Source organism: Massilia cellulosiltytica (genome assembly GCF_047325105.1).
Classification (GTDB): domain Bacteria; phylum Pseudomonadota; class Gammaproteobacteria; order Burkholderiales; family Burkholderiaceae_D; genus Telluria; species Telluria orientalis.
Genome location: NZ_CP168562.1, coordinates 5,602,811 through 5,659,486, shown reverse-complemented (window position 1 = coordinate 5,659,486; position 56,676 = coordinate 5,602,811). Strand labels below are relative to the sequence as shown.

Sequence of the window (56,676 nt, the reverse complement as noted above, 5' to 3'; positions counted from 1 at the left end):
CGTGGCAAATACGATTTTACTTTGCTATTTATTTCGTTGGCATATAAATAGCGCCGTTTCAGTCGGCGAGCGGGAGCGCGGGCGGAACGGCGATGCTGGTGACGGCGGTGGGGGTGGTGGATGTCGTCGCGGTTGGGATGACGATGTCCGCGGCCGGCGCCGGAATCGGTGCGGCGGATGCGAGGTTGGCGACCTCGATCGGCTTGGCGAACTGCGACGTGAGGAAGCGCGCGATGCGGGTTTGCGTGTCTTCCAGGTACGGGATATTCAGGTGGTCCGAGTCGGGCACGGTCTCGTCCCCGATCAGCCGGGCCAGCTTGGCGACCAGCTGGTCGGTGTGCGAGTGCGGCACGATGTCGTCGCTGGCCGCGCGCAGCACGAAGGTCGGTGCCTTCAGCGTGGGCGCGTACTTGATCGACTCGAAGCGATGGCGCAGCATGTATTCGATCGGCATCACGCGGAACTTGCGCTTCGCGAGGGCGAGGATCGAGTCGTACGGCGTGATCAGCACGACGGAATGCACGGGCCGCTCTTTCGCGACCTGCACGGCCACGCCGGACCCGAGGCTGCGGCCGACGACGGCGATGCGTTTCGGGTCCACGTGGTGGTGCGCCGCCATCCAGTCGAACAGCATGCAGGCGTCGTCGATCATGTGCGCTTCGGCAGGATCGCCGTGGGAGTCGCCATAGCCGCGGTAGTTCACGGCCAGCACGGCCATCCCGGGGAACAGCTTGCCGGCATCGCGCACGACCCAGGACACTTCCTCGGACCGGCCGCCGAAATAGACGACGGCGGGACGCAGGCCGGGCATCTTCGGCGTCATCAGCCAGCCGGACAGCCGCGTGCCGTCCTTGGCGCGCAGCACGACGGGGCGGGTGCGGTGGCCGCTGCTGCGCGGATGCGCCACTTCGCGCTCGACGGTGGGATTGAACACGAGACGGCGCTGGTTCGCCGCGACCGCGGCCGTGAGGCCCAGCCACAACATGCTGGCAAAGCCAGCCATACCTGCCGCCAATTTTTTATGTGTGCTCATGTATACAGTCTACCTCTGGCTACGGATGAAGTCTGTGCGCTGCCCATCAAATACGCCTTCATTATGGTGCGAATTCACGAAGAGTAGCTTTGCTGCAACATCCTGTTACAGCGCGGGCGTTGTCGCCGCGTGACAGGCTTTGTTAGGCTGTCCATGAAGACAGGATGTGGAGGCGGGATGACGTGGAAAGCGGTCGTGCCGGCATGTGCCGGGCTGGGCCTGTTGGCGGTGCTGATGGTGCCGGCGTGGCGGTCGACGCCACCGGCCGTCACGCCGGCGGTGGCGCCTGTGCCGCCCGCGTCGACGACCGGTGCGGCGGCCGGGCCGGCCTGGCTGACCGACCTCGGCGCGCCGCCGGCCCCGCAGCCGGCGCCTGCCGAACCGCTGGCGCAGCGCATCGAGCGGCTGGTGGCGAGCGGCGATCCGCGTGACGCGTATCGTGCGTGGTGGCTGTTGCATGCCTGCGTCGTGTTCGGGCGCACCGGTCACCTGCCCGAACGTGACGGGACCGAGCCGGATGCCATCGCCGATCCCGCGCATGGCTGCGCGACCGTCAACGAAAGAATGAAGATGGCGCGCATCGACCATCTCGAACGGGCCGCGCGCGGGGGCGTGGACGGTGCGCTGGCGGAACTGGTCGAAGAGGGCCCGTTCGGCGACCCGACCGCCCTCACGACGCGTCCCGACGATCCACTCGTGAAGGAATGGAAGGAAAGGATCAACGGGATGCTGAACGAGCAGGCGGAGCAGGGCTATTGGGCCAGCCTGTACCAGCTCTTTACCGGTTTCTGGTTCGGCCACCCGGCCATCGCCGCGGACCGCCAGAGCGCGCTGGCCTACGGCATGGCGCTGCGCGACATCATGGTCAAGCTGGACGGCGTGCCCGAGCAGCAGGCCATCCCGTTCAACGGCCCTTTCCTGGACGAGATCGGCACCGGCCTCACGCCGGACCAGAAGGCGCGTGCGCAGGCGCATGCCGATGCGATCGTCGCCCGCGCGGCGGACCAGCGAGGCATTGCAAAACCGATATCGATCAAGGAAAAAAAGTAATTGGTTCAGGTCATGTGATCGACTCTACGATGGGAGATTCTTGGAGAGATCGATAACATGAATATTCTAAAATTGTTCTTCAGCCTGGCGCTGCTGTTGAGTGGACTGCCGGCCTGGGCATCCACCCAGGCGGCCCGGCCGGAAGGCCCCTGCGACATCTATGCGAAGGCGGGCGCGCCCTGCGTGGCCGCGCACAGCACCACGCGCGCGCTCTATGCCGCGTACGACGGCCCGCTGTACCAGGTCATGCGCCAGTCGGACGGCAAGACGCGCGACGTCGGCGTCGTGCGAGGCGCCGGCTATGCAAACGCGGCGGCGCAGGACGCATTTTGCGCCGGCACCTATTGCTGGATCACGATCCTGTACGACCAGTCGGGCAAGCGCAATCACCTGGTCCAGGCGCCGCGCGGCACGTGGACCGGGCCCGCGCTGGGCGGCATGGACAACCTGCCGCTCGCGGACCTGGCGCCGGTCACCATCATGGGGCACAAGGTCTATGGCGTGTACATCGCGCCGGGCACGGGCCTGCGCCTGAACGATACGCACGGCGTGCCCGTGGATGACCAGGCGGGTGGGCAATATGCCGTCATCAATGGCTATCACTACAACGGTGCCTGCTGCTTCGACTATGGCAACGGCGAGATCGACAGCATCGATGACGACAACGGCACCATGGAAGCGATCTATTTCGGTAACGCGAAAGGGTGGTATCGGGGCAGCGGGGCCGGGCCGTGGGTGATGGCCGACCACGAAAACAATCTCGTCGGTTGCGTCAACGACGACAAATCGAAGCTGTGCGCCAACCTGCCCACCCTCGGTTCGCGCTTCATCACGGCCGTCACGAAAGGCAAGCCTGGACATTGGGCGACCCTGGGCGGCGATGCCCAGCGGGGCCAACTGGCCGTCATGTACGAAGGCCGCCGGATCGATGCGTCGTACGACCCCATGCGCAAGCAGGGCGCCGTCCTTCTCGGCAATGGCGGCGACAACAGTACCGCGTCGCAAGGCACGTTCTACGAAGGCGCGATGACTGCGCCGCGGACGTATCCGTCCAACGAGACGGACCAGCTGGTCGCCCGGAACGTGGCGGCGGCCCGCTACGACGTGGCGGCCGTGAGTGTCGGGACCACGCCGGCGTCCGACGTCCCGGCCAGCCTGCACACGTTCGCGCCGCGGGCGTCCAGGGACCTGGCGGTCACGTTCACGAATACGACGGGCCAGCCCGTCCGGGGCGTCGCGCTGTCGCTGGCGGTGCCGAAGGGCTGGCATGTCGACGCGGCTGCGCACACCATCCCTGATGCGATCGCGCCCGGTCAGAGCGTGCATGCCGTGTTCAAGGTGACATCCGGCGCCGCCCCGTTCAATGGCGATCTGAAAGGCGTGGCGACGTGGGCAGGCCGCACCGAATCGGCCGCCGCGAAGGTGCGCAACGTGGCGCCGGTAAACATCAACGAATTCCGCCTGAGCGACGGCGCGCGCACCAACGCGACCAATGCGTTCATCGAGTTGTACAACGCCGGCGAGAAAGAAGTCGATATCTCGAACTGGACGTTCGCGCAACACGCGACGCGCGAGCCCCTGTTTTCCAAGGTGAAGATGCCGGCCGGAACCCGGCTGGCGCCGCACGGTTTTTATGTACTGGGCTTGTCCAATTCGGGCCTCGTGCTGCCTGCCCGGCCGGGCGATGCGACCATCCACGTGCGCAACGTCGATGGCATCAAGCCGGGCGACACCATCGTCGTCGGCGACGAAACCCGCAAGGTCGTCCGCGTCGGCACGGCGGCCGGCCAGGCGACGCCGCTGTGGCAGCCGCTGCCGGACGGTCCCATCATCACTATCCCGGCCGGTTCGACGACCGTCCCCGTGACCACCACCGAAGGTTTTGCCGTCGGCGATACGCTTGCCCTCGGCTACGGCACCGCGTATCCGGTCGATGGGCGCGCGACCGAGCACTACGAAAAAGTGACCATCACCGGCGTCGGCACCGCGGGCAGCCAGGCATGGCTGGGCCTCGATGCGGTGGCAGGTTCCACCAATATCCAGGTGACGTCGACCGCCGGCATCGCCGCCGGCGACAGGATCCGTCTCGACATCGACAGCGCCGATCACGGCATCGATACGGTCACCGTCAAGCACGTGGGCACGGCCGCCCGCCGTACGAGCCTGGCCCGTGATGCCGCTGCGGGCGCCACGACGATCGTCGTGCATGGCGCGATCGGCTTCCCCACGAAGAAGAACGTCGATTACACGCCCGGCAAGGCCGTGATCGGGGCGCCGGGCAGGCTCCAGACCGTGGACATCGTGCGCGTCGAGGGCACGCCGGGCGGCAACCTCACGCTGACCATTTCTCCGGCGCTCGCCCAGGACCACGTGGCCAACGAACCGTTCGTGGAACCGGGAACGGGCCTCGACCTGGCGGCGCCATTGAAGTACGACCATGCCGCCAACCTGCCGTTCAGCGTGCGCGGTACGGGCATTACCTTCACCCCCGCCACCCGCCATGCACACTCGAGCAACGAACCGGTGCGCCCGGCGGGCAGCGGAATCGTGCTCGACCGCGCCCTGGCGCGTGCGCACGACACGGATGCCGTCGTGCGCGTGGACACCGTGACCGCCGCGGGATTCCAGGGCACACCGAACCAGTGGTTCGGCGGCCCGGCGCTGTCGCGCGAAGCGGGCAGCATGGTGTTGCGCGATGCGGCGGGGTACGTCGTCGACAGCCTGAACTACGGGGATCTCGTCGATCCATGGGCATCCGGTGGATTCCGCGGCGCCGCCGGCAAGGCCGCCACCTGTCACGCGGCAGCGCCGGGCATCGCCAACGAGCCGACGTGGGACCGCGCACTCCCGGGCATCCCGTTCAGCGGCGCCGTCGCGCAAGTCGACGCGGCCCAGGGCAGCACGGGACGCTATCCCGACGGCCAGGACAACGACAACGATTGCACGGATTTCGTGACGTCCGTCTCGATCCGGACGGGCGCGACGGCGGCGGGCTCGACGAGCGTCAGGGCCGCCACGGTCGCGCATTTTGCGCCCGGCCAGTCCGTCGTCATCGATGCGGGCGACCACGCCGAAATCCTGACGGTCGCCACGGTCGGTTCATCGGGGCTCACCCGTGCCTCGGCGCCCGCCGACAAGGGCGCGACGGTCGTCCGCGTCGACGACGCGCGCCAGTTCGTGGCCGGCCAGCCGGTGATCGTCGGCAGCGGCGCGGATGAAGAGCAAGGTGTCGTCGCCGCGGTGGAGACGGGTTGGCGGACGGGCAAGCTGACGCTCCAGGCGCCGTTGGCCCGCGCCCATGACACGGGCGCCAGCGTATCGGGCACCGGCATCACCCTTGCCGGCCCGCTCGCCAAGGCCCATCCGGCAGGCACGGTGATGACGGCGGCGGGCGACCTGGCGACGCCGGGCGCGCCCAACAACGGCGTCCGCCGTAGCGCTGCCCAGCTCTAGTGCAGCATGGGGCCGGACGAGGGCGCGTAACGTTCCGCGTCGTGCAGCGCCTGCACGACGCTGTCGTCGCCCGGCAGCATCCTGGCTGGCGATTGGCTACGCACGGTACATTCATGGCGTATCGCCATCGTCGATGAACTGCGCCTTGATTGTCTGGTTCGCCACCAGCCTGGGCGGCCTCGGGCAGTTGCAGATGCACAAGTCGTTCTCCAGCGCGACCTGCTTGCCGTTGTAGCGCTCCGGAAGGCGCGGGCCGACGCAGCGGATGACGCCCGTGCTGTCGCAGGTCCGGCAAGCGACCGTGTCGCCCTCCAGCGCAACGCGGACGCCGTTGATCGAGACCAGCGCGCTCGCGGAGGTGACGGTGCCGCCGGCCGTGGTGGAGGCACCCAGTGTGATGTGATGTCGCTTCATCTTCCCATGCTGTCACGCGCCGCCGTCGTGGACGTTGTGCAAACCGCCTTGACACGGCGCCGCCGCGCCGAAGCGATTACCATGTCCCGCACCATCGCGTTTTTACGGAGACCTACTGTGCACTTTCTGCTGATCTATGACCTGGCCCCGGACTACCTTGAACGCCGCGGCGCATTCCGCAACGAACACCTGAAGCTGGCCTGGGACGCCCAGCAACGCGGCGAGATCGTCATCGCCGGTGCCCTGGCCGATCCTGCCGACAAGGCCGTGCTGCTGTTCAGCGGCGAATCGTCGGACGCCGCCGAGCGCTTTGCCCGTGCCGATCCGTATGTCGTGAACGGACTCGTCACGCAGTGGCACGTGCGGCCCTGGATCACCGTGGTTGGCCAGGACGCCAGCACCCCGGTCCGCCCGGACTAATCATTTCGCCGGCAACAGTTTCACGACGAGGTTGTGCGTCGTGAGCGCGATCGAGCGGTCGGGCGCCAGCGCCACGCCGATCGGCCGGTCCAGGCTGCCGGGCAGGGCGCCGAGGGTGATGCCCGCGTGGCCGGGCACGCCGGCCACCGTGCTGGTCACGTTGTCGAGGTTGATGCGGCGGATCGTCGAGTTGCCCGTGTCGGCGATATAGAGATCGTTGCCGTCGATCGCGATGCCGCTCGGTGCGCACAGGCGCGAGACGCCCGGGCTGCCGTCCACGGCGTCGCAGCGTCCCGGCTGGCCGGCCAGCGTGGACACGATACCCTTGTCGTTCACCATGCGGACCGTCGAATTGCCGGTGTCGACGACGTAGACGTTGTTCCAGTTGTCCACGCCCACGTCCTGCGGTTCGCAGAACTGCGCCTGCCCGCCGTTGCCGTCGCGGCTGCCGCACACGCCCGGGCTTCCGGCGACCGTCGTGACGTTGCCGCCCGCGTCGATACGGCGCAGCATGTGGTTGCCGGTATCGGCCACCCACACATTGCCCAGGCGGTCCAGCGCGATGCCGCGCGGCTTGCAGAAGCGCGCCGCCATGCCTTTGCCGTCCGCGCTGCCGCAGGTGCCGTCGCCGGCGATGGTCGTCGTCGTGCCGTCCGGCGCCACGCGGCGGATGACGGAATTGCCGCTGTCCGTCACGTACACATTGCCGTTGCCGTCCGCGACGAGCCGGCTCGGATCGTTGAAGCGGGCCGCCGCGCCGGTGCCGTCCGCATAGCCGAGGGCGCCGCGCGTGCCCGCCAGCGTCGTCACCACGCCGTCGGGAGAAATCTTGCGCACGGTGGCGCTGGCGCTTTCCGCCACATATAGATTGCCCGCCGCGTCCGCCGCGATGCCCTGCGGACCATTGAAGCGCGCGGCGCCGCCGGTGCCGTCCTGCGAGCCGGCGCATTGCCCGCAGACGTCGCCCGCGATCGGAAACAGGCCCGTGGCGCCCTGCGGCCGGTCGGGCCAGCTGGGCCAGTCGGGATGGTCGGGCCATGGATGGTCGGGCTCGTGGAACCAGCCGATCCCGATGCCGATGCCCACGTCGCCACCGCAACTGGACAAGCCCAGCAGCAGGACGCCAGACACAAACCAGCGTAGCGTGCGTTCGAAGACTGTCATGGCCTTACCCCGAATGGAAACGGCATCGAGCTTAGCGCGCATCGCCCCGTAGGCCATGCGTGCGCGCAAAGCGCGCCGGCCGCTTGTGTGCAGGTCGGCGGGGCGTCGTGGCGAAGCGACGGCATCACCGGATGCACAAGACACGAGCGGCGCAGAGCTAGCTCTAGGTTAAGATTCCGCACGCAACCACAACCGCTGGAGGATCATGCAATCTGCCGTCAACCTGTGGCCGCTGCTCGGCATTGCGGCCGTGGCCGCCGGCTTCGTGTTGCGCGCCAATCCGGTGCTCGTCGTGATCGTGGCCTGCGGCGTGACCGGCTGGGCCGCGCACCTGCCGCTGCTGCACCTGCTGGAATCGCTCGGCACGGCGTTCATCAAGACGCGCAACCTGCCGCTGATCCTGTTGCTGCCGCTGGCCGCGATCGGCCTGCTGGAGCGCTTCGGCCTGAAGGAGCACGCGCAGGCCAGCATCGCGCGCATCCGCTCGGCCACGACGGGGCGCCTGCTGACCGTGTACCTGCTGGCGCGCGAGGTGGCCGCCGCGTTCGGCCTCACGAGCCTGGGCGGCCATCCGAACATGGTGCGTCCGCTCGTCGCGCCGATGGCCGAGGCGGCGGCCGAGGCGCGCCACGGGCACCTGCCCGAACCGCTGCGCCAGCGCATCCGGGCGATGAGCGCGGCCACGGACAACGTCGGCCTGTTCTTCGGCGAGGACGTGTTCGTCGCGTTCGGCGCCATCGTGCTGATGCAGACGATCCTGAAAGCCGAGGGCCTGGACGTCGATCCCATCCACATGGCGTTGTGGGGGATCCCGACGGCGGTGACGGCGTTCGTGATCCACGCGTGGAACCTGCGCCGGCTCGACGCCCGCATCCGCCGCGAGACCGCGCGCGAGGTTGCGTAATGCTCGTATCTCTCGACTTCTTTTACCTGCTCGTCGGCCTGCTGTTCGCCGCCTGCGCGCTCATGACGCTGGGCGACAAAACCAATCCGCGCCGCTACACGACGGCGTTGTTCTGGGGCCTGTACGCGCTCGTCTACCTGCTGGGCGAACGCCTGCCCCCAAGCGTCGCGGGCGTGCTGATGATCGTGATGGCGCTGGTCGCCGGATTCGGTTTCGTGCGGCCGGGGAAGGCGGACGTGCTGCCGGAAGATCAAAGACAATCCACCGCCGCGCGCCTGGGCAACCGCCTGCTCGTGCCGGCGCTGGCGATTCCCGTCGTGACGATGCTCGGTTCGGTCGTGCTGAAGGACGTCCACGTCGGCATGCGCTACCTGCTGGATCCGAAGAACCTGACCCTGGTGAGCATGGGCTGCGGCAGCATCGCGGCGCTGGCGCTCGCGTGCTGGCTCACGCGCGCGACGCCGCTGCAGGGCGTGCGCGAGGCGCGGCGCCTGATCGATGCGATGAGCTGGGCCGTCGTGCTGCCGCACATGCTCGCGGTGCTCGGGCTGCTGTTTTCCGAGGCGGGCGTGGGCAAGGCCGTGGCCCACGTCGCGACGAGTTACATCCCGCTCGATTCGCGCCTGCTGGCTTGCGCCGCGTTCTGCGTGGGCATGGCATTATTTACCGTCGTGATGGGCAACGGCTTTGCCGCGTTCCCCGTCATCGCGGGCGGCATCGGGATTCCCGTGCTGGTCGGGGTGTACCATGCGAACCCGGCCGTGATGGCCGCGATCGGCATGTTCAGCGCGTATTGCGGCACCCTGATGACGCCGATGGCGGCGAATTTCAACATCGTGCCGGCGGCACTGCTCGAACTGCCCGACAAGAATGCCGTGATCAAGGCCCAGCTGCCGACCGCGTTGCCGCTGCTGGGCGCGAATATCGTCCTGTTGTACTTCCTGATGTATCGATGAGCCGACCATGACCGCACCTACCACTCAAGTACCCACCAGGACCGTCCTGCTGACCGGATTCGAACCGTTCAACGGCGCCACCATCAACCCGTCGTGGGAAGCCGTGCGCGCGCTGGACGGCTGGTCCGGGCCGGGCTTCGCGGTCGTCGCGCGCCAGCTGCCGTGCGTGTTCGGCACCGCCCTCGACGTGCTGCGCGAATCCATCGCGGGCGTCAAGCCCGACATCGTGATCGCCGTCGGCCAGGCCGGCGGCCGTTCCGAGATGTCGCTGGAGCGCGTGGCCATCAACGTCGACGACGCGTCGATCCGCGACAACGCGGGCAACCAGCCCGTCGACACGCCCATCGCGGCCGACGGCCCGGCCGCCTATTTCACCACCTTGCCCGTCAAGGCCATCGTGAAGGCGCTGCGCCTGCGCGGCTTCCCGTCCGGCGTGTCGCAGACGGCCGGCACGTTCGTGTGCAACCACGTGTTCTACGGCCTGATGCACCACGCGGTCGGGCAACCCGTGAAGGCGGGCTTCATCCACGTGCCGTTCCTGCCCGAGCAGGCGGCAGATCGTCCGGAGCGGCCGCCGTCGATGGCGCTGCGCGACATCGTCGATGCGCTCAGGATCGCGGTGGAGGTGGCGGTGGTGACGGAGACCGATACCCACGAGGCGGGCGGCGCCACGCATTGACGCCGTCACGGGGCCGCGCGCGCCTCGTCCTCGATCACACCCATCAACCAGTGCAGCGCCGCGTCGTCGTCGCGCCGCGCATGCCATGCCATCGACACGGTGAAGCGGTCCATCGCGATGGGCAGTGCGCTCGACGCCAGCAGGCCCGCCGCGGCCCAGCGGTCCGCCAGCACTTCCGGCACCGTCGACACGATGGCGTTCGCCCCGAGCACGCCGGGCACCGCCGAGAAGCGCGGCGTCGTGTAGCACACGTCGCGGCGCAGCCCGAGCCCGGCCAGTACCGCGTCGGCCGTGCCTTCGACGGCGCCCCGGTAGCTCACCAGCAGGTGCGGCACCGCGACGTACTGCGCCAGCGTCACGGCGTCCGTGAACGGCAGCTGGCGCGGGTCGTACACGCAGCGGAACCCCATCTCGCGCAGCGGCCGCTGATGCTGCCAGCGCGGGCCGGTTCGCAGCGCCGCCACCCCGAGTTCGATCTCGTCCTTGTCCAGCATGTCGCCGACGGCGAACGGATTGCTTTCCTTGAGCACGATGCGCACGCGCGGCGCCAGCCGGCGCACCCGCGTCAGCAGGCCGGGCATCAGCCAGTGCTCGACCCAGTCCGGCATGCCGACGACGAACAGGCGCTCGCTGTTCGCCGGGTCGAAGGCCGGCGGCACGGCGATCGCCTTTTGCAGCAGCGCCACGGCCGGTTCGATGGCCGCTGCAAGGTCGAGCGCGCGCGGCGTCGGTTCCATGCCGCGCGTGCCCCGCACGAGCAATTCGTCGCCGAACAACTGGCGCAGCCGCGCCAGCGCACCGCTGACGGCCGGCTGGCCGAGGAACAGCTTGTGGGCGGCCGCGGATACGCTGCGTTCGCGCATCAGCACGAGGAAGGTCACCATCAAATTCAGGTCGACGCCCCTGAAATCATTCTCACTGATTCCCATAATCTCGATAATCGATTTGATTGATGTCGTGCGCCATTGGATCATGGATGCATCGTTCAATGCCAGAGGAGTTCACCATGATCAAGCTTTCACCCCTGTTCCTGTCCGCCGCCGTGCTGCTGGCCGCGCCCGCATGGCTGCCCGCGGCGCATGCGGCCGCGCCCCAGGTGCGCACCCAGGCGCCCGGTTTTTATCGCGTGCTGCTCGGCGACGTCGAGATCACCGCGTTGTCCGACGGCACCGTGACCATCCCGCTCGACAAGCTGCTGACGAATACCAGCGCGGCCCACGTGAAGGACGTGCTGGCGTTCCACCACCTCGGCACCCAGGTCGAGACGTCGATCAATGCCTTCCTCGTCAACACCGGCAAACAGCTGGTGCTGATCGATACCGGCGCCGGCGCCAGCTTCGGCGCGCACGGCGGCCACCTGGCGGACAGCATCCGCGCCGCCGGCTATCGTCCCGAGGACGTCGACGCCGTGCTGCTCACGCACATCCACGGCGACCATTCGAACGGCCTGGCGATAGACGGCAAGGCCGTGTTGCCCAATGCGGAGGTGGTGGTGGCCAGGCGCGATGCCGATGCGTGGCTGGATCCGGCCAACCGCGCGAAGGTGCGGCCGGAAAGCGTCCACGTGATCGACGAGGCGCTGGCGGCGTTCGCGCCGTACCGGAAGGCGGGCCGGGTGCGGACCTTCGACGGTCCCGGCGAGGTGGTGCCCGGCATCCGGGCGGTGCCGGTGCCGGGGCATACGCCCGGCCACACGATGTATGAATTGACGGCGGGCGGGCAGACGCTCCGTTTCGTGGGCGACGCGGTGCATGCGAAAGACGTGCAGATGGCGGAACCGCAGGTGACGATCCGCTTCGACGAAGATGCCGCCGCGGCGCGTCGCCAGCGCGAGACGCTGTTCGCCGACGCGGCCGCACGCGGCTATATCGTGGCGGCGGCGCACACGCCGTTCCCCGGCCTCGGCCACGTCGAGCGCAGCGGCAGCGGCTACGCGTGGGCGCCGCTGAATTACAGTTCGCTGCGCTAGACGATCACTCGGCGGCGGGATGCAGGATCTTGAGGAATGCCCGCACCACCGGCGCATCGTCCTGCGTCGGATACGTGATGTACAGATTGGCCGACGGTGGATTGGTACGCACCGGCAGGAAGCGCACGCCGGGCCAGCCGATGCGGCTCGTCGTCGCCGGCATCAGCGCCACGCCGAGTCCCGCGCCGACCATCGCGAGCAGGGTCTGCGGCTCCGCGGCTTCCTGGAAGATCGTCGGCTGGAAGCCCGCGTTGACGCAGCACTGGATCAGGTAGCGCGGCTCGGCCGACTGGTCCAGGTGCAGGGTCAGCATCGGCTCGTCGGCGATGGCGATCAATTCGATCGCATCCTGCTGCGCGAGCGGATGCTGGGCGTTGATCGCGACGCACACGTCTTCGCGGAAAGCCAGTTCCTGGCGCAGGCCGGCGTTCCTCAGCATGTCCTCGTCGATCTTCGGCTCGCGCCAGAAACCCACGTCGATCTGCTTGCCGCGCAGCGCGTCCCACTGGTCGTTCGGGCCGAGTTCGTGGATGGTCCACGTCACGCGCGGGAACTGGCTCTGGAATTGTTCCAGCAGGCCGGGGATCGGGCCCCACATCGCCGAGCCGACGATGCCCACGCGCAGGCGGCCCACTTCGCCGCGGTCGATCTGGCGGATGGTGTCGATGGTCATGCGCATGCGGCCCAGCAGGTCGGCCGCTTCGTGCATCAGCGCCTTGCCGGCGACCGTCAGCTCGAAGCTGCGCGTCGTGCGCGCGAACAGGCGCACGCCCAGTTCGCTCTCCAGCTTCATGATCTGCTGCGACAGCGGCGGCTGCGAGATGTGCAGGCGCTCGGCGGCGCGGCTGAAGCTTTTTTCTTCGGCCACCGCCAGGAAGTATTTCAGTTGCTTCAGGTCGATCGACATGGTGGTCTCAAACGTGGGCCGCCGCGTGCAGCGCCACCGCGAGGCGGGCGCCGACGAGGGCATTGTGCTTCACGAGCGCGATGTTCGTGGCGAGACTCCGGCCGCCCGTCAGGTCCTTGATGCGGGCCAGCAGGAACGGCGTCACGGCCTTGCCTTTCACCCCCTGGTCGGCGGCCTCCCGAAGGGCCTGCGCGATGATGCCGTCGATCTCCTCGTTCTTCAGCGCGGATTCCGCCGGCACCGGATTGCTGACGACGACGCCGCCGGTCAAACCCAGCTGCCACTTGGTGCGGATGAAGCGGGCCTGCTGTTCCGGCGTGTCGAGCTGGAAGTCGGCGTCGAAGCCGGATTCGCGCGTGAAGAACGCGGGGAAGCCGGGCTGGCCGACGCTGACCACCGGCACGCCATGCGTCTCCAGGTATTCCAGGGTGAGGCCGATGTCGAGGATGGATTTCACACCCGCGCACACGACGGCGACGTTGGTGCGCGCCAGTTCCTGCAGGTCGGCGGAGATGTCGAAGCTCGTCTCCGCGCCGCGGTGCACGCCGCCGATGCCGCCCGTGACGAAGACTTCGATGCCGGCCAGCGCCGCGCAGATCATCGTGGCGGCGACCGTCGTCGCGCCCAGCTTCTTCTCGGCCAGCACGTACGCGAGGTCGCGCCGGCTCACTTTCAGCGCATCCTGCGCGTTGCCCAGTTGTTCGAGCTGGTCGTCGGCCAGGCCCACGCAGATGCGGCCGTCGATGAGGGCGATGGTGGCCGGCACCGCGCCGGCGTCGCGGATCACCTGCTCGACCTCGCGCGCCGTCTGCACGTTCTGCGGGTACGGCATGCCGTGCGAGATGATCGTCGACTCGAGCGCGACGACGGGTTTGCCGGCCGCGCGCGCGGCTTGCACTTCGGGGGAAAACTGGAGGAAGGCTTGCATGTTCAGTCCTGTGAAAGCGGAGGGGATTCGGTGGCGAGGCTGTCCGGCCCCAGGCCAGGATGCACGGTCTCGGGCACGCCCAGGGTGAGAGCCGACAAATGCAGGCCGCGGCGGCACGCGAGCACGAGGTCTTCGGTCCCGGCGTCCTGCACCAGCGACCAGCAGACGGCCGCGGCGAACGCGTCGCCGGCACCCGTCACGTCGACGACGTCGACCGGCGGCGCGGGCAGGTCGACGATGGCAGCGCCCGCGCTGACGAGGACGCCGCGCGCGCCGCGCGTGACGATCAGGTCTTGCGCGCCCTGGGCCTGCACGGCGCGGATGGCCTCCGCGAGCGCAGCGTCGTCGACCAGCGGACGCCCGACCCGCGCCGCCAGCTCGCCGGCGTTGAGGATCAGCAGGCGCACGCCGGACAGGTCGTCGGGCAGGCGCGCCATCTTCGGTTCGGACACGGCGACGAGTACGAGCGGCGTCGCGTTGCGGCGCGCCTGGTGGGCGAGGGCGGCGACGGTGTCGCGCGGCAGGTTCAGGTCCGCGACGACGAGCGCGGCGCCCGCGAGCTGCGCCTGGCGCGCGTCGATGTACGCCGGCTCCATGCGGTCGTACAGCGCCATGTCGGCCAGCGCGACGACCATCTCGCCGTCGCGGTCCAGCACGGCCGTGTAGGTGCCGCTGCAGCAGCCGTCGAGACGCAGCGCGCCGCGCACGTCGATGCCGAGGCTGTCCGCGCGGTCGAGCAGGGCGGCGCCGGAGGAATCCGCGCCGATCGCGGTCAGCAGCGCGACCGTCGTGCCCAGCCGGGCGAGGTTTTCGGCGATGTTGCGCGCCACGCCGCCGAACGATTCGGTCTGGCTGGCCGGGTTCGACGTGCGCAGGGCGATCGTATCCGTCGAGCGCAGCTTGCGGTCGAGGTTCGCCGCACCCACGCACACGACGGGGCGGTGGTCCGGCAGCACGTAGGCGCGCCCGAGCAGCTTGCGCTCGCGGATCAGGCCCGCGATATAGCCGGCGACCGCGGAGCGCGACAGCCCGAGCTGGTTGGCGAGCTCCTGCTGCGAAATGAAAGGATTCGCGCGGATGGCCTCGTAGAGTTGTTGTTTCTTCGACGGTTCTGTCACGATGACGGGTGGATTAAACTTTTGTTTTTCATCTTAAACATTTGTTTGCACAAGGTCAACGCGGACATATGTATGGCTAAAGTCTAGCGCGAATTTATTGCGTGAAGATATAAATACCCCAGAAAAATGGTATTTGCCAACACAATCGGCATTCATGCATAGTTGACATATTTTGGTGCATCCCGCCGCCCCATCCTCGACCAGACCGCGACAATGACTACTCACCAGTTCAGCAACACCCCCTTCGAAGCCGCCGACGTCATCCGCGCCCGCAAGCCGGGCTTCACGCCGCGCGTGGCCCTGATCCTCGGTTCCGGCCTCGGCGTGCTGGCCGAGCAGATGGAGGATGCGGTATCGATCAGCTATGCCGACCTGCCGGGCTTCCCGATCAGCACCGTGCACGGCCACGCGGGCGAACTGGTCCTGGGTACGCTGGCGGGCGTGCCGGTGGTGTGCATGAAGGGCCGCGGCCACTTCTACGAAGGCTATGGCCCGGCCGTGATGACCTCCGCCGTGCGCACCTTCAAACTGATCGGCTGCGAACTGCTGTTCGTGACGAACGCCGCCGGCTCGCTGCGTCCGGAAGTGGATGCGGGCAGCGTCGTCGTGCTGACGGACCACATCAACCTGCTGCCGGGCAGCCCGATGGCCGGCCCGAACGACGACCGCTTCGGCCCGCGCTTCTTCAGCATGGCCAATGCGTACGATGCCGACATGCGCGACCTGATCAAGGCCACGGCGGCGGAGAAGAACATCACCGTGAACGAAGGCGTGTACCTCGCCTGCCCGGGCCCGAACTTCGAAACGGCCGCCGAGATCCGCGCGTTCAAGGCGCTGGGCGCGGACGTCGTCGGCATGTCGGTCGTCCCGGAAGTGATCTCGGCCCGTCATTGCGGCCTGAAGGTCGCGGGCATGTCCGCCATCACGAACCTGGCCGAAGGCCTGACCCCGTTCCCGCTGTCGCACGAGCAGACCCTGAAGTATGCTGCGGTTGCGGCCAAGGATATGGTTACGCTGATTCACGGGTTTATTGAACGACTGGGTAAAACGACTAACGCGGCCTAAACACACCGTCGTTCCCGCGGACGCGGGAACCCATGCTGAGGTGCCGGCAATCGTTACGGGTAATGCCGACGCTGTCGAGTTCCGGGCTTCAGTATGGATTCCCGCCTTCGCGGGAATGACGTGTTAACTGACTTGGAAAAATAGACATGTCACGCGCATTCATCCTCCTGCTGGACTCCTTCGGCCTGGGCGCCTTGCCCGACGCCGACAAATACGGCGACACGGGCGCCAACACCCTCGGCCACATCGCGAAGTGGGCCGCGGATGCGGGCAAGCCGATGTCGCTGCCCACGCTGGAAGCCATCGGCCTCGGCGCCGCCGCGCACAAGGCGAGCGGCGAATGGCCCGCGGGTTTTGCGAAACGCGACGGTTTCACGGGCGCCTGGGGCGTCGCGCGCGAACGCTCGACCGGCAAGGACACGCAGAGCGGCCACTGGGAAATCGCCGGCGTGCCCGTGCTGTTCGACTGGGGCTACTTCCCGAAGACGGTGCCCACGTTCCCGCAAGAGCTGACCGATAAACTGGCCGGGATCACGAACGTGCCGGGCTGGCTGGGCAACTGCCACGCGTCCGGCACGACCATCATCACGGAACTGGGCGACGAGCACGTCGCGACCGGCAAGCCGATCATCTACACGTCGGCCGACTCCGTGATGCAGATCGCCGCGCACGAAGAGCACTTCGGCCTCGAGCGCCTGTACCAGGTGTGCGAAGCCGCGTATGAACTGGTCAAGCCGTACAACATCGGCCGCGTGATCGCGCGTCCTTTCACGGGCAGCAACGGCAACTACAAGCGCACGAGCAACCGCCACGACTACGCCGTGCCGCCCGTCGCGCCGACCTTGCTGGACCACGTGAAGGATGCCGGCGGCGAAGTCATCGCGCTCGGCAAGATCAGCGATATTTTTGCCGGCCAGGGCGTCACGCAACTCATCAAGGGCGCCGACAACATGGCGCTGTTCGACCGCCTGCTGGAAGTGGCCGATACCGCGCCGGACAAGTCGCTGACGTTCGTGAACTTCGTCGACTTCGACATGCACTTCGGCCACCGCCGCGACGTCGCCGGTTATTCGAACGCGCTGCACGAACTGGATGCGCGCCTGCCGGACTTCATCGCGAAGCTGAAAGAGGGCGACCTCGTCGTCATCACGGCGGACCACGGCTGCGATCCGACGTGGGCCGGTTCGGACCACACGCGCGAACACATCCCGATGCTGTTCTTCGGCCCGGCCGCGCCGGCGCGCGAGCTGCCCGTGTCCGACACGTTCTCCGACATCGGCGCCACCCTGGCGCATCACCTCGGCGTCAAACCTACTGCCAACGGAACCGCTTTGCTATGAGCCCGAACCTCGATTTCAAACGTAATACCGCGATCGACCTCGACCTGGGCTGGATCAACCACCTGAAGGTCAACCGCAACGCCGCCGACCGCCGCGCCGCGAGCCTAGCGAACCGCCGCACGGTCAAGAAGGAATACCAGGCCGCGTGGCTGATCCGCGCCATCGAATGCATCGACCTGACGACCTTGTCCGGCGACGATACCCCGGGCCGCGTCGAGCGCCTGTGCCGCAAGGCGATGCGTCCGCTGCGCGCGGACCTGATGCAGGCGCTGGGCCTGGAGTCGCTGACGACGGGCGCCGTGTGCGTCTACCACGAGATGATCCAGCCGGCCGCGCAGGTGCTGCAGGGCCGCCTGCCGATCGCCGCCGTGTCGACCGCGTTCCCGGCCGGCCTGTCGAGCCTCGAAACGAAGATCCGCGAGATCGAACTGTCCGTGGCCGCGGGCGCCACCGAGATCGACATCGTGATCACGCGCCAGCACGTCCTGACGGGCAACTGGCAGGCGCTGTACGACGAGATGGTCGCGTACCGCCAGGCGTGCGGCGAGGCGCACGTGAAGGCGATCCTCGCGACGGGCGATCTCGTCACTTTGGAAAACGTAGCAAAAGCATCGTGGGTCTGCATGATGGCAGGCGCCGATTTCATCAAGACATCGACCGGCAAGGAAGGTGTGAACGCGACCATTCCCGTGTCGCTGGTGATGGTACGCGCGATCCGCGAGTACTATGAACGCACCGGCTACAAGGTCGGCTACAAGCCGGCCGGGGGTGTGTCCTCCGCCAAGACCGCATTGCAATACCTGACCGTGATGAAGGAAGAGCTGGGCAACGAATGGCTGCAACCGCATTTGTTCCGCATCGGTGCCTCCAGCCTCCTGACCGACATCGAGCGCCAGCTCGAACACTACGTCACCGGCAGCTATTCGGCCGCCCATCGCCACGCGCAACCTTGATCGATCGGACCTGTCATGCCCACTATTAAAGAGATTCTGCAAACGATGGATTACGGCCCCGCACCCGAGAGCACCAAGGAAGCGCAAGCATGGCTGGACGCCCATGGCCGCCGTTTCGGCCTGTTCGTCGACGGCGCCTGGACGGATGCCGAAGGTGACGACACTGCGACGTTCGGCTCGTTCAACCCGGCCGACGGCAGCGAGCTGGCGCAGGTGACGCAAGCGAGCCAGGCCGATGTCGACCGCGCCGTGGACGCCGCGCGCCGCGCGCAGCCGGGCTGGGTCGCCCTCGGTGGCCACGGCCGCGCGAAAGTCCTGTATTCGCTGGCGCGCCTGCTGCAGAAGCACGCGCGCCTGTTCGCCGTGCTCGAGACGCTGGACAACGGCAAGACGATCCGCGAAACGCGCGACGCCGACCTGCCGCTGGCCGCCCGTCATTTCTACCACCACGCCGGCTGGGCCCAGCTGCAGTCGGAAGAATTCGCGGACTACCGCGCCGTCGGCGTCGTCGGCCAGATCGTGCCGTGGAACTTCCCGCTCTTGATGCTGGCCTGGAAGATCGCGCCCGCGCTCGCCGCCGGCAACACCATCGTGTTCAAGCCGGCCGAGTACACGTCGCTGACCGCGCTGCTGTTCGCCGAGATCTGCCAGCAGGCCGGCGTGCCGGCGGGCGTCGTCAACATCGTCACGGGCGACGGCCGCGTGGGCGAGGCGATCGTCAATCACCCGGGCATCGACAAGCTGGCGTTCACCGGCTCGACGGAAGTGGGCCGCATCATCCGCAAGGCCACGGCCGGCACGGGCAAGAAACTGTCGCTGGAACTGGGCGGCAAGTCGCCGTTCATCGTGTTCGACGACGCCGACCTGGATGCGGCCGTCGAAGGCCTCGTCGATTCGATCTGGTTCAACCAGGGCCAGGTCTGCTGCGCCGGTTCGCGCCTGCTCGTGCAAGAAAGCGTCTACCCGCGCTTCATCGAGAAGGTCAAGGCGCGCATGCAGAACCTGCGCGTCGGCTCGCCGCTGGATAAATCGAACGACATCGGCGCGCTCGTCGATCCGGTGCAGCAGCAGCGCATCCACGGCCTCGTGGAAGCGGCGCGTGCCGAAGGCTGCGAGATCTGGCAGCCGCAAGGCGAAACGCCGGTTGCCGGTTCGTGGTATCTGCCGACCCTGATCACGGGCGCGTCGACGTCGGCCACCGTGTCGCAGACCGAGATCTTCGGCCCCGTGCTCGTCGCGTCGAGCTTCCGCACGCCGGGCGAAGCCGTGCAACTCGCGAACAACACCGTGTACGGCCTGGCCGCGTGCGTGTGGAGCGAGTCGATCAGCCTCGCGCTGGACGTCGCTCCCCAGATCAAGGCCGGCGTCGTGTGGATCAACACGGCGAACCAGTTCGACGCCGCGTGCGGCTTCGGCGGCTACAAGGAATCGGGCTTCGGCCGCGAGGGCGGCAAGGAGGGCATGACGGAATACCTGGTGCCGCTGGCGGAAGATGCGCGTCCCGCAGCACCGGTCGTCGCGGAAAAGGGCAAAGTAAAACTGGCAAGCGGCGACAGCCCGTTCACGATCGACCGTACGGCGAAGCTGTACATCGGCGGCAAGCAGGCGCGCCCGGACGGCGCGTACAGCCGCGCGATCCATGGCGCGGGCGGCGAGTTCCTGGCCGACGTGGGCGAGGGCAACCGCAAGGACATCCGCAACGCCGTCGAAGCGGCGCACAAGGCGTCCGGCTGGGCGAAGGCGACCGCGCACAACCGCGCGCAGGTGCTGTACTACATCGCCGAGAACCTGGCGATCCGCGCCGACGAATTCGCGGCGCGCATCGCCGCGCAGACGGGTGCCAAGGATGCGGCACGCGAAGTGCAGGCATCGATCGAGCGCCTGTTCTACTGGGCCGCATGGGCCGACAAATACGACGGCCTGGCGCACCAGCCGCCGATGCACGGCATCACCGTCGCGCTGAACGAACCGGTAGGCGTGATCGGCATCGTGTGTCCGAACGAGAACCCGCTGCTGGGCTTCATCTCGCTCGTCGCGCCGGCACTGGCGCTGGGCAACCGCGTCGTGGCGGTGCCGTCGGAAGCGCATCCGCTCTCAAGCACGGACCTGTACCAGGTGCTGGACACGTCCGACCTGCCGGGCGGCGCGCTGAACATCGTCACGGGCAGCCACGACGAACTGGCCCGCACGCTGGCGTCGCACTTCGACGTGGATGCCGTGTGGCGCCACGATGGCTCGGCGGAAGGCTGCGCGGAAGTCGAGCGCCTGTCGGCCGAGTCGCTGAAGCGCACGTGGACGGGCGGCGCGAAAGGGCGTGACTGGTTCGATGCGAAGCAGGCGGGCGGGCGCGCGGTGCTGCAGCACGCGAGCCAGGTCAAGAATGTGTGGATTCCGTACGGCGTGTAAGGCCCGGAACCCCAAGCCCGTCATTCCCGCGCAGGCGGGAATCCATACTGAGGCACCGAAGTCGACTTCGATCGCTCAGCATGGGTTCCCGCTTCCGCGGGAACGACGTTTTAGAGAAAACTCTTAAACGGGATAACCTATGTTCCTCCCCCAGGAAATCGTCCGTAAAAAACGCGACGGCGGCACCTTGACCGCGGAAGAGATCCGCTTCTTCGTGCGCGGCATCCCGGACGGCAGCGTCACCGAAGGCCAGATCGCCGCGCTCGCGATGGCCGTTTACTTCAACGACATGACGATGGACGAGCGCGTCGCGTTCACGCTCGCGATGCGCGATTCCGGCCAGGTCATGGAGTGGAAGTCGCTGGACCTGCCCGGCCCCGTCGTCGACAAGCACTCGACGGGCGGCGTCGGCGACGTCGTGTCGCTGATGCTCGGCCCGATGATCGCCGCATGCGGCGGCTTCGTGCCGATGATTTCCGGCCGCGGCCTCGGTCACACGGGCGGCACGCTCGATAAATTCGATTCGATTCCCGGCTATTGCACCGTGCCGGATCCGGAACTGTTCCGCAAGATCGTCAAGGACGTCGGCGTCGCCATCATCGGCCAGACCGCGCAGCTGGCGCCGGCCGACAAGCGTTTCTACAGCATCCGCGACACGACGGCCACCGTGGAATCCGTCGCCATGATCACGGGCTCGATCCTGTCGAAGAAGCTGGCGGCGGGCCTCGACGCCCTCGTCATGGACGTCAAGGCCGGCAGCGGCGCGTTCATGCCGACGTATGAAAAATCCGTCGAGCTGGCGGAATCCATCGTCCACGTCGGCAATGGTGCCGGCACGCGCACGTCCGCGATCCTGACGGGCATGAACGAGTCGCTGTGCCCGGCGGCCGGCAATGCCGTCGAGGTGCGCGTCGCGATCGACTACCTGACGGGTAAATCGCGCCCGGCCCGCCTGCACGAAGTGACGATGGCGCTGTGCGCCGAGATGCTCGTCATCTCCGGCCTCGCCGCCACCGACGAGGCAGCGCGCGCCAAGCTGCAGCACGCGCTGGATTCGGGCGAAGCGGCCGAGCGTTTCGCGCGCATGGTCAAGGCGCTGGGCGGTCCGGCCGACCTGATGGACAATCCGGACGCGCACCTCGCCAAGGCGCCGGTCGTCGTGCCTGTGCCGGCGCTCGAATCGGGCTACGCGTATGCGACGGATTGCCGCGGCCTGGGGCTGGCCGTCGTCGGCCTGGGCGGCGGGCGTATCCGTCCGCAGGACCCGATCGACTTCGCCGTCGGCCTCACGGACCTCGTCGAGCTGGGCATGCAACTGGAAGCGGGCCAGCCGCTGGCGCTCGTCCACGCGCGCACGCAGGATGCCGCGCAACGCGCCGTGCGCGAAGTGCAGGCGGCCTACCGCATCGCGGCCGAACGACCTGCCGCGCAGCCGATGATCTACAAGACCATTCGCCCATAAGATCATATCTACCGTCGCTCCCGCGGAGGCGGGAGCCCAAGTTACCTGCGTAGTCGATACGCAGGCAAAATTGGGTCCCCGCCTTCGGGACGACGTTCCTGGGAGTCCCCATGAAATACGAAAAACTGATAGCCGAAGCCCGCGCCGCGCGCGAACTGGCCTACGTGCCTTATTCGCGCTTCAAGGTGGGCGCCGCGCTCGAGACGAAGGACGGCCGCGTGTTCCGCGGCTGTAACGTCGAAAATGCGTCCTACGGCCTGTGCAACTGCGCCGAGCGCACGGCATTCTTTTCCGCGATCGCGCACGGCTACGTGCCGGGCGACTTCGCGGCGCTGGCCGTGATCGGCGACACCGACGGTCCGATCGCCCCGTGCGGCGCCTGCCGCCAGGTGATCCTGGAACTGGGCGGCAACGACCTGGCGGTCGTGCTGGCGAACCTGAAGGGCGACGTGATGGAGACGACCGCGGCCGCACAGTTGCCGAACGCGTTCGGCGGGCGCGACCTCCAGAAGTCTTGAGCGCACGGTTCAGCGCCGTTTAAGGCAATCTTGCCCGGATGCTGGCAAACTTGAATTCAGGGACGGGCCCACAACATGTGGGCTATCCGACCATTCAAAGGAGCAGACGTCATGAGCCCGCAAGATTCGCAGATGTTGCACGATTTCCTGAGCCAGTTGATCCAGGCCCGCGGCATCCAGAAAGACCCGGAAGCGGATGCCCTGATCCAGCGCGCCGTGGCCCAGCAGCCCGATGCCGCCTACCTGCTGGTGCAAAGGGCGTTGCTGCTCGAACAGGCGCTGAACAATGCCAAGGACCGCATCGCGTCGTTGGAAAACCAGGTACGTTCCGGTCAGCAAGGTGACGGCGGTAAATTTCTCGACGCAAACTCGTGGGGCAATAGCGGCAGGACGCCGCCGGCGCAGTCCTACCAGCGCGATACCCAGCAGCCGTACCAATCCCAACCGCAAAATCAGCCGCAGTATCAGCAGCCGCAGTATCAGTCGGCACCGTCGTCGGGCTTCCTGCGCGGCGGCTTCGGCGGCTTTGGCGGCACGCTCGGCTCGATCGCCGCGACGGCGGCCGGTGTCGCGGCCGGCGGCTTCCTCTTCCAGGGGCTGGAAAACATGTTCGGCCACCACGACCAGGGCGGCAATCGTTTGCTGAACAGCGACGATCCGAGCAACAACCTGTTCAGCGACCAGTCCGGCAGCTCACTGGCCGACCAGGCGGGGCTGGGCGATGTGGACCGTGTGCTGGACAATGGCTCGTCGGAAGGGTTGTTCGACAGCAGTGTCGATAATGGCAGCATCGACGGCGGGCAGGGCTTTTTCGATGGGGATGGGTCGGACGAAGGGCTGTTCAGCTGAGATAAGCTCGTCATTCCCGCGCCAGCGGGAATCCATGCCGACTTACAGAATTCGGTATCTCGGAGGCACCGAAATATTTTTAACGTCTGACTTCGGTGCCTCATTATGGGTTCCCGCCTTCGCGGGGGCGACGGTAGCTATGAATTCGTGGCAAACAAATCCTCCGGCTTCCACGGGTCGTACGTCCCCACATTCCACACATGGCCTTCGAGGTCGCGGCACATGAAGCCGCGGCTGCCGAACTCCGTGTCGCTCGGTTCCTGCAGGATGATGGCGCCGGCATTGCGCGCGCGCTCGCACACGCGGTCGGCGTCGTTCACCTGCAGGTAGACGGTCTGGGTCTGGCGGCCCTTGATCTCGTCCGGCTGCACGAGCACCTTGCCATATTCTCCCTCGTCGCTGACCGAGCCCAGCATGATCATGCCGTCGCCGAGCGTCAGTTGCGCGTGGGCGATGGCGCCGTCGATCCCGGGCACGGCGACCTGGCAGGCGAAGCCGAAGACTTCGCACAGCCAGTCGATGGCGGCCGGGGTGTCGCGGTAGCGCAGGCAGGGGATGGCGATCGAGGGCATGGCGGTCTCCTATGGGATTGATTCACATCTGCTGGAACAGATAGCTGTGGTTGCGGCTCACTTCCAACTCGCCCGGATAGCCGCGCACCTTCAGCATCTGGCGTCCGCGCAGGTCGCGTTTCACTTCGGCGATGGCGTCCACGCGCACGAGCGTCGAACGGTGGATGCGCCAGAACTCGTCCGGGTCGAGTTCGTCCAGCAATTCCTTCAGCGTCTTGCGAATCAGAAACTCGGCAGCGCCCGTCTGCACCCGCGTGTATTTTTCGTCCGACTGGAAGAACAGGATCTCGCGCGTGCTCACCATGCGCAGGCTGGCGCCGACCTGAGCCTGGATCCAGCGCAGGTAAGTTGGCTTTTCGGGCTTGCCCTTGTTTTCCAGCAAGGTGGTCAGCTTCGCCAGTTGCTGGCCGATATCCTGTGGGGGCGCGGCATCGGCCGACGAACGTTTGCGCAGGCGTGCCTGCAGCCGCGCGCAGGTGGTCGCGAGCCGTTCGGCCGACACGGGCTTCAGCAGATAGTCGAGCGCGCCCTGTTCGAACGCGTCCAGCGCGTACTGGTCGTAGGCCGTGGCGAACACGATGTGCGACCGCTCGTACAGCCGCCGCGCCGCTTCGATGCCGGACAGGCCCGGCATGCGGATGTCGAGGAAGGCGATATCGGGCCGCAGCTTTTCGCCCAGCTCGACGGCTTCCACGCCGTTCGCGGCCTCGGCGACGATCTGCAGGTCGGGCCACGCCTGTTGCAGGCGTGCGCGCAGCAGGTCGCGCATCGGGGCTTCGTCGTCGGCGATCAGGGCGGTAACCATGTTCAAGCATCCTCCATCATCTTGTAGGGCAGCCGGATCGTGGCGCAGGCGCCGCCGCCCGGCGGGGTCGAGATGGCCAGCGACGCTTCCGCGCCGTACAGCAGTTGCAGGCGCTCGCGGATGTTGGCGAGGCCGACGCCGTCGTCCGCGTGCGGGTCGATGCCGACGCCATCGTCGCACACTTCCACGTGCAGGTCAGCCCCCACCACGTGGGCGCGCACGACGACGGTGCCGCCTTCGATCTTCGGCTCCAGGCCGTGCTTGATGGCGTTCTCGATCAGGGTCTGCAGCATCATCGGCGGAAACGGGGCGCTGCCGAGGAAGTCGGGCACGTCGAAGCGCACGTTGAGCCGTTCCTTCATCCGCGCCTGCATGATGGCGAGGTAAGCCCGCGACAGCTCGACCTGCTTGCCCAGTGTCGCGCCGCCGCGCTGGCGCATCTGCGGCAGGGTCGAGCGCAGGTAGTCGATCAGGTGGGCATGCACGCGCGCCGCTTCCTTCGGGTCCGTCTCGATCAGCTGGCCGATCAGGGCCAGCGTGTTGAACAGGAAGTGCGGTTCGACCTGCGCCTGCAGCGCGGCCATCTGCGCCTCCATCAGGCGGCGTTCCAGCGTGGCGACGTTGGCCTGCGCCGTGGCTTCGCGCGCCATCAGCTCCGCCTTGCGCTTGCCGCCCGCCAGCACCTTGACGGCGAACGAGATGAAGATGTACCAGAAACCCGGCTCGGGCGTATTCACGAGCTGGAAGAAGATCACGACGAAGAACCACGTGAGGAACAGCTGGCGCCATTCGACGACGGCGAGCCAGTCGAAGAAGCGCCACCACAGCTTGCTGGCTTCGTGGAAGGCGTCGCGTACGAAGTCGAGTACGCGGTTGATGTCGCTGGCGCGCATGATGCTCTCCTGCTTATTTCTCGCTGTAGTGGTCGCGGCTTGTGCGGCGCTGGTCCACGACGAATGCGCCGATGATCACCTTGATGCCCATGAACAGGACGAACAGGAACAATGCGAGCGGCAGGATGCTGATCACGAACGCGAGGGCGATGCAGCACACCAGCATCGCGGGCCACGGCATCACGGCGATGGCGCGCGTGGCGCGGCGGCAGGCGTCGACGATGTCGCGGGCGAGGTCTTCCAGCGTGGCGCCGAAGCTGCGGTGGTAGGTCCTGGTCATGATCACTCCTTGCGGTTGGAACTTGTTTCGATGGAGTCACTCTACATCCCTGCAGGCATCGTGGCCACGGGGCGCCGACGAACTGCCGAAAATGCGGGATGACTGGTCGTGCGGCCGGATGGGCGGGCGCGTCTGGACCCCGCCGGTCCGGCGTAATATGATGTCGTCCATGAAACTTTTACGCCTGCCATGAGCCGCACCGGACGCCTGTTCCAGCTGATGGACGCCCTGCGCGGCCACCGCCGCCCCGTAACGGCCAGTGCCCTGGCCGAACGCCTCGGCGTGTCGGAACGCACGATCTACCGCGACATCCAGACGCTCGTGCAACTGGGCGCGCCCGTCGAGGGCTCGGCCGGTGTCGGCTATGTGCTGCGCACGGGCTTTTTCCTGCCGCCGCTGATGTTCGACGCCGACGAGCTGGAAGCCCTCGTGCTGGGCGCGCGCTGGGTGCGCCAGCAGGGCGACGCGGCGCTGTCCGACGCGGCCGACCGCTCCCTGGCCAAGATCGCGACGGCCACGCCGCGCGACCTGCGCGACCACATGGCCGAGATGAGCCTGTGGGTGCCGGCCTTTCCGGAAGCGGCGCCGGTCGAGGCGTTCATCCAGCCGGCGCGCGAGGCGATCCGGCGCCAGTGCAAGCTGCGCATCGCCTACCGCGACGGGAGCGACGCAGCGACGGAACGCATCGTATGGCCGTTCGCGCTCGCGTTCTTCGAGGGCAAGCGCGTGATGGCGGCGTGGTGCGAACTGCGCGATGCGATCCGCCACTTCCGCGTCGACCGCATCGTCCGGGCCGAACCGAGCACGGAGCGCTATCCGTCGCCGCGGCACCAGCTGCTGCGGGAGTGGCGCAAGCTGTACGACATTCCGGAATACTCCTGACAGGATCTGTCAGTGGCCCGTCTTAACATAAACGCATCAACCAACCCACAGGAGACGGCCATGCAGCTCTACTACAACCACTACTCGTCCAATACCCGCCGCGTGCTGCTGGCAGCCGACCACCTCGGCATCGAGTTCGACCTCATCCAGATCAACCTGGCCAGCCAGGACGACCGCCGCCGCCTTGGCGAGGTGAATCCGAACGCCAAGCTGCCCGTGCTGATCGACGGCGACTTCATCCTGTGGGAATCGTGCGCGATCATGCAATACCTGGCCGAGGGCACGCCCGGCCAGACCGTGTGGCCGCAGGAGCGCCGGGCGCGCGCCGACGTCAGCCGCTGGATGTTCTGGGCCTGCCAGCATTTCGCTCCGGCCATCGGCGTGTTCACGTGGGAACACCTCTGGAAGAAATTCGTCACCGGCCAGGACGCCGATCCGACGGAAGTCGCGCGCGGCGCAGCCGACCTGGCCGAGGCGGCCCGTGTGCTGGACCAGCACCTGGCCACGCGCAACTGGCTTGCCGGCGACGGCGTGACCCTGGCCGACTACGCCGTCGCGGCGCCGCTCATGTACAAGGACAGGGCGCACCTGCCGCTGGATGCGTATCCGCGCCTGCTGGCCTGGTTCGAGCGCGTCCAGGCGCTGCCGGCGTGGCAGCGGACGGCGCACGAATGGTGATCAGGCCGGCCTGCCCACCAGCGCGGCTATCCCCGCCGCGGCGACGTTGACGGCTGCGCTGGCCACGATCGGCACCGTATAGCTGCCGCTCGCGTCGAACAGGTAGCCGGCCGCGGTGGGTCCGAGGAGCGTACCCACCGCGACGCTCGTGTACAGGACGCCGATGATGCTGCCGACCTGGCGGTTGCCGAACAGATCCGTCACCACGGGCGGCATGATGGCGACCCAGCCGCCGTAGAACAGGCCGAACAGCAGGGCGAACCCGGCCAGTGCGAGGAAGCCCGTCGAGACCGCCCACACCGCGAGTGCGGCAGCCATGCCGGCAAACATCGCCAGCAGGAAGGCCAGTCGCCCGACCCTGTCCGCCAGTCCACCGAGGAAGAACCGGCCCAGCGTGCTGCCGATACCGATCGACCCCAGCAGGTAAGCCGCGTCCTTCTGGCCGATGCCGTGGTCCAGCGCATACGGCACCAGGTGGACGAACGGCACGAACACCCCGAACGAGCAGACCAGGCAGGCCGCGTACAGCAATGCGAATTGCCGCGACCGGACGGCCTCGCGCAGCAGCATGCCGGCATGGACGCGGGCCGGCCCCATGTTTTTGTCGACGGGATCGTCGGCAATGAGCGCGGCCATGCCGATGCCGACGACGGCCGCGCCGCACCCGAGCGCGAGGTAGGCGCCGCGCCATCCCAGCGCGTCGATCAGCGCCGTCGCGAGCGGGGGCATGACCAGCGTGCCGACGCCGATGCCGCTGACTGCGAGGCCCGATGCGACGCCGCGGCGCGTGACGAACCAGCGCTGCACGGCGCCCAGCGCGGGCACGTACGCACAACCGATGCCCAGGCCGACGCCGAGGCCGTAGGCCGCATACACCGCATGCAGGCTGCGCGCGACGCCGGCCAGCGCGAGGCCGGCGCCCACCAGCAGCATGCCGAGCATGGCCAGGCGGCGCGCGCCCCAGCGGTCCGCGAGCGGGCCGCTGACGACGCCCAGCGCAAAATACAGGAACCCCGCCAGCGAAAACACGAGCGACACTGACCCGCGCGACGCCGCGAAGTCCCGCTGCAGCGCCGGCACGAACGCGCTGAACGTGTACGCGCAGCCGAAGCCGACGAAACAGACCGCGAACGCCGCCGCGACGACGACCCAGCCGTAGAAGACACGCGATCCCATGCTAGCGCTCCGGATGGCGCCGGTGCCACGGCGTTCGCGCCTGGAACGCGGCGCCGGCGCGCACGAGCGCGTCCTCGCGCCAGCGGGGCGCCACCAGTTGCAGGCCGACCGGCATGCCAGCGTCGGTGAAGCCGCCCGGCAGCGTGAGCGTCGGATGGCCGGACATGTTGAAGGGGCACGTGTAGCGCTGCAGCCCGGCGATGAGGTCGGGCTGCGTGCCCAGCGTCCGGATCTGCGCGAGCGTGAGCGGGGCGAACGGTTGCACGGGCGTGAGCAGGACGTCGACGGCTGCGAGGACCCGGTCGACACGGCCGCGGAAGGCCGCGCGCCGCAGCAGGATGGCCTGGTAATCGGTGCCGGACAACGCCTTGCCGGCCTCGATGACCGCCGCGAGGACGGCGCCGTAATCCGCTTGCATGCGCGGATAGCGGTCGCTGTGCGCCACGGCCGCCTCCACGGCACATTGCGGCACCCAGTCGGCGATGGCCTGCGCGACGTCGGGGAAGCGGACGTCGACGATGTCGGCGCCCAGCGCGGCAAACGCCGCGAGCGCCTCGGCGAGCACCGCGCGCGTGCCGGCGTCCACGCCGTCGCGGTTCCACGCCGCGTCCACGCCGATGCGCCAGCCCGCGACGCCGGCGCCTGCCGTGTCGTCGGGGACAGGCATCAGCGACGCCGTCGGGTCGTCCGGATCGGCCCCCGCGATGGCGCCCAGCAGGATGCCGGCGTCGATGGCGCTGCGGGCCATGGTCCCGACATGGTCCAGCGACGCCGCCAGTTCGGCCGCGCCGTGGCGGCTCACGCGGCCCCATGTCGGTTTCAGTCCCGTGAGGCCATTCGCCGCGGACGGCCAGCGGATCGACCCGCCCGTATCCGAGGCCAGCGAGCCATATGCCATGCCTGCCGCGACGGCGACGCCGGCACCGCTCGACGAGATGCCCGGCCAATAGTCCGCGTGCCACGGGTTGCGCGGCGGGATGACGGCCGGGTGGTGATCGGAATACGCGCCTTCGGTGAGCTCGGGCTTGCCGATGAGGACAGCGCCGGCGTCGCGCAGGCGCCGCACCACCGTCGCGTCGCGGGTGGCGACGGGCTGGCTGCGCAGCCGCATGCCGGCGCGCGTCGGCACGCCTTCGATGTCGAACAAGTCCTTCACCGCGATCGGCACGCCGTGCAGCGGCCCGCGCCATCCGCCGGCCGCGATCTCCCTGTCGGCCGCGTCGGCTTGCGCGCGCGCGGCGTCGGCCAGCACCAGCGCGTACGCATGCAGGTCGCCGTCGAGCGCGGCGATGCGGTCGAGCAGCGCTTGCGTCACCTCGCGGGAAGACACGTCGCGTTTGCGGATCAGTGGCGCAAGCGCGCCGATGTCGAGATAGTGCAGGACGTCCGTCGGTTTAGTCATTCTCTTTCCTGAATCGGCTTACAATGCGGGTACTGTAGCTCTCGGTGTGACAGTGGCACAACCGAGTTTTCCTGTCTGTTTCGATTGAGATTTTCTAAATGATCCGTGAGCCGGTGCCGCCCTTGAAGCCGCTGCGCGCGTTCGAAGCCGCCGCGCGGCACCTGTCCGTGAAAGCCGCGGCGGAAGAGTTGTGCGTGACGCCGGGCGCCGTCAGCCAGCTCGTGCGGCAACTGGAGGAGCACCTCGGCGTAAAGCTGTTCGAGCGGGTCAACCGGGGCATCCTGCTGACCCAGGCGGGCCGCGACTACCTGCCGCCCGTGCGCAACGCCTTCCGGCAGATCGCGCAGGCCACGCAGCGCCTCGCGGCGTCCGCGGATGCCGGCACGCTGACGTTGAGCGTCACGCCGTTCTTCGCGTCCGCGTGGCTGATGCCGCGCCTGCAGCGGTTCCGCGACGCCCATCCCGGCATCGACCTGCATATCGTGACCAGCACCGCGCTGGCGGATTTTGCGCGCGACGGCGTGGACGTCGCCGTCCGGCACGGCGCGGGCCGCTATCCGGGCTTGCGCAGCTATCGCGTGGCCTCCGTCGAGATCGTGCCGGTGGCCGCGCCGGCCCTCGTGGAACGCCTTGGCTTGCCGTCATCTCCTGCGGACCTGGCGCGCTGGCCGCACGTGCACGACGCCGACCGCAAGGGATGGAGCTTGTGGTTCCAGGCAAACGGCGTGGACGACGTCGCGCTGCCGCGCGGCCCGTCGTTCGACGACGCCAGCCTGCTGCTCGCTGCAGTCCTGGCCGGGCAGGGCGCCGGCCTGCTGCCGGCCGCGATGGTGGCGCACGAGGTGGATGCCGGGCGCCTGGTCAGCCTCGCGAAACCGGCCCACATGGAGACGTTCGCCTACTACCTGGTCTATCCGGAGGCCCGGCAGGACAACCCGAAGGTGGCCGCGCTGCGCGACTGGATCCTGGCGGTGGACTAGCGGATCACCCGTTCCAGTGCCGGCGCAGCAGGCCGTAATACACCGTATCGGCGGGCTCGCCCTGCACGATCCAGCGCTCGGGCATATAGCCTTCCTTGTGAAACCCCAGCTTTTCCAGCACCCGCGCGGACGCCCCGTTGCGCGGGTCGACGTCGGCCTCGACGCGGTTCAGGTCGAGCGTCGTAAAACCGTAGGCCAGCAGCGCGCGCAGCGCCTCGCTGACGTAGCCGCCGCCCCAGTGGGCGCGGGCCAGTGCGTAGCCCATTTCGCAGCGGCGGCTGGTGTCGACGAAGCGGTGCAGGCTCACGTTGCCGATCAGTTCTCCCGTGTCGATCAGTTCCACGCCCAGGCGCATGCCGCTGCCGTCCGCATAGGCGGCCTGGGTGGCGGCGATATGCTCGCGCGACTGATCGAGCGACGTCCACGGCCCGCTGCTCCAGTAGCGCGCCACTTCCGGATCGGCAAACACGGCATAGTGCGCGTCGACGTCGCGCTCGTCCATCCAGCGCAGTTTCAGGCGGGGCGTGAACAGTTCGATGGGGCTCAGGGTGGGCATGGGTTCTCCTGGAGGCCGACGGCGGCGAGGACCATGCCCGTGATCAGGCGTTCGGCGTCGTCGAAGTCGGATGGTTTCAATTGTTCGCGGTCGAGCACGAGCGTCATCTGGGCGGCGAAGTCGGCGTACGACTGCGTCATCGCCCACACGGCGAACAGCAGATGGGTGGCGTTGACGGGCGCGATCTTTCCGTCCGCGATCCAGCGCTCGAACACGGCGATGTCCGCGCGCAGCAGCGGGATCACGCGGCGGCGGATCTGGTCGGCGTACAGCTTGGCGCCGCCGATCACTTCCATCGCATACACGCGCGACGCGAGCGGCTGCTCGCGCGAGAACGTCAGCTTCGCGCGCACATAGGCGCGCAGGACGTCGCCCGGGTCCTTGCCCGGATCCGCGAGGCTGGCCATGCGCGCGAGCCAGTCGTCCAGCACGTTGTCGAGCACGCGCTGGTACAGGGCCTGCTTGGTCGGGAAGTAGTACATCAGGTTCTGCTTCGACAGGCCCGCGCGCTCGGCGACGGTGGCGATCGACGTGCCTTCGTAGCCGCATTCGGCGAACTGGCGCACGGCTTCGCCGAGGATGGTCGTTTCGACTTTGTCGCGATGGCTGACCCTGTGTTTGACGGGGGCGATGGTCATGGGTGTTCTCCTCAAATCGAACGCAGGAAGTCGAGCAGGGCCGGCTCGTGGGCATACGCGACGTTGAAGCGGAACCAGGCCGTGGCGGGCGGCTTCAGCGCAAAGAATTCGCCCGGCGCCAGCAGGATGCTCGCGCGCAGCGCCCGTTCGGCGATGGCGCGGCCGCTTTGTTTTTGCGCCGGCCAGCCTGCGCTGACGAACATCCCGCCGCGCGGCCGGGCCAGCGGCACGAGGCCCGCGTCGCCGAGGCGCTCCAGCGCCAGCTCGCGCGCGTCGTCCAGCTGCAGCACGAGGCGCTCGACCTGCTTGCGGTAGGCGCGGCTGCTGACCGCATCGTACACGGCGCGTTCGTTCACCTCGGACGTCGTCAGGCCCGTGAGCATCTTGACGCGCACCAGTTCGGGCATCAACGAGCCCGACGCGCAAACGGAACCCACGCGCAGCACGGGCGACAGGGTCTTGGAAAAGCTGCCGATGCGGATCACCCGGCGCAGCCCGTCCATGGCGGCCAGCGACGAGTCGCCGCGGGCGGCCAGTTCGCGGTAGATGTCGTCCTCGACGAGCCAGAAATCGTACTGCTCGGACAGCGCGAGCAGCCGGTGCGCCTGCGCCTGCGACAGCGACGTGCCGAGGGGATTCTGCAGCACCGTGTTGACGAACATGAGCTTCGGCTGGCGCGCCTGGGCCTCGCGCGCGAGGACCTCCATGTCCAGGCCATGCGCGTCGCGCGGGATGCCGACGGCCTCGCAGCCGTGATGCCGGACGAGCGCGAGCAGATTGCCGTAGCCGGGATCCTCGACGAACACGACGTCGCCCGGCCGCGTGAGCGTGCGCAGCACGAGGTCGAACGCATGCGTGGCGCCGTGCGTGAGCAGTATCTGTTCCGGTTCAACTGCGAACAGATCGGCCGACAGCGTCGTGGCGAGATGCTGGCGCAGGCTGGGAAAGCCGAGCGGGTGGCCGTAGCCGCGCAGGCGGCCGGCCGGGATCTTCATCGCGTGGCGCACCGCGTCGAGGATCGTCGATTCGCCATACCACTCGGGCGGCAGCCAGCCGGCGCCGACGGGCAGCGCATCCGTCTGGCCGGAATAGAGGTCGGGCGTGAGCGTGTCGACGACATTGGCGGCCGCGGGGAGGCACGCTTGCTGCGCCGGGGCTTCCGCGCCGCGCGCGACGAAAAAGCCGGACCCGCGCCGCGATGACAGCAGGCCCAGGTGCAGCAGGCGGTCGTACGATTCGACGACGGTGAAGGTGCTGACGCCATTCACTTTTGCGAATTGTCGAACGGACGGCATCTTCGTCCCGGCGGGCAGCGTGCGCCGATTTACCATCCCGGCGATGGCCGCGACGATCTGGTCGACCAGGCTGCCGCGGCGCTGGCGGTCGATCGCCAGCACCGGCCATCCCTCGCTCTCGCTCTTTTCGGTGGGTTCCATGCGCCTCCATCGCGCGACGTCCGAAACTGTACAGGCTATGCTACCTATACGGTTGGCCATTTTCGCAGACTGTGTATATGTGCCACTGTTGTACTGCTGTCTATTATTGCATCATTGTTTTTGCCAGTTGGTAAATTTTGTACTGGCCACTGATTCTAAAAGGGGAGTCGCATGAACGAGTCCAGACCCGAATCGATGTCATCCTTCTGGATGCCATTCACCAACAACCGTGACTTCAAGGCCCATCCGCGCCTCCTCGTCTCGGCACAAGGAATGTATTACAAGGACGTCGACGGCAACGCAGTCCTCGACGGCACCGCCGGCCTGTGGTGCGTCCCGTGCGGCCACGCGCAGCCGAAGATCGTCGCCGCCGTCAGCGAGATGGTCGGCCAGCTCGACTTCGCGCCGACGTTCCAGATGGGCCACCCGGCCGCCTTCGACCTGGCCGAACGCCTGATGGACTACACGAACCACAAGTTCGGCCACGTGTTCTACACGAATTCCGGCTCGGAAGCGGTGGACACCGCCCTCAAGATCGCGCTCGCGTATCACAAGGCCCGCGGCGACGCCGGCCGCACGCGGCTGATCGGGCGCGAGCGGGGCTATCACGGCGTCGGCTTCGGCGGGCTGTCCGTCGGCGGCATCGGCCCGAATCGCAAGGCCTTCGGGCCACTCCTTCCCGGCGTGGACCACCTGCCGCACACGCACAATCTCGGCAAGAACGCGTTCTCGCGCGGCGAGCCGGAACATGGCGCGGAACTGGCCGACGAACTGGAACGCATCGTCGCGCTGCACGACGCGTCGACCATCGCCGCCGTCATCGTCGAACCCGTGGCCGGATCGACGGGCGTGCTGATTCCGCCGCAGGGTTACCTGAAGCGCCTGCGCGAACTCTGCACGAAGCACGGCATCCTGCTGATCTTCGACGAAGTGATCACGGGCTTCGGCCGCCTGACGACGCCGTTCGCCGTCGATTACTTCGACGTCGAGCCGGACATGATGACGACGGCGAAAGGCCTCACCAACGGCACCGTGCCGATGGGCGCCGTGTTCTCGAAAAAATTCATCCACGACGCGTTCATGGAAGCGCCGGCCGGCATCGAGCTGTTCCATGGCTACACGTATTCCGGCCACCCGCTCGCGTGCGCCGCGTCGATCGCCACGCTGGAAGTCTTCAAGGAGCAGGGCATCCTGGAAAACGCGAAGTCACTGCAACCGTACTGGGAAGACGCGGTGCACAGCCTGCGCGGGCTGCCGCACGTGATCGACATCCGCACCATCGGCCTCGTCGCCGGCATCGAGCTGGAAAGCATCCCCGGCAAGCCAGGCGCGCGTGCCTTTGCCGCGTTCAAGCAGGCTTTCGCGGACGGCATCCTGATCCGCACGACGGGCGACATCATCGCGCTGTCGCCGCCGCTCGTGCTGGAGAAAAAACACATCGACGAATTGTTCGGCAAGCTGGCCGCCGTCCTGAAAAACCTCGACTGAAAGGCGACCATGGAGACCATCAACCATTTTATCGGCGGCCGCGTGCTCGACGGCGGCGAGCGCTTCGCCGACGTCTACAACCCCGCGCTGGGCGAGCCTTGTGCACGCGTGGCGCTGGCGAGCATTGAGGATGTCGCCGCCGCCGTGGCGGCAGCCGGCGCCGCATTCCCGGCCTGGGCCGCGACACCGCCGCTGGCCCGCGCCCGCGTGCTGTTCAACTACCTGCAGCTGTGCCAGCGCCACACGGACGAATTCGCGGCGCTGGTCGTGCGCGAACACGGCAAGACGTTCGCCGACGCGCGCGGCGAAGTCGCCCGCGGCATCGAGGTCGTCGAGTTCGCGGTGGGCATCCCGCAGCTGCTCAAGGGCGAATTCACGGACCAGATCGCGCGCGGCATCGACGCCTGGTCGATGCGCCAGCCGCTGGGCGTCGTCGCGGGCATCACGCCGTTCAACTTCCCCGTGATGGTGCCGATGTGGATGTTCCCCGTCGCCATCGCGTGCGGCAACACGTTCATCCTGAAACCGTCCGAACGCGATCCGTCGGCGTCGCTGCTGCATGCGCGGCTGCTGAAGGAAGCGGGGCTGCCGGACGGCGTGTTCAACGTCGTCCAGGGCGACAAAGGCGCGGTCGACGCGCTGCTGGATCACCCGGACATCCAGGCCGTCAGCTTCGTGGGCTCGACGCCGATCGCGGAATACATCTATGCGCGCGGCAGCGCCGCCGGCAAGCGCGTGCAGGCGCTGGGCGGCGCGAAGAACCACATGGTCGTGATGCCGGATGCCGACATGGACATGGCGGTCGATGCACTCATCGGCGCCGCGTACGGATCGGCCGGCGAGCGCTGCATGGCGATCTCGGTGGCGGTCGCGATCGGCGATGCGGGCGATGCGCTGGTCGCGCGGTTGGCCGAGCGCACCCGCGCCCTGAAAATCGCGGACGGCATGGCGGATGGTGCGGAGATGGGGCCGGTGGTCACGCAGGCGGCCAAGCAGCGCATCGAAAAACTGATCGGGGAAGGCGTGGAGCAGGGCGCGACGCTGGTCGTCGACGGCCGCGGCTTCAAGGTGCCGGAGCGCGACAACGGCTTCTTCGTGGGCGGCACCTTGTTCGACCACGTCCAGCCTTCGATGTCCATCTACAAGGAGGAAATCTTCGGCCCCGTGCTGTGCGTCGTGCGCCTGCCCGACGTGGGCAGCGCCTTGGCCCTCATCAACCGCAACGAGTACGGCAACGGCGTCGCCGTTTTCACCCGCGACGGCGGCGTGGCGCGCGAATTCGTGCGCCAGGTGCAGGTGGGCATGGTCGGGGTGAACGTGCCGCTGCCGGTGCCGATGGCGTTCAACAGCTTCGGCGGGTGGAAGAAAAGCCTGTTCGGCGATCACCATGCGTACGGGCCGGAGGGCGTGCGGTTCTATACGCGCCACAAGGCCGTGATGCAGCGCTGGCCGAATACGGCGAGCAGCGGGGTGGAGTTCGCGTTCCCGCAAATGAAATGACGGACACGATCCGTTGATACGTCGTCCCTGCGAGGGCAGGGACCCAAGTCGCACGCATCTCGACGACGCACGCAACCTGGGCTCCCGCCTGCGCGGGAGCGACGGTGGTTTTTTTGAGTCGCTACGAAAAAATGACGGACACGATCCGTTGATACGTCGTCCCTGCGAAGGCAGGGACCCAAGTCGCACGCATCTCGACGACGCACGCAACTTGGGCTCCCGCCTGCGCGGGAGCGACGGTGGTTTTTTTGAGTCGCTACGAAAAAATGACGGACACGATCCGTTGATACGTCGTCCCTGCGAAGGCAGGGACCCAAGTCGCACGCATCTCGACGACGCACGCAACTTGGGCTCCCGCCTGCGCGGGAGCGACGGTGGTTTTTTTGAGTCGCTACGAAAAAATGACGGACACGATCCGTTGATACGTCGTCCTGCGAAGGCAGGGACCCAAGTCGCACGCATCTCGACGACGCACGCAACTTGGGCTCCCGCCTGCGCGGGAGCGACGGTGGTTTCTTTGAGTCACTACGAAAAGAAGGGATGCTTCATGATCGAGTCACTCCACCACCTGCCCCCCGCCGCCGGCACGCACGGGGCCCTGTCCGAGCGCTTCACGGACCTGGCCCCGGCGCTGACCGCGCGCCAGGCCGCCATCGAAAGCGCCCGCTGCCTGTACTGCTACGACGCGCCCTGTACCCGCGCCTGCCCGACGGGTATCGACGTCGCGAGCTTCATCCGCAACATCCACGAGGGCAATGTGGAGGGCGCCGCGGTCAACATCCTCAAGCAGAACATCTTCGGCGGCAGCTGTTCGCGCGTGTGCCCGACGGAGATCCTGTGCGAGGACGCCTGCGTGCGCAACGACGACGCCGAAGGCCAGCCCGTGAAGATCGGCCTGCTGCAGCGCCATGCCATCGACAACGCCCACTTCGCCGATCATCCCTTCCGGCGCGCGCCATCGACCGGCAGGACGATCGCCGTCGTGGGCGCCGGCCCGGCCGGGCTGTCGTGCGCGCACCGGCTCGCGCTGCTGGGCCATGACGTCGTCGTGTTCGAAGCGCGCGACAAGGCCGGTGGCCTGAACGAATACGGCATCGCCAAGTACAAGCTGCCGGGCGACTTCGCCCAGCGCGAGGTGGACTTCTTGTTGTCGATCGGCGGCATCGAGATCCAGTACGGCCGCATCCTGGGCAGCAACCTGCATCTGCAGGACCTGCACACGCGCTACGACGCCGTGTTCCTCGGCCTGGGCCTCGGCGCCAGCCGCCGTCTCGGCCTGACGGGCGAGGATGCGCCGGGCCTCGCGGCCGCCGTCGACTACATCGCCACGTTGCGCCAGGCCGCGGACCTCGCGGCGCTGCCGGTACCGAAGCGCGCGGTCGTGATCGGGGCCGGCAACACGGCCGTCGACATGGCCGTGCAGATCGGGCGCCTGGGCGCGGAAGATGTCACGCTCGTGTACCGCCGCGGTGTCGAGGCGATGAGCGCGACCGGCCACGAGATCGAGATCGCGAAGACCAACGGCGTGCGCATCCGCACGTGGGCCGCGCCGCACGAGATCCTGCTGGACGCTGCGGGCCGCGTGCGCGGCATGCGCTTCGAGGAGACGCGGCTGGAGGACGGCCGCCTCGCCGGCACGGGCGCGTTCATCGACATCGCGGCCGATGCCGTGTTCAAGGCCATCGGCCAGCACATGGACGGAGACGCCCTGTCCGATCCGCTCGCGCGCGAGCTCGAACGTGAAGGTGACAAGATCCACGTCGACGCGCGGTTCCGCACCAAGCTGCCGGGCGTGTACGCGGGCGGCGACTGCGTGGCGCCGGGGCAGGACCTGACGGTGCAGGCCGTCCAGCACGGCAAGCTGGCGGCGCTGGCGATCCATGACGACATCCTTTCCAATGCGGAGGCATGATGGCCGACCTGAGCATCGATTTTTGCGGCATCAAGTCGCCGAACCCTTTCTGGCTGGCGTCCGCACCGCCGACCGACAAGGCCTATAACGTCGTGCGCGCCTTCGAGGCGGGGTGGGGCGGCGTCGTGTGGAAGACGCTGGGCGAGGATCCGCCGGCCGTCAACGTGTCGTCGCGCTATTCCGCGCTGCACGGGAAGAACCGCGAGGTCATCGGCTTCAACAACATCGAGCTGATCACGGATCGCAGCCTCGAGATCAACCTGCGCGAGATCACGGCCGTCAAGAAGGCCTGGCCCGACCGGGCGCTGGTCGTGTCGATGATGCTGCCGTGCGAGGAAGCGCCGTGGCGCGAGATTCTGCCGCTCGTCGAGGCGACGGGCGCGGACGGCATCGAACTGAACTTCGGCTGCCCGCACGGCATGCCCGAGCGCGGCATGGGCGCGGCGGTGGGCCAGCAGCCGGACCTGATCGAACTCGTCACGCGCTGGTGCAAGACCTACACGCGGCTGCCGGTGATCGTCAAGCTGACGCCCAACATCACCGACGTGCGCGCGCCCGCGCGGGCGGCGCTGGCGGGCGGGGCGGATGCGGTCTCGCTGATCAACACGATCAATTCGATCACGCACCTGGACCTGGACCGCATGGTCGCGTTCCCGGCCGTCGGAGACGCCAGCACGCACGGCGGCTATTGCGGCACGGCCGTCAAGCCCATCGCGCTGAACATGGTGGCCGAGATCGCGCGCGATCCGGTGACGAAAGGCTTGCCGATCTCCGGCATCGGCGGCATCGGCAACTGGCGCGACGCGGCCGAGTTCATCGCTCTGGGCGCCGGCTCGGTGCAGGTGTGCACGGCCGCGATGCTGCATGGCTTCCGCATCGTCGAGGAGATGAAGGACGGGTTGTCGCGCTGGATGGACAGCAAGGGTTATGCAAACATCGCCGCGTTCTCGCGCAAGGCCGTGCCGAACACGACGGACTGGAAATACCTGGACATGAATTACCAGGTCATCGCGCACATCGACCAGGACAAGTGCATCCAGTGCGGCCGCTGCCACGTGGCGTGCGAGGACACGTCGCACCAGGCGGTCGCGCGGCTGGTCGACGGGAATGCGCGCAAGTACGAAGTCATCGCCCAGGAATGCGTCGGCTGCAACCTGTGCGAGATCACCTGTCCGGTCGAGGGCTGCATCACGATGGTGCCGCAGCAGACGGGCAAGCCCTATATGAACTGGACGCAGGATCCCCGGAATCCGAGGGCCGAGGGAGTACTATTGGACGGTGTGTAACGCCCACCCCACGGAGACCGCCCCGATGAGCCCAGACCCCGCAACGAACCAGGATCTCTGGAACGAAGACCTCGCGCCGACGAGCGCCGCCCAGCGCACGTGGCGCTGGTATCACTTCGCCGCCCTGTGGGTCGGCATGGTGATGTGCATCCCGGCCTATACGCTGTCCGCCAGCCTGATCGAGGCCGGCATGTCCGCGTACCAGGCCGTGTTCACCGTGTTCCTCGCGAACGCCATCGTGCTGTTGCCGATGCTGCTGATCGGCCACGCCGGCACCAAGTACGGCATCCCGTACGCCGTGCTGGCGCGCGCCGCGTTCGGCACGCGCGGGGCGCGGCTGCCGGCGCTGATGCGCGCCATCGTCGCGTGCGGCTGGTACGGCATCCAGACGTGGTTCGGCGGCAGCATGATCTACACGCTGCTGGGCGTGCTGGCCGGGCACGAGATCGGCGGCGCAAAGCTGGCCGGCCTGGGCATCAACGGCGCGCAGCTGCTGTGCTTCCTCGCGTTCTGGGCGGTCCAGTTCTATTTCATCGTGCATGGTATGGATGCGATCCGCAAGCTGGAGACGTACACGGCGCCGCTGAAGATCGCGATCTGCTTCGTGCTGCTCGGCTGGGTCTACCAGAAAGCGGGCGGCTTCGGCCCGCTGCTGGAGGCGCCGTCGCAATTCGTCGAAGGCGGCAAGAAGGCCGGCCAGTTCTGGTCCACGTTCTGGCCGTCGCTGACGGCGATGGTCGGGTTCTGGGCCACGCTCGCACTGAACATCCCCGACTTCACCCGCTTCGCGCGCACGCAGCGCGACCAGATCCTGGGCCAGTCCGTCGGCCTGCCCGTGCCGATGGGGTTGCTGGCGGCATTGGCCGTCATCGTCACGTCGGCCACCGTCGTCCTGTACGGCAAGGCGTTGTGGGACCCGGTCGACCTGGCCAGCCGCATGACGGGCGCCGCGGTGCTGATCGCGCTCATCGTCCTGCTGGTCGACACGGTCAGCGTCAACCTGGCCGCCAACCTCGTCGGCCCGGCCTACGACTTTTCCGCGCTGGCGCCGCGCCGCATCTCGTACCGCACGGGCGGCTACATCACGGCCGGCATCGCGCTCGCGATGATGCCGTGGAAGATACTGGAATCGACGCAGGGCTATATCTTCACGTGGCTGATCGGCTATTCCGCGCTGCTGGGCCCCATCGCGGGCGTGCTGATCATCGACTACTACCTGATCCGCCGCACGGAACTGGCGGTCGACCACCTGTACAAGGACGACGGCATCTATGGCTATCGCGGCGGCTGGAACCCGGCCGCGATCGTCGCCTTCGTCGCCGGCGTGCTGCCGAACATCCCGGGTTTCATGAACGCGGCGTTTCCGGAATCGTTCCCGGACGTGGGCGCCGCGTTCAAAACCTTGTACACCTATGCGTGGTTCGTCGGGATCGCGATTTCCGCGGTCGTGTACGGCATCATGATGAAGGGCAGGGCGGCGCCGGCGCTGCATCCGGCCCGTTCGCTCGATTGACCCGAGGAGACGTCAATGACCCTGTTGATACGCGGTGGTACGGTGGTGAACGCCGACCGTGCATTTCGTGCCGATGTGCTGTGCGAAGGCGGCAAGATCGTCGCCGTGGGCGAGAACCTGGAGGCGCCCGCGCACGCGGAAGTGATCGATGCCGGCGGCCAGTACGTGATGCCGGGCGGGATCGACCCGCACACGCACATGCAGCTGCCGTTCATGGGCACCGTCACCGCCGACGATTTTTACACCGGCACGGCGGCGGGCCTCGCAGGCGGCACCACGACGATCATCGACTTCGTCATCCCCGACCCGAAACAACGCCTGATGGATGCATTCCAGACGTGGCGCGGCTGGGCTGAAAAGGCCGCGGCCGACTACACGTTCCACGTCGCCGTCACGTGGTGGGACGACACGGTGCACGAAGACATGGGCACGCTCGTCCAGCGCCACGGCGTGAACAGCTTCAAGCACTTCATGGCGTACAAGAACGCCATCATGGCCGACGACGAGACGCTGGTGAAAAGCTTCCGGCGCGCGCTCGAACTGGGCGCGATCCCGACCGTGCACGCGGAGAACGGGGAGCTGGTCTACCAGTTGCAGCGCGAACTGCTGGCGAAGGGCATCCGCGGGCCGGAAGCCCATCCGCTGTCGCGTCCTCCCGAAGTGGAAGCGGAGGCCGCGAACCGCGCGATCGCCATCGCGAACGTGCTCGGCACCCCGGTCTACATCGTGCACGTGTCGTGCGCCGAATCGCTGGAGGCCATCACACGCGCCCGCGCACGCGGCCAGCGCGTGTACGGCGAGGCCCTGGCGGGCCACCTCGTCATCGACGACAGCGTTTACCGCCACGCCGATCCCGAAGTCGCGCGCGCCTACGTGATGAGTCCCCCGTTCCGCTCCAGCCACCACCAGACGGCGCTGTGGCAGGGTCTCCAGGGCGGCAACCTGCACACGACGGCGACCGACCACTGCACGTTCTGCGCCGGCCAGAAGGGAATGGGCGCGGACGATTTCACGCGCATCCCCAACGGCTGCGGCGGCGTCGAGGAACGCATGGCCGTCGTGTGGGACGCGGGCGTGAATACGGGGCGTCTGACGCCCTCCGAATTCGTGCGCGTGACGTCGACCAATGCGGCCCAGATTTTTAATATTTATCCGCGCAAGGGTTCCGTGTCCGTGGGGGCGGATGCCGACGTCGTCGTGTGGGACCCGCAGGGGACGCGCACGCTGTCGGCCGCGACGCAGCATTCGAAGGGCGACTTCAACGTGTTCGAAGGGCGCACGGTGCGCGGGATTCCCACGTACACGGTGGCGGCCGGGAAGCTCGTGTATGCGGATGGGGATTTGCGGGCGGAGCGTGGGGCCGGGCGATATGTGGAGCGGCCGGCTTTCACCAGCACTATTTGAACGCTACGCACGTCATTCCCGCGGAGGCGGGAATCCATACTGAGCCAGCGCGCATTGTTGACGCCACCAGATCGCACACTCAGCATGGGTCCCCGCTGTCGCGAGGACGACGATGATGCAAGCACCAACTGGAGAGCAAACCATGAACGACCTGCGCATCAACGGCACCCGCCTCTGGAACGCCCTGATGGAACTGGCGCAAATCGGCGCCACCGAGAAAGGCGGCGTGAAGCGCCTCGCCCTGACGGACCTCGACCGCCAGGGCCGCGACCTCGTCGTGCAATGGGCGAAAGCGGAAGGCCTCGGCGTCACCGTAGATAAAATCGGCAACGTGTTCATGCGCCGCGAGGGCACGAATCCGAGCCTGCCCCCGGTCGTTACGGGCAGCCACATCGACACCCAGCCGACCGGCGGCAAGTTCGACGGCAACTACGGCGTACTGGCCGGCCTCGAAGTCGTGCGCACGCTGAACGAGCGGGGCATCCGGACCGAGGCGCCGATCGAAGTCGCGTTCTGGACGAACGAAGAAGGCTCGCGCTTCGTGCCCGTGATGATGGGCTCCGGCGTGTTCTGCGGCGCGTTCAGCCTGGAGACGGCGTATGCGGCGCGCGACGTCGACGGCAAATCCGTCGGCGAGGAACTCCAGAGGATCGGCTACCAGGGCGAGCAGACGCCCGGCGACCACCCGATCGGCGCCTACTTCGAAGCCCACATCGAGCAGGGCCCCGTGCTGGAAGACGCGAACAAGGTGATCGGCGTCGTGCCCGCCGTGATGGGTCTGTCGTGGTACGACTGCACCGTGACCGGGATGGAAGCGCACGCCGGCCCCACGCCGATGCATCTGCGGCGCGACGCGCTGCAGGTCGCGACGACCATCATGCAGGAGACGGTCGCCATCGCCAACCGCTACCCGCCGTACGGCCGCGGCACCGTCGGCATGGTCCAGGTGTTCCCCAACAGCCGCAACGTGATCCCCGGCCAGGTCAAGTTCAGCATCGACCTGCGCAACGTCAGCGACGATCTGCTGAACACGATGCACGGCGAGATCGAGGCGTTCGTCGAGCGCACGCGGCGCGAGACGGGCCTGGGCATCGACCTGCAGCGCGTGTCGTACTACCCGCCTTGCCCGTTCCACCCGGATTGCGTGGGCGCCGTGCGCGCCGCGACGGAACGGCTGGGCTATTCGACGATGGACGTGGTGTCCGGCGCCGGCCACGACGCGATCTATGTCGCGCGGCTGGCCCCCGCCGGCATGATCTTCGTGCCGTGCAAGGACGGCATCAGCCACAACGAGATCGAGGATGCCCAGCCCGTCCACCTGGAAGCCGGCTGCAACGTGCTGCTGCACGCGATGCTGGAACGGGCCGGCATCGTTTCCACGTCCGCGGCCGGTGAGCTTGTTGCTCAAAAGTAACAACATGCAATTTGTTGTTACTATTCTGGCCGATCGGACGCGCCGGTAGCATACTGGGGTCCGAAGCCGCCCGCCGGGCGGCACGCGTCTGACCGACGATGCTGACCGGATACTATGAAACCCCGCTCGTCCTGATTTCGATCCTCGTCGCGATCGTCGCGTCGTATTCCGCCCTCAGCCTCGCGGGCAGGGTGGCGGAAGCCGCCGGGCGGACGAAATTCGCCTGGATGCTGGGCGGCGCGATCGCGATGGGCTCCGGGATCTGGGCCATGCACTTCGTCGGGATGCTGGCGTTCCGTCTCCCGATCCCGGTCGCCTACGACATCCCCATCACCCTCGTCTCGCTGGTGCTGCCGATCCTGGCGTCCGGCCTGGCGCTGTGGCAGGTGAGCCGCGCGAACCTGGGCCCGGTGCGCCTGGGCGTCAGTGCCGTCATCATGGGCGTCGGCATCAATGCGATGCATTACACGGGCATGGCCGCCATGCGCATGCAGCCCGGGATCGTGTACGACCCGCTGCTGTTCGCGCTCTCGGTACTGATCGCCGTGGGCGCGTCGGCGCTGGCGCTGTGGATCGCGTTCCGGCTGCGCCGCAGCACGCCGGACGTGTGGGTGCCGCGCATCGGCGCCGCCGTCGTGATGGGCTGCGCCATCGTCGGCATGCATTACACGGGCATGGCGGCCGCGCACTTCCCGGCCGACAGCGTGTGCATGGCCGCGCGCGTCGGCGTGCATCGCGACAGCCTCGCCACGCTCGTCGTGCTGGCCACGTTCTGCGTGCTGGGCCTGGCCCTCATCGCGTCCGTGTTCGACGCGCACCTGGAAGCGAACGCGCGCATCCTCGCCATGTCGCAGGCGACGGCGGCCGAGCGCCAGCACCTGCTGGAACGCGAGCGCGTCGCGCGCGACGAAGCCGAACGCCTGTCCGCACTGAAGGACGAATTCCTCGCCACCCTGTCGCACGAGCTGCGCACGCCGCTGAATGCCATCCTCGGCTGGGCCGGCATGCTGCAGCGGGGCGTGAAGGACGAGGCGACCATGAAACGCGCGCTGGAGACCATCGAGCGCAACGCGCGCGCCCAGGGCAAGCTGATCGACGACCTGCTCGACATGAGCCGCATCATTTCCGGCACCGTGCGCCTGGACGTGCAGACGGTCGACCCTTCCCGCATCATCGAGGCGGCGCTGGGCACCGTGCACCCGGCCGCCTCGGCCAAGATGATCGCCCTGCGCGCCGATCTGGGACGTGAGCCGGGCACGTTGCCGCTCGAAGTGCGCGCCGATCCGGGCCGGCTCCAGCAGGTGCTGTGGAATCTGCTGGCGAACGCGGTCAAGTTCACGCCGTCGGGCGGCAGCGTGCAGGTGCTGCTGGGGCGCGACGGCAACGACGCCGTGATCCGCGTGATCGATTCCGGCATCGGCATCGCGCCGGACTTCCTGCCGTACGTGTTCGACCGCTTCCGCCAGCAGGATGCGTCGATCTCGCGCCAGCACGGCGGCCTGGGACTTGGCTTGTCGATCGCGCGGCAGCTCGTCGAACTGCATGGCGGGACGATCGTCGTGGACAGCGCCGGCGTGCACACGGGCACCACGTTCACGGTGCGCCTGCCGCTGGCGCGCCCGAGCGCCGTCACGGTGCCGGGAACGGGCGTGCTTCCGATGGCGCAGGCGGGCACGGACGACCTGGCCGACCTGACCGGCGTGCGGGTGCTGGTGATCGACGACGCGCCGGATACGCTCGACGTGCTGGAACAGATCCTGTCGTACAGCGGCGCCGCCACGATGACGGCGCCGGGCGCCAGCGCCGCGCTGGCCCTGCTGGAGCGCGAGGTGCCGGACGTGATCGTCAGCGACGTCGGCATGCCCGAAGTCGACGGCTTCGAACTGATGCGGCGCATCCGCCGGCGCGCGGCCACGGCGGACGTTCCCGCCATCGCGTTGACGGCATTCACCCGCCAGGACGACCGCGCCAAGGCGCTGCAGGCCGGTTTTACCGATTATCTCGCCAAGCCCGTGGAGCCGGCGGCGCTGGCGGCCGCGATCCGGCGCCTCGTCGCCACCGCGCGCGAAGCGTGACGGGACAATCAGCTTATTGGAACGTGGTTTCGCGTTCCGGCGTGGCGCTGATGCGGTGGATGGCCAGGTCGGCGCCGTCGAATTCCTGTTCGGCGTCCAGGCGCAGCCCGACGGTCGCCTTCAACAACCCGTAGACGATGATGCCGCCGATGCCGGCGATGGCGACGCCCAGCAGGGTGCCGACGATCTGCGACGCGAGCGACACGCCGCCCAGTCCCCCCAGCGCCTGGCTGCCGAAGATGCCGGCCGCGATGCCGCCCCACGCGCCGCACAGGCCGTGCAGGGGCCACACGCCCAGCACGTCGTCGATCTTCCAGCGGTTCTGCGCCAGCGTGAACATCACGACGAAGATCGCGCCCGCGATCGCGCCCGTCACGAGCGCGCCCATCGGATGCATCAGGTCCGATCCCGCGCACACGGCGACGAGGCCGGCCAGCGGACCGTTGTAGACGAAGCCCGGGTCGTTCTTGCCCAGCACGAAGGCGGTCAGGGTGCCGCCCGTGAGGGCCATCAGCGAGTTGACGGCAACGAGGCCATTCATCTTGTCCAGCGTCTGTGCGCTCATCACGTTGAAGCCGAACCAGCCGACCGTGAGGATCCACGCGCCCAGCGCGAGGAACGGGATGTTCGACGGCGGGTGCGCCGAGACGCGGCCATCCTTGGTGTAGCGGCCGCGGCGCGCGCCCAGCAGCAGCACGGCGGGCAGCGCGGCCCAGCCGCCGACGGCGTGCACGACGACGGAGCCGGCGAAGTCGTGGAACGGCGCGCCGAATGCGGAGGCAAGCCAGTCCTGGATGCCGAAGCGGTTGTTCCAGGCGATGCCTTCGAACAGCGGATAGACGAAGCCCACGAGCAGGGCGGTGGCGGCCATCTGCGGGTGGAACTTGGCGCGCTCGGCGATGCCGCCCGAGATGATGGCGGGGATCGCGGCGGCGAACGTCAGCAGGAAGAAGAACTTCACCAGTTCGTAGCCGTTCTTGGCGACCAGGGTGCTCGTGGCGCCCATGAAGTGGATGCCGTAGGCGATGCCATAGCCGACGAAGAAGTAAGCGATGGTGGAAACGGCGAAGTCGATCAGGATTTTTACCAGCGCGTTGACCTGGTTCTTGCGGCGTACCGTGCCCAATTCCAGGAAGGCGAAGCCGGCGTGCATCGCCAGGATCATGATCCCGCCGAGCAAGATGAAGAGCGCGTCCGCTCCGCTTTTGAATGCATCCATGCGTACTCCAAAAAAGTGCAAGTTGGTCTGATTGCACTTCTGGGTAGCAATAAACGTTCCAATTTGGTGAAGAGGCGCACTCCCAGTGGGCATGCACTATGGGTTGCCCCGCAAGCGTGCATGAGCACCGTCGCGGTGCGTATTTGCGCCAAAATGGGGAGGTGTGGTCGATCCGGCAATCGTAGTATGCTGTCAAGCAATAACCCCATGAAGGAGACCCATGAATCGCACGATGAACGCCGCCATCCTCGCGGCTTTGCTGTCGGCCGGCGCACCTATCCTGTCCGCCGACGCCGCAACGACCCAGACGTCCCCCGCCGCCGGATCGCCGGCCGCTTCGTCCGCCGAACGCCAGGTCGACCGCATCGCTGCCCGCTTCTACGATGCGCGCGCCCGCTTCGACCCGATGCTGTACGCGACCGCGAACGGCGACAGCCGCTACGACGACCAGATCGGCATGGCGATCGACCCGAAGGTCCGCGCCCGCTACTTCGCGCAGAACCACAGGCTGCTGGACGACCTGCAGAAGATCGACAAGACGCACCTGTCGGAGAAGGCGCGCCTGAACTACGACATTCTCGCTTTCGAGATCCGCGCCCAGCTCGACCTCGCGCGCTTTCCCGAGCACCTGCTGCCGCTGAACCATTTCGACAACATCCCGAGCAACCTGGCGAACTACGCGAGCGGCACGGGCTCGCAGCCGCTGGCGACGCCGGCCCAGTACCGCGCGTACCTGTCGCGCCTGGAGCAGCTGCCGGCATGGATCGACCAGGCCATCGCCAACATGAAGGAAGGCGTCAAGAAGGGCGTCGTGCAGCCGAAGGCGATCACGGCCAAGATGCTGCCGCAGTTCCGCCAGCTGGCCGCGACCGATCCGGAAGCGAGCATCTTCTACACGCCCATCAAGAACCTGCCGGCCGGGTTCTCCGACGCGGATAGAAAATCGCTCACGGCCGGCTACCGCCAGGCCGCACAAAGGATCGACGCCGCGCTCGCGCGCCTGAACACCTACCTCGAGAAGGACTACCTGCCCGCGGGCCGCACGACGGCCGGCTATGGCGCGCTGCCGGACGGCGCGGCGTGGTACCAGGCGCGCATCCGCAACAACACGAACCTCGACCTGACGCCGGCGGAGATCCACGCGCTGGGCGAAAAGGAAGTGGCGCGCATCCAGCAGCAGATGGCGACCCTGGCGCCGAAGCTGGGCTACGACGGCCCCTTGAAGACCTTCCCGCAATGGGTCGCCGCACAGCCGCGCTTCAAGCCGTTCAAGACCGACCAGGAGGTGCTGGAGCGCTACCGCGCCATCTATGCCGCTGTCGAAGCGAAGCTGCCGCAGTATTTCAGCCTGCTGCCGAAGGCGAAGCTGGACATCCAGCTGGAGCCGGAGCTGACGCGCGCCACGGCGTCCGACCATTACACGCCCGTCGCCGCCGACGGTTCGCATCCGGGCGTGTTCTGGGCCGTCGTCAACGACCCGAAGGAGTACAGCACGGTCGGCATGACGAGTTTGTTGCTGCACGAAGGCGTGCCGGGCCACCACCTGCACGCGGCGCTGCTGAAGGAGCTGCCGCTGCCGGACTTCCGCAAGTTCTTCACCGAGCACCCGAGCGCCGCCGCCTACACGGAAGGCTGGGCGCTGTACTGCGAGACGCTGGGACGCGACTTCGGCCTGTACGACGATCCGGCCGCGTACTACGGCCACCTGAACGACGAACTGCTGCGCGCCGTGCGCCTCGTCGTCGACACGGGCATGCACGCGCAGGGCTGGTCGCGCGAGCAGGCGGTCAAGTACATGATGGACAACCTGGGCTACAACGAGGCGCGCGCGTCGAACCAGATCGAGCGCTACATGGTGTGGCCGGGCCAGGCGCTGGCGTACAAGGTGGGCGCGCTGAAGATCCTCGACCTGCGTGCGCGGGCGCAGCGTGAGCTCGGACCGAAGTTCACGTTCCCGAAGTTCCACGCGGTGGTGCTGGGGGATGGGACGTTGCCGTTGCCGATCCTGCAGGCGCAGGTGGAGAAGTGGATTCAGTCGGAAAAGTAAAACCGTCGTTCCCGCGCACGCGGGAATCCATGCTGAGTTACAGGATTCGGTATGTCGGACGTACTATAGTGTAACCCGATACCCGACTTCGAAACCTCGGTATGGGTTCCCGCTTCCGCGGGAACGACGGAGGATTACGGTTCGTGCACAGTGTGCGCAACCGTACATATTCCCGCCCCACATGGGTGCATGATGGGTTTCATGAAACCCGATGAACCCACTATCGCGCCCCCGTCGCCGGAAGCCTCGACCTGGCTGTCGAAGCTGGGCCCGGGCCTGATCACCGGCGCGGCCGACGACGACCCGAGCGGCATCGCCACGTATTCGCAGGCCGGCGCCCAGTTCGGGTTCAACCTGCTGTGGACCCTGCTGCTGACGTATCCGCTGATGGCCGCCATCCAGGTCATCAGCGCCAACATCGGCCGCGTGACGGGGCGTGGCCTCGCCACCAATCTGCAGCGCTATGCGCCGCGCCAGGTGGTGTGGGGCGTGGTCGGCCTGCTGCTCGTCGCGAACGTCATCAACATCGCGGCCGACGTGGCGGCAATGGGCGAGGCGATGTCGCTCGTCGTGCCCGGCCGGCCGCTGTGGTATGCCGTCGGCTTCGGCGTGCTGTCCGTGCTGCTGCAGGTGTTCATCCCTTACCAGCGTTACGTGAACCTGCTCAAGTGGCTCACGCTCGTGCTGCTCGCGTACGTGGCCACCGTGTTCGTCGTCCGCGTGCCGTGGGGCGTCGTGCTGAAGACCACCGTATGGCCGCATATCGCGTGGAACAAGGACTACCTCACGACGATCGTCGCCGTCTTCGGCACGACGATCAGTCCCTACCTGTTCTTCTGGCAGGCGTCGCAGGAAGTGGAAGAGCTGCGCGCGGACGATGCGGCCCAGCCGCTGCGGCAGGCCCCCGAGCAGGTGGAGCGCCAGTTCAGCCGCATCCGCTTCGATACGCTCGTGGGCATGGGCGTGTCGAACAGCGTCGCGTTCTTCATCATGCTCACCACCGCCGCCACCCTGCACGCGCAGGGCGTGCACGACATCCAGTCGTCGGCGCAGGCCGCATCGGCTTTAAAACCCGTCGCGGGCGAACTCGCATTCGTCCTGTTCGCGCTCGGCATCGTGGGCACGGGCCTGCTCGCGATCCCCGTGCTGGCCGGTTCCGCCGCGTATGCGATGGCGGGCACGTTCCACTGGAAGAGCAGCCTGGGCGCGGAGTTTTCGGCCGCGCGCAAGTTCTACGGCATCATCATCGTCGCCACGCTGGCGGGCGTCGGCATCAACTTCATGCCGATCGATCCGATCAAGGCGCTGTACTGGAGCGCGGTGCTGAACGGCGTCATCGCCGTGCCCGTGATGGCGATCATGATGCTGGTGGCGTCGAGCCCGCGCATCATGGGCAACCTGACGATCGCGCCGCGCCTGCGCGCCATGGGCTGGCTGTGCACAGGCGTGATGGCGGCGGCGACGATCGCGATGTTCGCGTCCTTCGTCTGACATTTACTGCATGTCGATCCGGCCGTAGATGCCGTGTGCCTCGTCATTCGGACCTGCTGTGTAGAACAGCGTGTTCGTGGGCTGGTTCTGCACGCCGTTGCCGAACGCGATGCCCCACAGGCCGTCGATGACGATGGGCGTGCGGTCGGCCTTCGACAGGGTGCCGATGAACGCGCCCGTGGACGGGTTGTAGGCGTTGATCTTGCCGTCGCCGAAGTTCGCGACGAGCACCGCGTTGCTGAAATCCCCGAAGTTGGCGGGCGCCAGCGCCATACCCCACGGCGCATTCAGCGCGCCGCCCGCCGCCAGCCGGTGCAGGAAGACGCCGCCCATGTCGTACACGTCGACGACGCCCAGCCCCGCGCCCTTGACCTCGTCGTTGCCGGCCGTCTCGCGCTGCGCATAGGCCACGTAGATGCGGTCGCCGATGGCCTGGATGCCGAACGGCCCGTAGCCGGCCGGCAGGTTCGGATCGGTGAAGCCGCCGGGCAGCGTGGCTTTCTGGAAGCCGGCGTTGTAGACGTCGATGCGGTTGTTGCGGAAGTCGGCCGCGTACAGGTAGTTCGCGCCCGAAAATGCGCCGATGGCCAGGCCTTTATAAACTGCGCTGCCGCCCGTGTCGACGGCCGTCACGGCGTTCGTGCGATTGACCGCCGGCGACCAGCCCGACACGGTGCCCGTCTCGCCCACGAAGATGAAGGGGCTGGCACCCGTCACGCCGTTCTGCGTGACCTTGAAGTCCTGGCTGCCGTTGTAGACGATGCCGGTGACGCCGGCGGGAACCGTGACGACGAGCGTCTGCGGCACGCCGTTGCCGTCGTACAGCGTGGACGTTGCCGTGCCGTTGTTGGCGACCCAGACGAAGGCCGTCGGGTTGAACGCGAGGCCCCACGCGTTGACGAGATGGGTGTCGGTGTGGGCCGCGCCGCTGGACTGGTCGGTGACGAGGGCCGTCGTGGTGAAGGCGCTCGTGATGGCCGGCGGCATGGTGACGGGCGGCGTCATCGGATGGTCGTCGCCACCGCCGCCGCAGGCAGCGACGGCGGCGCCGAGGACGATGCCGCACAGGAGGCGCGCGGCCGGATTCGATTGCAGGTTCATGATTGCACCTCAGGGGAAGGGGACGACGTTAATGCCCTCGTCCACGCGCAAGGTTCAATCGGATCGCAGGTTGATTAAAAGCGCAGGCTGGCGCCGGCGAACAGGGCGCGGGCGCGCGGGAGGCCGCTGCCGTGCACGAGGGTCTGCACGCCGGCCTGCAGGCGCCAGTCGCCCGTGTCGTACGCGAGCGTGGCGCGCAGGTCCGCGCGGTCGCGGTCGCTCCAGTGGTAATCGCTATCGAGCGGATGCAGCAGCCCGGCATGCAGCGCCAGCGCCACGCGCTCGCCCAGCGGGATGCCGCCGTTCAGGTCGAGGTACACCGTGCGGCCCCCGCCGTAATACGCGGGCGAATACGAGATTCTCGCGTTGACGCGGTCATACGTCAGGCCGGCGTAGAACTCGTGGTAGTCGACTTCGTGGTTGCGCAAATAGATCGTGCGCGTGACGCCGGCATCCCACGACAGCCGCGTGGTCAGCGGCAGCGCCCGCCCGCCGTAGACGATCAGCAGGCCCTGGCCGCGGCCGTACAGGTCGATGGGCGACGCGAAGGTGCCGGCGTACCAGCCGCCGTCGAAGTCGTGGTCCACGCGCAGCTGCACGGCGGGATTGCGGCCCTGCGAGACGCCGCGCACCGTGTATTCGGATACGACGGAGAGGTCGGCGCTGGTCTGGGCCAAAGCACCGGGCGCCGCGCAGAGGGCGGCGGTGAAGAATGCGAACGCGCCCGCGACGGGTTTCAGTGCGGCGGGCGCGGGGAGGGAAGGCTGGCGGTCGTGGTCGTCGATGGGCATAGGCAGAAACAGGCTCCGGCGGCGCGCGCAACGGCCGCGCAGGCGTCTATGCTACCAGCTTGTCCGGCGCCGGAGGCCAGCGCGGCGGGCACGATGCGTGCGCCGCCGTCGAGGTCGGCCCGCAGCCTGGCCGGCGTTGTTCCGGGACGCAGTTCCAGCACGAGCGCGGCGAGCCCCGCCACGTGGGCCGACGCGTACGACGAGCCGGACACCAGCCCGAAGCGCGCGCCCGGCAGCGACGTGGGCACGTCCGTCCCCGGCGCGCGCAGCGACCCGGGCGGCGGCGCGCGCTGCGTGTCGGACGCCACCGCGATCACGCCCGGATGCGACGCGGGAAAGCCGCCGTCGGGCTGCGCCGGATCGGCCGCGCCGACGAGCGTCACGCCGCGCGCGAGGGCCGCATCGAGCAGGGTTTCCAGCAGCCGGTCGCGCGGACCGCCGAGGCTCATGTTGATGACGCGCGCATCGCTCATCAACGCAAAATTGATCGCCTTGCCCAGCGTGAAGCTGTTGCAGCGGGCGGGCGGCCCGGCCGTCTCCCAGCACGCGCGCAGCGCAAGCAGTTTGGCGCCGGGCGCGATGCCCGCGATGCCCAGGCCATTGCCTTCGCGCGCCGCGATGATGCCGGCGACGGCCGTGCCGTGCGCTTCCGCACCGTCCGGATACGCGTCGACGAAGTTGCGGCGCAGTTTGATCTGGCCGTCGAGGTCGGGGTGGTTCGCATCGACGCCGCTGTCGATGACGGCCACCGTCACGCCGCGTCCCGTGCTGGCGCGGTGCAGCGCGGGCAGCTGCCATGCGTGCGTGGCCGGCTGCACGGGCAGCAGCGGGTCGCCTTCGGCCAGGCCGTGGTAGTCCTGGATCGCCTGCGCCCATGCGACGCGCGAGTCGTGCGCGAGCGTGTCGAGCAGGCGGTCGACGGGGCCCGTGCCCGTGTCCTCCATCAGGAAGCAGTCGATGCCGATGGCGGGCATCGGCCAGTCGTCGACGACGCGCAGGCCGTAGGTGGCGGCGAGGTCGCGCGCGACGCGGCGGCGCGCGGCGCGGGTGCCGTCCTCCGTGTAGCCGCCGCCGTAGGCGCCGTCGGGCCGGAAGTGCGGCGAGGGCATGCGCAGCATCACGAGCACCTGGCGCGTGGCCGGTGCCGGCGTCGAGACCGGGTGCGCGGCCGCCTGCGTAGCCGCGCTCGCGCGCGGCACCACGCAGGCGAACGCCATCAAGACCGCGACCAGGGCGAGGAGGGCGGCTTTCACGGCTGCTTGTCCACGACGAGCGGTTCGGCCAGCGTCACCGCCGGCTCGGCGCGCAGCCGGGCCAGCACCGGGTCGAGCCGGCCGTCCGCGCCGACGAGCCACGCATCCGTGACGGTCGGCCCGCCGACGATGCGCGCACCGCTGGCGCGCACGATGCGGCGCAGTTCCGCCTCCGGCGTGTCGGGCCGGAAGGTCACGACGACTCGCGCCATGCCGTTCGCGCCGGCGGCGCCGAGGACGCGGTAGCTGGCCGGCGAATCCGGCTGCCCGGAAGGGCGCGCCAGCAGCGCGGCCAGCACCGCGATCGCGCCGAACTGAAAGGCGACGGCGGCGCGCAGCCACGTGCGGTCGTTGGCGGCGGCGCGGTCGCGCCAGCGTTGCAGCAGGCCTGTCCTTGCCTGCACCGGCGGGGCATCCAGCTGGGGCATCAGCCGGGCCAGCGCGCGGTCCGGATCGAAGTCGAGGTCCGGACCCGGCCCGGCCGCATGCACCGTGCACAGCAGCGCAAGGTCGGCGCGGCAGTGGGCGCAGGTTGCAATATGCGCCTGGACGCGTTCCAGTTCGGCGCCGGCCAGGGTGCCGTTGGCGAGCCAGGGCAGGGCCTCCTGCGCGTCGAGGTGGTCGGTGTGTGTGTTCATGGCCGGACCTCCAGCTGGTCTTCCAGCAGCGTTGCCAGGCGGCGGCGCGCGTGGAACAGGCGCGTCTTGACGGTGTTGACGGGACATTCCATGATTTCTGCGATTTCTGCGTAACCCATGTCGTGATAGAAGGTCAGCTGGAAGGCGGCCCGCTGCGCCAGCGGCAACGTGGCGACGGCGGCGTCGACGGCGTGCGCGAGGCGCTGCTGTTCGAAGCGCCAGTCGGGCCGGCCCGCCTCGTCCGCCGCGCACTCGTCGGCCGGGGCATCCAGCGGTTCGTCGAGCGCGTGCAGGGCCTTGCAGGCCTTGCGGTAGGCGATCGCGAACACCCAGGTCGACACCTTGCAGCTGCCGTCGAACGTGGCGGCCTTCTGCCAGACGACGAGCAGGGTGTCGTTGATGATTTCCTCGATCAGCGGCACGCTGCGCGTCATCCGTTGCAGGAAGCGCGCCAGGCGCGGAAAGTACGCGCGGTACAGCGTCTCGAAGGCGCGCCGGTCCCCGGCCGCGACCCGACCCACCAGGCTGGCCTCGTTCTCGGCCGCTCCTTCATACTTTCCGTCCACGCATGCGCTCTCTGCTGTTTTGCGGTGAATACCCGCCGGCCGCGCCAAGGTTCATGCGTTCCGCAAATATTTTTTGCCGCACGTGATTTTTACACGGATCGGCGTTGCCGGGACGCGCCGGGCATGTCACGATGTCGCCATGCTAATTCAATTTTGCCCCATGAAACGACTTGCCATCCCCTTCCTCGCCGCCGCCCTGGTCTTTTCCGGCGCGGCCCACGCCCAGTCGAAGCAGGAGCCCCGTCCGCTCGGCTACAAGAAAGTCGCCGATGCGCTGGCCGCACTGCAAAAGAATCCGGACGCGAAGGTCTCCCATCCGGGCGGCTGGACCACGTACGCCATCCAGAAACCGGAGGTGGCAGTGTGGTCGTTCGTGCCGCAAGGACATGAAGCCTACCCGGCCGTCGTGCGGCGCCTGGTCCGCAAGACGGACGAGGGCACGTTCGTCGAGATGAAAGTGCTGTGCGAAGCGAAGCAGGACGCGTGCCGCCGGCTGGCCGTCCACTTCCAGCAGATGACGGCGCAGATGCAGCAGAAACTGCAGGAGATGCAGGCGCAGAAAGGCCAGGAAGCCAAGCAGTAGGGGGGCATCTGGGGCCGGGGGCCCCAAATGCGTGCCCACGCGTGCCTACCGGTTGACCACCACCTTGGCCGCGGCCGTCACCTGGTCGCGCAGCCACTTGTGCTCCGGCGACTGGTGCACGCGCTGGTGCCACAGTTGATAGAAACGCATCGGCGGGAACTTGATCGGCACCGTGAAGTTTTTCAGCGGCAGCGTCTTTTCGTAGAACCGGATGAACTGGCGGCCCGTCGTCAGCACGAGGTCCGTCTGCGTGAGCATGTACGGGATCAGGCCGAAATAGGGCGATTCCACGGCCACCTTGCGGTGCATGCCTTGCCGCTCGAGGAAGGCGTCGATCACGCCGTGGTAGCCGGGCAGCATCGCGGTCGGCGCGATGTGCGGCAGCGTGAGGTAGTCCTCGACCGTCATCGCGTCGGCCGCCGTGCGCTTGGCGTAGGCGCTGTCGGCGCGCATCGTGCAGATGATCGGGTCTTCGAACAGTTTCGAGATGTGCAGGTGCGACGGCGGCT

Annotated in this window: 51 protein-coding genes (1 of these 51 running past the window's edge); 28 read left to right on the top strand and 23 right to left on the bottom strand. The window is 67.8% G+C overall.

Going from position 1 to position 56,676, the window contains the following annotated elements; all coding sequences use genetic code 11:
- Positions 1–58: 58 nt before the first annotated feature.
- Complete coding sequence (locus ACEN9H_RS24705; protein ID WP_413672433.1) at positions 59–1,003, bottom strand: alpha/beta hydrolase; 945 nt, start codon at positions 1,001–1,003, stop codon at positions 59–61.
- Between the two features lie 207 nt (positions 1,004–1,210).
- Here ACEN9H_RS24705 and ACEN9H_RS24700 point away from each other — a divergent pair, with 207 nt between their 5' ends.
- Positions 1,211–2,083, top strand: coding sequence for a hypothetical protein (locus ACEN9H_RS24700; protein ID WP_413672432.1), 873 nt, complete (start codon positions 1,211–1,213; stop codon positions 2,081–2,083).
- Between the two features lie 57 nt (positions 2,084–2,140).
- Positions 2,141–5,536, top strand: a complete 3,396-nt coding sequence (locus ACEN9H_RS24695) for an arabinofuranosidase catalytic domain-containing protein (protein WP_413672431.1) — start codon at positions 2,141–2,143, stop codon at positions 5,534–5,536.
- Between the two features lie 111 nt (positions 5,537–5,647).
- On the opposite strand, the gene ACEN9H_RS24690 is transcribed toward ACEN9H_RS24695, so the two are convergent.
- Complete coding sequence (locus ACEN9H_RS24690; RefSeq protein ID WP_413672430.1) at positions 5,648–5,950, bottom strand: PAAR domain-containing protein; 303 nt, start codon at positions 5,948–5,950, stop codon at positions 5,648–5,650.
- Positions 5,951–6,067: 117 nt separating this feature from the next.
- On the opposite strand from ACEN9H_RS24690, the gene ACEN9H_RS24685 reads away from it, so the two are divergent.
- Entirely contained in the window at positions 6,068–6,370 is a 303-nt protein-coding gene (locus ACEN9H_RS24685) for a YciI-like protein (protein WP_413672429.1), read from the top strand.
- On the opposite strand, the gene ACEN9H_RS24680 is transcribed toward ACEN9H_RS24685, so the two are convergent.
- Complete coding sequence (locus ACEN9H_RS24680) at positions 6,371–7,534, bottom strand: hypothetical protein (protein ID WP_413672428.1); 1,164 nt, start codon at positions 7,532–7,534, stop codon at positions 6,371–6,373.
- A 205-nt stretch (positions 7,535–7,739) separates the two neighbouring features.
- Between ACEN9H_RS24680 and ACEN9H_RS24675 the strand changes: the two genes are divergently transcribed.
- Genes ACEN9H_RS24675 through pcp form a run of 3 tightly spaced genes read left to right on the top strand, consistent with a single transcriptional unit; the run spans position 7,740 to position 10,073 of the window.
- Positions 7,740–8,438 (top strand): DUF969 domain-containing protein, encoded by a 699-nt coding sequence (locus ACEN9H_RS24675; protein WP_413672427.1) that lies wholly within the window; start codon positions 7,740–7,742, stop codon positions 8,436–8,438.
- On the top strand, positions 8,438–9,394 hold the full coding sequence (locus ACEN9H_RS24670) for a DUF979 domain-containing protein (protein WP_413672426.1): 957 nt from the start codon (positions 8,438–8,440) through the stop codon (positions 9,392–9,394). The genes ACEN9H_RS24675 and ACEN9H_RS24670 overlap by 1 nt, the downstream gene beginning before the upstream one ends.
- 7 nt (positions 9,395–9,401) lie before the next feature.
- Positions 9,402–10,073: a pyroglutamyl-peptidase I gene (gene pcp, locus ACEN9H_RS24665; protein WP_160409608.1), complete on the top strand. Its 672-nt coding sequence runs from the start codon at positions 9,402–9,404 to the stop codon at positions 10,071–10,073.
- 5 nt (positions 10,074–10,078) lie between these two features.
- Here the strand turns inward: pcp and ACEN9H_RS24660 are convergent, their stop codons facing one another.
- A complete protein-coding gene (locus ACEN9H_RS24660; RefSeq protein ID WP_413672425.1) occupies positions 10,079–11,002 on the bottom strand; it encodes a LysR substrate-binding domain-containing protein in 924 nt (307 codons plus the stop codon).
- A gap of 77 nt (positions 11,003–11,079) precedes the next feature.
- Here ACEN9H_RS24660 and ACEN9H_RS24655 point away from each other — a divergent pair, with 77 nt between their 5' ends.
- Positions 11,080–12,042: an MBL fold metallo-hydrolase gene (locus ACEN9H_RS24655; protein WP_413672424.1), complete on the top strand. Its 963-nt coding sequence runs from the start codon at positions 11,080–11,082 to the stop codon at positions 12,040–12,042.
- 4 nt (positions 12,043–12,046) lie between these two features.
- Here ACEN9H_RS24655 and ACEN9H_RS24650 read toward each other — a convergent pair whose 3' ends face one another.
- The 3 genes from ACEN9H_RS24650 to ACEN9H_RS24640 are packed head-to-tail and all read right to left on the bottom strand — an operon-like array spanning position 12,047 to position 14,995.
- On the bottom strand, positions 12,047–12,949 hold the full coding sequence (locus tag ACEN9H_RS24650) for a LysR family transcriptional regulator (protein WP_413672423.1): 903 nt from the start codon (positions 12,947–12,949) through the stop codon (positions 12,047–12,049).
- Positions 12,950–12,956: 7 nt separating this feature from the next.
- Positions 12,957–13,877 carry a pseudouridine-5'-phosphate glycosidase gene (locus ACEN9H_RS24645; protein WP_371768641.1) on the bottom strand — a complete coding sequence of 307 codons (921 nt, stop codon included), beginning with the start codon at positions 13,875–13,877 and terminating at the stop codon, positions 12,957–12,959.
- A 2-nt stretch (positions 13,878–13,879) separates the two neighbouring features.
- A complete protein-coding gene (locus tag ACEN9H_RS24640; RefSeq protein WP_413672422.1) occupies positions 13,880–14,995 on the bottom strand; it encodes a carbohydrate kinase in 1,116 nt (371 codons plus the stop codon).
- Between the two features lie 213 nt (positions 14,996–15,208).
- Between ACEN9H_RS24640 and xapA the strand changes: the two genes are divergently transcribed.
- From xapA to ACEN9H_RS24605, 7 genes are all read left to right on the top strand, one after another.
- Positions 15,209–16,060: a xanthosine phosphorylase gene (xapA, locus tag ACEN9H_RS24635; RefSeq protein ID WP_413672421.1), complete on the top strand. Its 852-nt coding sequence runs from the start codon at positions 15,209–15,211 to the stop codon at positions 16,058–16,060.
- A gap of 146 nt (positions 16,061–16,206) precedes the next feature.
- A complete protein-coding gene (locus tag ACEN9H_RS24630) occupies positions 16,207–17,400 on the top strand; it encodes a phosphopentomutase (RefSeq protein WP_413672420.1) in 1,194 nt (397 codons plus the stop codon).
- Positions 17,397–18,353, top strand: coding sequence for a deoxyribose-phosphate aldolase (gene deoC / locus ACEN9H_RS24625; protein ID WP_413672419.1), 957 nt, complete (start codon positions 17,397–17,399; stop codon positions 18,351–18,353). The genes ACEN9H_RS24630 and deoC overlap by 4 nt, the downstream gene beginning before the upstream one ends.
- 15 nt (positions 18,354–18,368) lie before the next feature.
- A complete protein-coding gene (locus tag ACEN9H_RS24620) occupies positions 18,369–20,759 on the top strand; it encodes an aldehyde dehydrogenase family protein (RefSeq protein WP_371768636.1) in 2,391 nt (796 codons plus the stop codon).
- A 139-nt stretch (positions 20,760–20,898) separates the two neighbouring features.
- The gene (gene deoA / locus ACEN9H_RS24615; protein ID WP_413672418.1) at positions 20,899–22,221 is read left to right on the top strand and encodes a thymidine phosphorylase; all 1,323 of its coding nucleotides are present in this window, start codon (positions 20,899–20,901) and stop codon (positions 22,219–22,221) included.
- Positions 22,222–22,331: 110 nt separating this feature from the next.
- Positions 22,332–22,739, top strand: a complete 408-nt coding sequence (locus ACEN9H_RS24610; RefSeq protein ID WP_413672417.1) for a cytidine deaminase — start codon at positions 22,332–22,334, stop codon at positions 22,737–22,739.
- A gap of 111 nt (positions 22,740–22,850) precedes the next feature.
- On the top strand, positions 22,851–23,588 hold the full coding sequence (locus ACEN9H_RS24605) for a DUF2076 domain-containing protein (RefSeq protein WP_413672416.1): 738 nt from the start codon (positions 22,851–22,853) through the stop codon (positions 23,586–23,588).
- A gap of 137 nt (positions 23,589–23,725) precedes the next feature.
- Here ACEN9H_RS24605 and ACEN9H_RS24600 read toward each other — a convergent pair whose 3' ends face one another.
- From ACEN9H_RS24600 to ACEN9H_RS24585, 4 genes are read right to left on the bottom strand one after another with little or no spacing between them, the layout of a single operon-like run.
- Positions 23,726–24,160: a VOC family protein gene (locus ACEN9H_RS24600; protein WP_056123008.1), complete on the bottom strand. Its 435-nt coding sequence runs from the start codon at positions 24,158–24,160 to the stop codon at positions 23,726–23,728.
- A gap of 22 nt (positions 24,161–24,182) precedes the next feature.
- Entirely contained in the window at positions 24,183–24,965 is a 783-nt protein-coding gene (locus ACEN9H_RS24595) for a LytR/AlgR family response regulator transcription factor (RefSeq protein ID WP_371763743.1), read from the bottom strand.
- Between the two features lie 2 nt (positions 24,966–24,967).
- On the bottom strand, positions 24,968–25,858 hold the full coding sequence (locus tag ACEN9H_RS24590) for a sensor histidine kinase (RefSeq protein WP_371768633.1): 891 nt from the start codon (positions 25,856–25,858) through the stop codon (positions 24,968–24,970).
- A 13-nt stretch (positions 25,859–25,871) separates the two neighbouring features.
- The gene (locus tag ACEN9H_RS24585; RefSeq protein ID WP_413672415.1) at positions 25,872–26,138 is read right to left on the bottom strand and encodes a hypothetical protein; all 267 of its coding nucleotides are present in this window, start codon (positions 26,136–26,138) and stop codon (positions 25,872–25,874) included.
- Positions 26,139–26,327: 189 nt separating this feature from the next.
- On the opposite strand from ACEN9H_RS24585, the gene ACEN9H_RS24580 reads away from it, so the two are divergent.
- Both ACEN9H_RS24580 and ACEN9H_RS24575 read left to right on the top strand, forming a co-directional pair.
- The gene (locus ACEN9H_RS24580) at positions 26,328–27,020 is read left to right on the top strand and encodes a helix-turn-helix transcriptional regulator (protein WP_413672414.1); all 693 of its coding nucleotides are present in this window, start codon (positions 26,328–26,330) and stop codon (positions 27,018–27,020) included.
- 60 nt (positions 27,021–27,080) lie between these two features.
- Positions 27,081–27,698, top strand: coding sequence for a glutathione S-transferase family protein (locus tag ACEN9H_RS24575; RefSeq protein WP_413672413.1), 618 nt, complete (start codon positions 27,081–27,083; stop codon positions 27,696–27,698).
- Here ACEN9H_RS24575 and ACEN9H_RS24570 read toward each other — a convergent pair whose 3' ends face one another.
- A complete protein-coding gene (locus ACEN9H_RS24570) occupies positions 27,699–28,874 on the bottom strand; it encodes an MFS transporter (RefSeq protein WP_413672412.1) in 1,176 nt (391 codons plus the stop codon).
- A 1-nt stretch (position 28,875) separates the two neighbouring features.
- Positions 28,876–30,276: an amidase gene (locus ACEN9H_RS24565; RefSeq protein ID WP_413672411.1), complete on the bottom strand. Its 1,401-nt coding sequence runs from the start codon at positions 30,274–30,276 to the stop codon at positions 28,876–28,878.
- 98 nt (positions 30,277–30,374) lie between these two features.
- On the opposite strand from ACEN9H_RS24565, the gene gcvA reads away from it, so the two are divergent.
- On the top strand, positions 30,375–31,256 hold the full coding sequence (gcvA, locus tag ACEN9H_RS24560) for a transcriptional regulator GcvA (protein WP_056123033.1): 882 nt from the start codon (positions 30,375–30,377) through the stop codon (positions 31,254–31,256).
- Positions 31,257–31,260: 4 nt separating this feature from the next.
- Here gcvA and ACEN9H_RS24555 read toward each other — a convergent pair whose 3' ends face one another.
- Genes ACEN9H_RS24555 through ACEN9H_RS24545 form a run of 3 tightly spaced genes read right to left on the bottom strand, consistent with a single transcriptional unit; the run spans position 31,261 to position 33,886 of the window.
- Positions 31,261–31,812, bottom strand: a complete 552-nt coding sequence (locus tag ACEN9H_RS24555; RefSeq protein WP_413672410.1) for a GNAT family N-acetyltransferase — start codon at positions 31,810–31,812, stop codon at positions 31,261–31,263.
- Positions 31,800–32,450 (bottom strand): TetR/AcrR family transcriptional regulator, encoded by a 651-nt coding sequence (locus ACEN9H_RS24550; protein ID WP_413672409.1) that lies wholly within the window; start codon positions 32,448–32,450, stop codon positions 31,800–31,802. Before ACEN9H_RS24550 ends, ACEN9H_RS24555 begins: the two co-directional genes overlap by 13 nt.
- A gap of 11 nt (positions 32,451–32,461) precedes the next feature.
- On the bottom strand, positions 32,462–33,886 hold the full coding sequence (locus ACEN9H_RS24545; protein ID WP_413672408.1) for a PLP-dependent aminotransferase family protein: 1,425 nt from the start codon (positions 33,884–33,886) through the stop codon (positions 32,462–32,464).
- Positions 33,887–34,057: 171 nt separating this feature from the next.
- Between ACEN9H_RS24545 and ACEN9H_RS24540 the strand changes: the two genes are divergently transcribed.
- From ACEN9H_RS24540 to ACEN9H_RS24505, 8 genes are all read left to right on the top strand, one after another.
- A complete protein-coding gene (locus ACEN9H_RS24540) occupies positions 34,058–35,374 on the top strand; it encodes an aspartate aminotransferase family protein (protein WP_056123045.1) in 1,317 nt (438 codons plus the stop codon).
- A gap of 9 nt (positions 35,375–35,383) precedes the next feature.
- A complete protein-coding gene (locus ACEN9H_RS24535; protein WP_371763604.1) occupies positions 35,384–36,874 on the top strand; it encodes a CoA-acylating methylmalonate-semialdehyde dehydrogenase in 1,491 nt (496 codons plus the stop codon).
- Between the two features lie 547 nt (positions 36,875–37,421).
- Positions 37,422–38,786, top strand: a complete 1,365-nt coding sequence (locus ACEN9H_RS24530) for an NAD(P)-dependent oxidoreductase (RefSeq protein ID WP_413672407.1) — start codon at positions 37,422–37,424, stop codon at positions 38,784–38,786.
- Positions 38,786–40,072 (top strand): NAD-dependent dihydropyrimidine dehydrogenase subunit PreA, encoded by a 1,287-nt coding sequence (gene preA / locus ACEN9H_RS24525; RefSeq protein WP_413675632.1) that lies wholly within the window; start codon positions 38,786–38,788, stop codon positions 40,070–40,072. Before ACEN9H_RS24530 ends, preA begins: the two co-directional genes overlap by 1 nt.
- A 25-nt stretch (positions 40,073–40,097) precedes the next feature.
- Positions 40,098–41,585: an NCS1 family nucleobase:cation symporter-1 gene (locus ACEN9H_RS24520; protein WP_413672406.1), complete on the top strand. Its 1,488-nt coding sequence runs from the start codon at positions 40,098–40,100 to the stop codon at positions 41,583–41,585.
- A 15-nt stretch (positions 41,586–41,600) separates the two neighbouring features.
- On the top strand, positions 41,601–42,989 hold the full coding sequence (gene hydA / locus ACEN9H_RS24515; RefSeq protein ID WP_413672405.1) for a dihydropyrimidinase: 1,389 nt from the start codon (positions 41,601–41,603) through the stop codon (positions 42,987–42,989).
- Between the two features lie 142 nt (positions 42,990–43,131).
- Complete coding sequence (locus tag ACEN9H_RS24510; protein ID WP_413672404.1) at positions 43,132–44,403, top strand: Zn-dependent hydrolase; 1,272 nt, start codon at positions 43,132–43,134, stop codon at positions 44,401–44,403.
- A gap of 98 nt (positions 44,404–44,501) precedes the next feature.
- A complete protein-coding gene (locus tag ACEN9H_RS24505; protein WP_413672403.1) occupies positions 44,502–46,478 on the top strand; it encodes an MHYT domain-containing protein in 1,977 nt (658 codons plus the stop codon).
- A gap of 13 nt (positions 46,479–46,491) precedes the next feature.
- On the opposite strand, the gene ACEN9H_RS24500 is transcribed toward ACEN9H_RS24505, so the two are convergent.
- Positions 46,492–47,697 (bottom strand): ammonium transporter, encoded by a 1,206-nt coding sequence (locus tag ACEN9H_RS24500; protein WP_413672402.1) that lies wholly within the window; start codon positions 47,695–47,697, stop codon positions 46,492–46,494.
- A 220-nt stretch (positions 47,698–47,917) separates the two neighbouring features.
- Here ACEN9H_RS24500 and ACEN9H_RS24495 point away from each other — a divergent pair, with 220 nt between their 5' ends.
- Both ACEN9H_RS24495 and ACEN9H_RS24490 read left to right on the top strand, forming a co-directional pair.
- A complete protein-coding gene (locus tag ACEN9H_RS24495; protein WP_413672401.1) occupies positions 47,918–49,744 on the top strand; it encodes a DUF885 domain-containing protein in 1,827 nt (608 codons plus the stop codon).
- Between the two features lie 201 nt (positions 49,745–49,945).
- On the top strand, positions 49,946–51,235 hold the full coding sequence (locus ACEN9H_RS24490) for an NRAMP family divalent metal transporter (protein ID WP_413672400.1): 1,290 nt from the start codon (positions 49,946–49,948) through the stop codon (positions 51,233–51,235).
- A 3-nt stretch (positions 51,236–51,238) separates the two neighbouring features.
- Here the strand turns inward: ACEN9H_RS24490 and ACEN9H_RS24485 are convergent, their stop codons facing one another.
- The 5 genes from ACEN9H_RS24485 to ACEN9H_RS24465 form a co-directional block, all read right to left on the bottom strand.
- Positions 51,239–52,336, bottom strand: a complete 1,098-nt coding sequence (locus ACEN9H_RS24485; protein ID WP_413672399.1) for a TIGR03118 family protein — start codon at positions 52,334–52,336, stop codon at positions 51,239–51,241.
- 74 nt (positions 52,337–52,410) lie between these two features.
- Complete coding sequence (locus tag ACEN9H_RS24480) at positions 52,411–53,127, bottom strand: TorF family putative porin (protein WP_056123074.1); 717 nt, start codon at positions 53,125–53,127, stop codon at positions 52,411–52,413.
- Positions 53,073–54,380, bottom strand: a complete 1,308-nt coding sequence (locus ACEN9H_RS24475; protein WP_413672398.1) for a S8 family peptidase — start codon at positions 54,378–54,380, stop codon at positions 53,073–53,075. Before ACEN9H_RS24475 ends, ACEN9H_RS24480 begins: the two co-directional genes overlap by 55 nt.
- Positions 54,377–55,018: a zf-HC2 domain-containing protein gene (locus ACEN9H_RS24470; RefSeq protein ID WP_413672397.1), complete on the bottom strand. Its 642-nt coding sequence runs from the start codon at positions 55,016–55,018 to the stop codon at positions 54,377–54,379. The genes ACEN9H_RS24475 and ACEN9H_RS24470 overlap by 4 nt, the downstream gene beginning before the upstream one ends.
- On the bottom strand, positions 55,015–55,584 hold the full coding sequence (locus ACEN9H_RS24465) for an RNA polymerase sigma factor (protein WP_413672396.1): 570 nt from the start codon (positions 55,582–55,584) through the stop codon (positions 55,015–55,017). Before ACEN9H_RS24465 ends, ACEN9H_RS24470 begins: the two co-directional genes overlap by 4 nt.
- Positions 55,585–55,744: 160 nt before the next feature.
- Here ACEN9H_RS24465 and ACEN9H_RS24460 point away from each other — a divergent pair, with 160 nt between their 5' ends.
- A complete protein-coding gene (locus ACEN9H_RS24460) occupies positions 55,745–56,167 on the top strand; it encodes a hypothetical protein (protein ID WP_056123086.1) in 423 nt (140 codons plus the stop codon).
- A 45-nt stretch (positions 56,168–56,212) separates the two neighbouring features.
- On the opposite strand, the gene ACEN9H_RS24455 is transcribed toward ACEN9H_RS24460, so the two are convergent.
- Positions 56,213–56,676, bottom strand: the 3' end of a protein-coding gene (locus ACEN9H_RS24455; RefSeq protein WP_056123089.1) for a LysR substrate-binding domain-containing protein. The gene runs 475 nt beyond the window's last position; 464 of the gene's 939 nt are visible here — the last part of the coding sequence; the start codon falls outside the window, past its right edge — the gene reads right to left on this strand; it ends in the stop codon at positions 56,213–56,215.

Bases quoted from the DNA above. Each gene is read 5' to 3' on its own strand.
- ACEN9H_RS24705 (WP_413672433.1), bottom strand. From the start codon at position 1,003: ATGGCTGGCTTTGCCAGCATGTTGTGGCTGGGCCTCACGGCCGCGGTC.
- ACEN9H_RS24700 (WP_413672432.1), top strand. From the start codon at position 1,211: ATGACGTGGAAAGCGGTCGTGCCGGCATGTGCCGGGCTGGGCCTGTTG.
- ACEN9H_RS24695 (WP_413672431.1), top strand. From the start codon at position 2,141: ATGAATATTCTAAAATTGTTCTTCAGCCTGGCGCTGCTGTTGAGTGGA.
- ACEN9H_RS24690 (WP_413672430.1), bottom strand. From the start codon at position 5,950: ATGAAGCGACATCACATCACACTGGGTGCCTCCACCACGGCCGGCGGC.
- ACEN9H_RS24680 (WP_413672428.1), bottom strand. From the start codon at position 7,534: ATGACAGTCTTCGAACGCACGCTACGCTGGTTTGTGTCTGGCGTCCTG.
- ACEN9H_RS24675 (WP_413672427.1), top strand. From the start codon at position 7,740: ATGCAATCTGCCGTCAACCTGTGGCCGCTGCTCGGCATTGCGGCCGTG.
- ACEN9H_RS24670 (WP_413672426.1), top strand. From the start codon at position 8,438: ATGCTCGTATCTCTCGACTTCTTTTACCTGCTCGTCGGCCTGCTGTTC.
- pcp (WP_160409608.1), top strand. From the start codon at position 9,402: ATGACCGCACCTACCACTCAAGTACCCACCAGGACCGTCCTGCTGACC.
- ACEN9H_RS24660 (WP_413672425.1), bottom strand. From the start codon at position 11,002: ATGGGAATCAGTGAGAATGATTTCAGGGGCGTCGACCTGAATTTGATG.
- ACEN9H_RS24655 (WP_413672424.1), top strand. From the start codon at position 11,080: ATGATCAAGCTTTCACCCCTGTTCCTGTCCGCCGCCGTGCTGCTGGCC.
- ACEN9H_RS24650 (WP_413672423.1), bottom strand. From the start codon at position 12,949: ATGTCGATCGACCTGAAGCAACTGAAATACTTCCTGGCGGTGGCCGAA.
- ACEN9H_RS24645 (WP_371768641.1), bottom strand. From the start codon at position 13,877: ATGCAAGCCTTCCTCCAGTTTTCCCCCGAAGTGCAAGCCGCGCGCGCG.
- xapA (WP_413672421.1), top strand. From the start codon at position 15,209: ATGACTACTCACCAGTTCAGCAACACCCCCTTCGAAGCCGCCGACGTC.
- ACEN9H_RS24630 (WP_413672420.1), top strand. From the start codon at position 16,207: ATGTCACGCGCATTCATCCTCCTGCTGGACTCCTTCGGCCTGGGCGCC.
- deoC (WP_413672419.1), top strand. From the start codon at position 17,397: ATGAGCCCGAACCTCGATTTCAAACGTAATACCGCGATCGACCTCGAC.
- ACEN9H_RS24620 (WP_371768636.1), top strand. From the start codon at position 18,369: ATGCCCACTATTAAAGAGATTCTGCAAACGATGGATTACGGCCCCGCA.
- deoA (WP_413672418.1), top strand. From the start codon at position 20,899: ATGTTCCTCCCCCAGGAAATCGTCCGTAAAAAACGCGACGGCGGCACC.
- ACEN9H_RS24610 (WP_413672417.1), top strand. From the start codon at position 22,332: ATGAAATACGAAAAACTGATAGCCGAAGCCCGCGCCGCGCGCGAACTG.
- ACEN9H_RS24605 (WP_413672416.1), top strand. From the start codon at position 22,851: ATGAGCCCGCAAGATTCGCAGATGTTGCACGATTTCCTGAGCCAGTTG.
- ACEN9H_RS24600 (WP_056123008.1), bottom strand. From the start codon at position 24,160: ATGCCCTCGATCGCCATCCCCTGCCTGCGCTACCGCGACACCCCGGCC.
- ACEN9H_RS24595 (WP_371763743.1), bottom strand. From the start codon at position 24,965: ATGGTTACCGCCCTGATCGCCGACGACGAAGCCCCGATGCGCGACCTG.
- ACEN9H_RS24590 (WP_371768633.1), bottom strand. From the start codon at position 25,858: ATGCGCGCCAGCGACATCAACCGCGTACTCGACTTCGTACGCGACGCC.
- ACEN9H_RS24585 (WP_413672415.1), bottom strand. From the start codon at position 26,138: ATGACCAGGACCTACCACCGCAGCTTCGGCGCCACGCTGGAAGACCTC.
- ACEN9H_RS24580 (WP_413672414.1), top strand. From the start codon at position 26,328: ATGAGCCGCACCGGACGCCTGTTCCAGCTGATGGACGCCCTGCGCGGC.
- ACEN9H_RS24575 (WP_413672413.1), top strand. From the start codon at position 27,081: ATGCAGCTCTACTACAACCACTACTCGTCCAATACCCGCCGCGTGCTG.
- ACEN9H_RS24570 (WP_413672412.1), bottom strand. From the start codon at position 28,874: ATGGGATCGCGTGTCTTCTACGGCTGGGTCGTCGTCGCGGCGGCGTTC.
- ACEN9H_RS24565 (WP_413672411.1), bottom strand. From the start codon at position 30,276: ATGACTAAACCGACGGACGTCCTGCACTATCTCGACATCGGCGCGCTT.
- gcvA (WP_056123033.1), top strand. From the start codon at position 30,375: ATGATCCGTGAGCCGGTGCCGCCCTTGAAGCCGCTGCGCGCGTTCGAA.
- ACEN9H_RS24555 (WP_413672410.1), bottom strand. From the start codon at position 31,812: ATGCCCACCCTGAGCCCCATCGAACTGTTCACGCCCCGCCTGAAACTG.
- ACEN9H_RS24550 (WP_413672409.1), bottom strand. From the start codon at position 32,450: ATGACCATCGCCCCCGTCAAACACAGGGTCAGCCATCGCGACAAAGTC.
- ACEN9H_RS24545 (WP_413672408.1), bottom strand. From the start codon at position 33,886: ATGGAACCCACCGAAAAGAGCGAGAGCGAGGGATGGCCGGTGCTGGCG.
- ACEN9H_RS24540 (WP_056123045.1), top strand. From the start codon at position 34,058: ATGAACGAGTCCAGACCCGAATCGATGTCATCCTTCTGGATGCCATTC.
- ACEN9H_RS24535 (WP_371763604.1), top strand. From the start codon at position 35,384: ATGGAGACCATCAACCATTTTATCGGCGGCCGCGTGCTCGACGGCGGC.
- ACEN9H_RS24530 (WP_413672407.1), top strand. From the start codon at position 37,422: ATGATCGAGTCACTCCACCACCTGCCCCCCGCCGCCGGCACGCACGGG.
- preA (WP_413675632.1), top strand. From the start codon at position 38,786: ATGGCCGACCTGAGCATCGATTTTTGCGGCATCAAGTCGCCGAACCCT.
- ACEN9H_RS24520 (WP_413672406.1), top strand. From the start codon at position 40,098: ATGAGCCCAGACCCCGCAACGAACCAGGATCTCTGGAACGAAGACCTC.
- hydA (WP_413672405.1), top strand. From the start codon at position 41,601: ATGACCCTGTTGATACGCGGTGGTACGGTGGTGAACGCCGACCGTGCA.
- ACEN9H_RS24510 (WP_413672404.1), top strand. From the start codon at position 43,132: ATGAACGACCTGCGCATCAACGGCACCCGCCTCTGGAACGCCCTGATG.
- ACEN9H_RS24505 (WP_413672403.1), top strand. From the start codon at position 44,502: ATGCTGACCGGATACTATGAAACCCCGCTCGTCCTGATTTCGATCCTC.
- ACEN9H_RS24500 (WP_413672402.1), bottom strand. From the start codon at position 47,697: ATGGATGCATTCAAAAGCGGAGCGGACGCGCTCTTCATCTTGCTCGGC.
- ACEN9H_RS24495 (WP_413672401.1), top strand. From the start codon at position 47,918: ATGAATCGCACGATGAACGCCGCCATCCTCGCGGCTTTGCTGTCGGCC.
- ACEN9H_RS24490 (WP_413672400.1), top strand. From the start codon at position 49,946: ATGAAACCCGATGAACCCACTATCGCGCCCCCGTCGCCGGAAGCCTCG.
- ACEN9H_RS24485 (WP_413672399.1), bottom strand. From the start codon at position 52,336: ATGAACCTGCAATCGAATCCGGCCGCGCGCCTCCTGTGCGGCATCGTC.
- ACEN9H_RS24480 (WP_056123074.1), bottom strand. From the start codon at position 53,127: ATGCCCATCGACGACCACGACCGCCAGCCTTCCCTCCCCGCGCCCGCC.
- ACEN9H_RS24470 (WP_413672397.1), bottom strand. From the start codon at position 55,018: ATGAACACACACACCGACCACCTCGACGCGCAGGAGGCCCTGCCCTGG.
- ACEN9H_RS24460 (WP_056123086.1), top strand. From the start codon at position 55,745: ATGAAACGACTTGCCATCCCCTTCCTCGCCGCCGCCCTGGTCTTTTCC.